The 57,671-nt window shown below is 51.2% G+C and carries 58 protein-coding genes and 1 pseudogene (1 of these 59 running past the window's edge); all 59 read right to left on the bottom strand.

Annotated features, from left to right (window positions below):
• A protein-coding gene (gene infB / locus RB298_RS22175) for a translation initiation factor IF-2 (protein ID WP_192571287.1) crosses the window boundary here: on the bottom strand, window positions 1-1,515 show its 5' portion. It extends 1,170 nt beyond the left edge of the window; only the first 1,515 of its 2,685 coding nucleotides appear in the window; the start codon lies at window positions 1,513-1,515; its stop codon lies beyond the left edge, outside the window.
• Window positions 1,508-1,831 carry a YlxQ family RNA-binding protein gene (locus RB298_RS22170; protein ID WP_175320809.1) on the bottom strand — a complete coding sequence of 108 codons (324 nt, stop codon included), beginning with the start codon at window positions 1,829-1,831 and terminating at the stop codon, window positions 1,508-1,510. The genes infB and RB298_RS22170 overlap by 8 nt, the downstream gene beginning before the upstream one ends.
• Window positions 1,824-2,135 carry an RNase P modulator RnpM gene (gene rnpM / locus RB298_RS22165; protein ID WP_009594698.1) on the bottom strand — a complete coding sequence of 104 codons (312 nt, stop codon included), beginning with the start codon at window positions 2,133-2,135 and terminating at the stop codon, window positions 1,824-1,826. Before rnpM ends, RB298_RS22170 begins: the two co-directional genes overlap by 8 nt.
• 25 nt (window positions 2,136-2,160) lie before the next feature.
• Window positions 2,161-3,258, bottom strand: a complete 1,098-nt coding sequence (gene nusA, locus RB298_RS22160; RefSeq protein WP_009594773.1) for a transcription termination factor NusA — start codon at window positions 3,256-3,258, stop codon at window positions 2,161-2,163.
• A gap of 32 nt (window positions 3,259-3,290) precedes the next feature.
• Entirely contained in the window at window positions 3,291-3,752 is a 462-nt protein-coding gene (gene rimP, locus RB298_RS22155; protein ID WP_009594781.1) for a ribosome maturation factor RimP, read from the bottom strand.
• A 179-nt stretch (window positions 3,753-3,931) separates the two neighbouring features.
• Window positions 3,932-8,248 (bottom strand): PolC-type DNA polymerase III, encoded by a 4,317-nt coding sequence (locus RB298_RS22150; protein WP_096774502.1) that lies wholly within the window; start codon window positions 8,246-8,248, stop codon window positions 3,932-3,934.
• Between the two features lie 250 nt (window positions 8,249-8,498).
• Window positions 8,499-9,956 carry a proline--tRNA ligase gene (gene proS, locus RB298_RS22145; RefSeq protein WP_009594764.1) on the bottom strand — a complete coding sequence of 486 codons (1,458 nt, stop codon included), beginning with the start codon at window positions 9,954-9,956 and terminating at the stop codon, window positions 8,499-8,501.
• 221 nt (window positions 9,957-10,177) lie between these two features.
• Window positions 10,178-11,446, bottom strand: coding sequence for an RIP metalloprotease RseP (gene rseP, locus RB298_RS22140; RefSeq protein ID WP_374705884.1), 1,269 nt, complete (start codon window positions 11,444-11,446; stop codon window positions 10,178-10,180).
• 137 nt (window positions 11,447-11,583) lie between these two features.
• Window positions 11,584-12,723, bottom strand: a complete 1,140-nt coding sequence (locus RB298_RS22135; protein WP_486048606.1) for a 1-deoxy-D-xylulose-5-phosphate reductoisomerase — start codon at window positions 12,721-12,723, stop codon at window positions 11,584-11,586.
• Window positions 12,724-12,740: 17 nt separating this feature from the next.
• Window positions 12,741-13,541 carry a phosphatidate cytidylyltransferase gene (locus tag RB298_RS22130; RefSeq protein WP_015736308.1) on the bottom strand — a complete coding sequence of 267 codons (801 nt, stop codon included), beginning with the start codon at window positions 13,539-13,541 and terminating at the stop codon, window positions 12,741-12,743.
• A 20-nt stretch (window positions 13,542-13,561) separates the two neighbouring features.
• Window positions 13,562-14,329 carry an undecaprenyl pyrophosphate synthase gene (uppS, locus tag RB298_RS22125; protein ID WP_009594721.1) on the bottom strand — a complete coding sequence of 256 codons (768 nt, stop codon included), beginning with the start codon at window positions 14,327-14,329 and terminating at the stop codon, window positions 13,562-13,564.
• 73 nt (window positions 14,330-14,402) lie between these two features.
• Window positions 14,403-14,957: a ribosome recycling factor gene (gene frr, locus RB298_RS22120; RefSeq protein ID WP_009594750.1), complete on the bottom strand. Its 555-nt coding sequence runs from the start codon at window positions 14,955-14,957 to the stop codon at window positions 14,403-14,405.
• Complete coding sequence (gene pyrH / locus RB298_RS22115; RefSeq protein ID WP_006211297.1) at window positions 14,957-15,685, bottom strand: UMP kinase; 729 nt, start codon at window positions 15,683-15,685, stop codon at window positions 14,957-14,959. Before pyrH ends, frr begins: the two co-directional genes overlap by 1 nt.
• A gap of 298 nt (window positions 15,686-15,983) precedes the next feature.
• Window positions 15,984-16,634 carry a translation elongation factor Ts gene (gene tsf, locus RB298_RS22110; RefSeq protein ID WP_009594741.1) on the bottom strand — a complete coding sequence of 217 codons (651 nt, stop codon included), beginning with the start codon at window positions 16,632-16,634 and terminating at the stop codon, window positions 15,984-15,986.
• Window positions 16,635-16,868: 234 nt separating this feature from the next.
• Entirely contained in the window at window positions 16,869-17,567 is a 699-nt protein-coding gene (gene rpsB / locus RB298_RS22105; protein WP_009594753.1) for a 30S ribosomal protein S2, read from the bottom strand.
• 238 nt (window positions 17,568-17,805) lie between these two features.
• Window positions 17,806-18,420, bottom strand: coding sequence for an endolytic transglycosylase MltG (locus tag RB298_RS22100; protein WP_145037611.1), 615 nt, complete (start codon window positions 18,418-18,420; stop codon window positions 17,806-17,808).
• Entirely contained in the window at window positions 18,417-18,962 is a 546-nt protein-coding gene (locus RB298_RS22095; RefSeq protein WP_486048602.1) for a hypothetical protein, read from the bottom strand. The genes RB298_RS22100 and RB298_RS22095 overlap by 4 nt, the downstream gene beginning before the upstream one ends.
• 25 nt (window positions 18,963-18,987) lie before the next feature.
• Window positions 18,988-19,299: a hypothetical protein gene (locus RB298_RS22090; protein ID WP_015736311.1), complete on the bottom strand. Its 312-nt coding sequence runs from the start codon at window positions 19,297-19,299 to the stop codon at window positions 18,988-18,990.
• A 58-nt stretch (window positions 19,300-19,357) separates the two neighbouring features.
• The gene (locus RB298_RS22085) at window positions 19,358-20,767 is read right to left on the bottom strand and encodes a flagellar assembly protein A (RefSeq protein ID WP_096774505.1); all 1,410 of its coding nucleotides are present in this window, start codon (window positions 20,765-20,767) and stop codon (window positions 19,358-19,360) included.
• 30 nt (window positions 20,768-20,797) lie between these two features.
• Window positions 20,798-21,586, bottom strand: coding sequence for a FliA/WhiG family RNA polymerase sigma factor (locus RB298_RS22080; RefSeq protein ID WP_009594718.1), 789 nt, complete (start codon window positions 21,584-21,586; stop codon window positions 20,798-20,800).
• Window positions 21,587-21,601: 15 nt separating this feature from the next.
• Window positions 21,602-22,006, bottom strand: coding sequence for a hypothetical protein (locus RB298_RS22075; protein WP_009594747.1), 405 nt, complete (start codon window positions 22,004-22,006; stop codon window positions 21,602-21,604).
• 2 nt (window positions 22,007-22,008) lie between these two features.
• Window positions 22,009-22,506, bottom strand: a complete 498-nt coding sequence (locus RB298_RS22070; RefSeq protein ID WP_015736313.1) for a chemotaxis protein CheD — start codon at window positions 22,504-22,506, stop codon at window positions 22,009-22,011.
• Window positions 22,499-23,092 carry a chemotaxis protein CheC gene (locus RB298_RS22065; protein ID WP_285857496.1) on the bottom strand — a complete coding sequence of 198 codons (594 nt, stop codon included), beginning with the start codon at window positions 23,090-23,092 and terminating at the stop codon, window positions 22,499-22,501. The genes RB298_RS22070 and RB298_RS22065 overlap by 8 nt, the downstream gene beginning before the upstream one ends.
• 36 nt (window positions 23,093-23,128) lie before the next feature.
• Entirely contained in the window at window positions 23,129-23,590 is a 462-nt protein-coding gene (locus tag RB298_RS22060; protein ID WP_009594767.1) for a chemotaxis protein CheW, read from the bottom strand.
• A gap of 51 nt (window positions 23,591-23,641) precedes the next feature.
• A complete protein-coding gene (locus tag RB298_RS22055) occupies window positions 23,642-25,711 on the bottom strand; it encodes a chemotaxis protein CheA (protein ID WP_192571281.1) in 2,070 nt (689 codons plus the stop codon).
• Window positions 25,712-25,734: 23 nt separating this feature from the next.
• Window positions 25,735-27,069 carry a protein-glutamate methylesterase/protein-glutamine glutaminase gene (locus RB298_RS22050; protein WP_096774508.1) on the bottom strand — a complete coding sequence of 445 codons (1,335 nt, stop codon included), beginning with the start codon at window positions 27,067-27,069 and terminating at the stop codon, window positions 25,735-25,737.
• Between the two features lie 38 nt (window positions 27,070-27,107).
• Complete coding sequence (locus tag RB298_RS22045) at window positions 27,108-27,998, bottom strand: MinD/ParA family protein (RefSeq protein WP_213579192.1); 891 nt, start codon at window positions 27,996-27,998, stop codon at window positions 27,108-27,110.
• Window positions 27,995-29,434: a flagellar biosynthesis GTPase FlhF gene (gene flhF, locus RB298_RS22040; RefSeq protein WP_486048596.1), complete on the bottom strand. Its 1,440-nt coding sequence runs from the start codon at window positions 29,432-29,434 to the stop codon at window positions 27,995-27,997. The genes RB298_RS22045 and flhF overlap by 4 nt, the downstream gene beginning before the upstream one ends.
• Window positions 29,431-31,464, bottom strand: a complete 2,034-nt coding sequence (flhA, locus tag RB298_RS22035; RefSeq protein ID WP_009594696.1) for a flagellar biosynthesis protein FlhA — start codon at window positions 31,462-31,464, stop codon at window positions 29,431-29,433. Before flhA ends, flhF begins: the two co-directional genes overlap by 4 nt.
• A gap of 24 nt (window positions 31,465-31,488) precedes the next feature.
• Window positions 31,489-32,577, bottom strand: coding sequence for a flagellar biosynthesis protein FlhB (flhB, locus tag RB298_RS22030; RefSeq protein WP_192571278.1), 1,089 nt, complete (start codon window positions 32,575-32,577; stop codon window positions 31,489-31,491).
• 20 nt (window positions 32,578-32,597) lie between these two features.
• The gene (fliR, locus tag RB298_RS22025) at window positions 32,598-33,386 is read right to left on the bottom strand and encodes a flagellar biosynthetic protein FliR (protein ID WP_015736320.1); all 789 of its coding nucleotides are present in this window, start codon (window positions 33,384-33,386) and stop codon (window positions 32,598-32,600) included.
• Window positions 33,387-33,397: 11 nt separating this feature from the next.
• Complete coding sequence (fliQ, locus tag RB298_RS22020) at window positions 33,398-33,667, bottom strand: flagellar biosynthesis protein FliQ (RefSeq protein WP_009594725.1); 270 nt, start codon at window positions 33,665-33,667, stop codon at window positions 33,398-33,400.
• A gap of 40 nt (window positions 33,668-33,707) precedes the next feature.
• The gene (fliP, locus tag RB298_RS22015) at window positions 33,708-34,460 is read right to left on the bottom strand and encodes a flagellar type III secretion system pore protein FliP (protein WP_009594726.1); all 753 of its coding nucleotides are present in this window, start codon (window positions 34,458-34,460) and stop codon (window positions 33,708-33,710) included.
• Window positions 34,457-34,981 (bottom strand): flagellar biosynthetic protein FliO, encoded by a 525-nt coding sequence (locus tag RB298_RS22010; protein WP_015736321.1) that lies wholly within the window; start codon window positions 34,979-34,981, stop codon window positions 34,457-34,459. Before RB298_RS22010 ends, fliP begins: the two co-directional genes overlap by 4 nt.
• 11 nt (window positions 34,982-34,992) lie before the next feature.
• A complete protein-coding gene (locus tag RB298_RS22005) occupies window positions 34,993-35,358 on the bottom strand; it encodes a response regulator (protein WP_006211317.1) in 366 nt (121 codons plus the stop codon).
• A gap of 29 nt (window positions 35,359-35,387) precedes the next feature.
• Window positions 35,388-36,650, bottom strand: coding sequence for a flagellar motor switch phosphatase FliY (fliY, locus tag RB298_RS22000; RefSeq protein WP_251497279.1), 1,263 nt, complete (start codon window positions 36,648-36,650; stop codon window positions 35,388-35,390).
• A complete protein-coding gene (fliM, locus tag RB298_RS21995) occupies window positions 36,640-37,638 on the bottom strand; it encodes a flagellar motor switch protein FliM (protein WP_009594751.1) in 999 nt (332 codons plus the stop codon). The genes fliY and fliM overlap by 11 nt, the downstream gene beginning before the upstream one ends.
• Before the next feature lie 35 nt (window positions 37,639-37,673).
• Window positions 37,674-38,138, bottom strand: coding sequence for a flagellar basal body-associated FliL family protein (locus RB298_RS21990; protein ID WP_009594755.1), 465 nt, complete (start codon window positions 38,136-38,138; stop codon window positions 37,674-37,676).
• Entirely contained in the window at window positions 38,135-38,359 is a 225-nt protein-coding gene (locus RB298_RS21985; RefSeq protein WP_009594749.1) for a flagellar FlbD family protein, read from the bottom strand. The genes RB298_RS21990 and RB298_RS21985 overlap by 4 nt, the downstream gene beginning before the upstream one ends.
• A 51-nt stretch (window positions 38,360-38,410) precedes the next feature.
• Complete coding sequence (locus RB298_RS21980) at window positions 38,411-39,235, bottom strand: flagellar hook-basal body complex protein (RefSeq protein WP_090908202.1); 825 nt, start codon at window positions 39,233-39,235, stop codon at window positions 38,411-38,413.
• A gap of 74 nt (window positions 39,236-39,309) precedes the next feature.
• On the bottom strand, window positions 39,310-39,699 hold the full coding sequence (locus tag RB298_RS21975) for a TIGR02530 family flagellar biosynthesis protein (RefSeq protein WP_090908201.1): 390 nt from the start codon (window positions 39,697-39,699) through the stop codon (window positions 39,310-39,312).
• On the bottom strand, window positions 39,696-40,256 hold the full coding sequence (locus RB298_RS21970) for a flagellar hook capping FlgD N-terminal domain-containing protein (RefSeq protein WP_090908200.1): 561 nt from the start codon (window positions 40,254-40,256) through the stop codon (window positions 39,696-39,698). Before RB298_RS21970 ends, RB298_RS21975 begins: the two co-directional genes overlap by 4 nt.
• A 20-nt stretch (window positions 40,257-40,276) precedes the next feature.
• Window positions 40,277-41,620 (bottom strand): flagellar hook-length control protein FliK, encoded by a 1,344-nt coding sequence (locus tag RB298_RS21965; protein WP_486048590.1) that lies wholly within the window; start codon window positions 41,618-41,620, stop codon window positions 40,277-40,279.
• Window positions 41,621-41,666: 46 nt separating this feature from the next.
• Window positions 41,667-42,599: a MotE family protein gene (locus RB298_RS21960; RefSeq protein ID WP_096774514.1), complete on the bottom strand. Its 933-nt coding sequence runs from the start codon at window positions 42,597-42,599 to the stop codon at window positions 41,667-41,669.
• Window positions 42,600-42,637: 38 nt separating this feature from the next.
• The gene (gene fliJ, locus RB298_RS21955; protein ID WP_009594763.1) at window positions 42,638-43,081 is read right to left on the bottom strand and encodes a flagellar export protein FliJ; all 444 of its coding nucleotides are present in this window, start codon (window positions 43,079-43,081) and stop codon (window positions 42,638-42,640) included.
• 9 nt (window positions 43,082-43,090) lie between these two features.
• Complete coding sequence (gene fliI / locus RB298_RS21950; RefSeq protein WP_009594717.1) at window positions 43,091-44,410, bottom strand: flagellar protein export ATPase FliI; 1,320 nt, start codon at window positions 44,408-44,410, stop codon at window positions 43,091-43,093.
• A complete protein-coding gene (locus RB298_RS21945) occupies window positions 44,394-45,248 on the bottom strand; it encodes a FliH/SctL family protein (RefSeq protein WP_096774515.1) in 855 nt (284 codons plus the stop codon). The genes fliI and RB298_RS21945 overlap by 17 nt, the downstream gene beginning before the upstream one ends.
• Complete coding sequence (gene fliG / locus RB298_RS21940; protein ID WP_015736330.1) at window positions 45,241-46,257, bottom strand: flagellar motor switch protein FliG; 1,017 nt, start codon at window positions 46,255-46,257, stop codon at window positions 45,241-45,243. The genes RB298_RS21945 and fliG overlap by 8 nt, the downstream gene beginning before the upstream one ends.
• 11 nt (window positions 46,258-46,268) lie before the next feature.
• A complete protein-coding gene (fliF, locus tag RB298_RS21935; RefSeq protein ID WP_009594716.1) occupies window positions 46,269-47,849 on the bottom strand; it encodes a flagellar basal-body MS-ring/collar protein FliF in 1,581 nt (526 codons plus the stop codon).
• A gap of 34 nt (window positions 47,850-47,883) precedes the next feature.
• Complete coding sequence (gene fliE / locus RB298_RS21930; RefSeq protein WP_009594713.1) at window positions 47,884-48,192, bottom strand: flagellar hook-basal body complex protein FliE; 309 nt, start codon at window positions 48,190-48,192, stop codon at window positions 47,884-47,886.
• 44 nt (window positions 48,193-48,236) lie between these two features.
• Window positions 48,237-48,686: a flagellar basal body rod protein FlgC gene (flgC, locus tag RB298_RS21925; protein ID WP_009594707.1), complete on the bottom strand. Its 450-nt coding sequence runs from the start codon at window positions 48,684-48,686 to the stop codon at window positions 48,237-48,239.
• Between the two features lie 6 nt (window positions 48,687-48,692).
• Window positions 48,693-49,100: a flagellar basal body rod protein FlgB gene (gene flgB, locus RB298_RS21920; RefSeq protein WP_015736331.1), complete on the bottom strand. Its 408-nt coding sequence runs from the start codon at window positions 49,098-49,100 to the stop codon at window positions 48,693-48,695.
• A gap of 457 nt (window positions 49,101-49,557) precedes the next feature.
• Window positions 49,558-50,964, bottom strand: a complete 1,407-nt coding sequence (gene hslU, locus RB298_RS21915; protein ID WP_096774516.1) for an ATP-dependent protease ATPase subunit HslU — start codon at window positions 50,962-50,964, stop codon at window positions 49,558-49,560.
• A 49-nt stretch (window positions 50,965-51,013) separates the two neighbouring features.
• On the bottom strand, window positions 51,014-51,556 hold the full coding sequence (hslV, locus tag RB298_RS21910) for an ATP-dependent protease subunit HslV (RefSeq protein WP_006211334.1): 543 nt from the start codon (window positions 51,554-51,556) through the stop codon (window positions 51,014-51,016).
• Window positions 51,557-51,585: 29 nt separating this feature from the next.
• The gene (gene trmFO / locus RB298_RS21905; protein WP_375120308.1) at window positions 51,586-52,920 is read right to left on the bottom strand and encodes an FADH(2)-oxidizing methylenetetrahydrofolate--tRNA-(uracil(54)-C(5))-methyltransferase TrmFO; all 1,335 of its coding nucleotides are present in this window, start codon (window positions 52,918-52,920) and stop codon (window positions 51,586-51,588) included.
• Window positions 52,921-52,935: 15 nt separating this feature from the next.
• Window positions 52,936-55,035, bottom strand: a complete 2,100-nt coding sequence (topA, locus tag RB298_RS21900) for a type I DNA topoisomerase (protein ID WP_096774518.1) — start codon at window positions 55,033-55,035, stop codon at window positions 52,936-52,938.
• Between the two features lie 36 nt (window positions 55,036-55,071).
• The gene (gene dprA / locus RB298_RS21895) at window positions 55,072-56,247 is read right to left on the bottom strand and encodes a DNA-processing protein DprA (protein WP_486048585.1); all 1,176 of its coding nucleotides are present in this window, start codon (window positions 56,245-56,247) and stop codon (window positions 55,072-55,074) included.
• 128 nt (window positions 56,248-56,375) lie between these two features.
• Complete coding sequence (sucD, locus tag RB298_RS21890; protein WP_009594770.1) at window positions 56,376-57,305, bottom strand: succinate--CoA ligase subunit alpha; 930 nt, start codon at window positions 57,303-57,305, stop codon at window positions 56,376-56,378.
• A 96-nt stretch (window positions 57,306-57,401) separates the two neighbouring features.
• Window positions 57,402-57,671 (bottom strand): annotated as a pseudogene (gene sucC / locus RB298_RS21885) (succinate--CoA ligase subunit beta); the annotation flags it as partial.

Here is a 57,671-nt window from a genome sequence, read left to right as displayed (position 1 = left end):
GTTCACGGCAACGATGATCGGCAAACCTGCCGCTTTAGCATGGTTAATCGCTTCGACCGTCTGTGGCATCACGCCGTCGTCGGCCGCGACCACGATGATCGTCATATCCGTTACTTGCGCACCGCGGGCACGCATGGCCGTAAACGCTTCGTGACCCGGTGTATCCAGGAATGTAATCTTCTTGTTATTGATCTCGACTTGGTAAGCACCGATATGCTGCGTAATTCCGCCAGCTTCGCCACTAGATACGTTCGTGGAACGGATCGCATCCAGCAGCGTCGTTTTACCGTGGTCAACGTGACCCATAATCGTAACGACCGGTGGACGCTCTTTCAGTTCTTCCGGAGCATCGTTTTCTTCTACGGTCTCAAAACGATCTTCCTCTACCGGAATTTTCACTTCGACTTCTACACCGAATTCGCCAGCCAGCAATAGAATCGTATCGATATCCAGCTCCTGGTTGATGGTGGCCATCACGCCGAGGAAAATCAGCTTCTTGATGACTTCGGAAGCGTCCTTATGAAGCAGCTTCGCCGTTTCACCGACGGTCATGTTGCCACGGACGATAATTTTCTTCGGCGTGTTGTCGATTTTCTCACGAGGCGGCTGCTGATTATGTTGATTCCGGCCGCGGTTGTTCTTGCCACCGCGATTGTTTCCACGGAATCCTCCCTGACGGTTGTCATCAAAACGCTTGGAATCTGAACGATTGTTATTGTTGTTTCTGGAACCTCGGTTCTGGCCGTTGCTGTTATTGGATCCTGAGAATCCGCCTCCGGTTCCACCCGGCTTGCTCTGAGGACGCGCTCCGCCTTGGTTGTTGCCGCCCTGCGGACGCGATCCTCCTTGATTATTGCCTTGCGGACGCGATCCGCCCTGATTATTGCCTTGCGGACGCCCGCCGCCTTGACCTCCGCCTTGTGGACGGGATCCGGTCTGCGTGCTGCTGCCGCTCGGTCTGGAGCCTTGGCTGCGATTATTCTGCTGGCTTCCTTGTGCGGAGCCAGATTGGTTTCTTCGGGTATCCTGCCCTCCTTGGGGACGCTGGGAACCTGAAGCATGTTGTGTGTTTGAATTCGTTCTACTATTCATACCTACCTGCTTTTCCTGTTGTTTTTTGGGCTGGCTTTGACCTTGTTGTCCTGATACTCGTTGTCCTGAATGACGCATACCGTCCTGCCCATTACGGTTGCCGTCTGCACTCACGTTAGTGGAAGTGCCTTCTGTTTTAGCATTGGATACGGATGCGGCTGCATTCGCTCCGGAACCCGAAGGTTTGCGGTTCTCGGTTCGGGGAGCGTCGCCACTGTCCCGCTTGGCTGCCGCATTCGATTTGATATCTTTGAAGAACTGCTCTACCTTCGACACCGTATCGTTTTCCATTACGCTCATGTGGTTATTGACCGGAACGTTCAAACGCTTAAGGATCGTGATAATTTCTTTACTGCTCATGTTCAACGATTTAGCATATTCGTACACTCGAAGTTTATTGTCTTTGTTTTCCTGTTTACTCAATATACTCCACCTCCGACATTGTCTCCATTTTCTTGGAGATCATTTCTGCGAATCCTTGATCCGTAACTGCCAGCACAACCCGCTCGGGTTTACCTACACTTGTGCCCAGACTTTCCCGGTCAAATCCGATTACCAGAGGGATATTGTAAGAACCGCATTTGTCGCGGAACTTCTTTGTTGTATTATCTGAGGCGTCACCCGCCAGAATAACCAATTTTGCTTCAGAAGACCGGATGGCTTTGAGCACGATCTCATCTCCGGTAACCACCTTGCCTGCCCTCATGGCCAGGCCGAGCTGAGAAAGCGCCCTATTCATCATCGGCAGCACTCTCTTTTGCAGCCAGGAATTCATCCTCAACCTTGATGAAATCCTGTGCCAACTGTTCGTAGATCTCAGGCTTCACATGTTGTTTCAACGCTCGATCCAGTGCTTTATTTTTGTGTGCCAGCTTGAAGCAGGAAACCTTGCCGCATAGATACGCTCCCCGTCCCGACTTTTTGCCGGTGAGATCGATCAGGACAGCGTCATCGGGAGTCCTGACAATCCGGATGAGCTCTTTCTTCGGCATCATTTCCTGACACGCCACACATTTACGCAGCGGTATCTTTCTCTGTTTCAAGACGACAACCCCCCGTCATTTGGAATTAATCGACAGAGACGGAATCCTGGTGCATTTCACCTGATTGGGACTTCGGTCTGCCAAATTCCTGCTCCGCCTGACTTTCGCTCTTAATATCAATCTTCCAGCCGGTCAGCTTCGCCGCGAGACGAGCATTCTGGCCTTTGATCCCTATCGCCAGCGAGAGTTGGTAATCCGGAACGATTACGCGCGCCATCTTCTCATCTTCAAATACTTGGACTTCAAGCACTTTGGATGGGCTCAGCGCATTGGCCACGTATTCTTCGACCTGGTCGGAATAACGCACGATGTCGATTTTTTCGCCGCGAAGCTCATTGACAATCGTTTGTACGCGCAATCCCTTAGGCCCTACGCAAGAGCCGACCGGATCGACTTCATCGTTGCGGGAATACACCGCAATTTTGGAGCGGAATCCCGCTTCGCGCGCAACCGAGCGAATTTCCACGACGCCGTCGAAAATTTCCGGCACTTCCAGCTCGAACAGGCGCTTCAAAAGGCCCGGATGCGTACGGGACAGCATAATCTGCGGCCCTTTGGTTGTGTTCTCAACCTTCGTAATGTACGCTTTGATCCGGTCGCCATGCTTGAACTTCTCGTTGGGCATAAGCTCGGTAAGCGGCAGCGCCGCTTCGATCTTGCCAAGGTCGATATAGATGTTGCGCAAATCCTGACGCTGCAGCGTACCCGTAACGATATCGTCTTCCTTGTCAATAAAAGCGCTGTAGATCAGGCCGCGTTCGGCTTCTCTAATGCGCTGGGTAACAACCTGCTTTGCCGTTTGAGCGGCGATCCGTCCGAAATCACGCGGCGTAACCTCGATTTCCGCTATATCTTCGATCTGAAAATGCGGATTGATCTCACGTGCGGCATGCAGCGAAATTTCAGTGCGCGGATCCAGAACCTCGTCCACGATCAGCTTCCGTGCGAACACCTTGATAACACCCGTGTTGCGATTCATGTCTACCCGTACATTTTGCGCGGTGTTGAAATTGCGCTTGTAACTTGAGATCAGTGCCGCTTCAATGGCTTCAAACAGCACATCCTTGCTGATGCCCTTCTCTCTTTCCAACTCATTCATCGCTTCAATAAAATCCATACTCATTGAAAATCGGTTCCCCCTTTCAAAACTTCCGTTTAAAAAATGATGGCCAATCTGGCACTGGCTACTTTTGCATATGGAATCACGTGCTGCTTCTTCGCGGTCTGAATGACCAGCTCCTCGTTATCAAAGGATTCCAGCTTGCCTTCAAACTCCTTCAACCCGTTAATCGGCTCGTATACCGTAACAAACACGTTCTTGCCGACCGACTTCGCAACATCCTCTTTTTTCTTCAGGGGACGTTCCGCGCCAGGAGAAGAGACTTCAAGAAAATAAGCCGTCGGAATCGGATCGTTCTCGTCCAGCTTCTGGCTCAGGTGTTCACTGATTAAACCGCAATCGTCAATGTCAATGCCGCCGTCCTTATCAACAAACACGCGCAAGAACCAGTTGCTTCCTTCCTTAACGTATTCCACATCTACCAGTTCAAAGCCGTGTTCGTCCAAATACGGCTGCACCATTTCTTCCACAGTCGTTTTAATCTTTGATGTGCTCAAAGAACATAACCTCCAAGTTGATTTCCTATATACCAAAGAGTAAAGAGTGGGTTGCCCCACTCTTTACACAACGGTTTTATCTCCATGATTACCAAAAAAATTATAACATAGTCTGGTAATAGTGACAAGTATGACTCCTTGACTGTCAAGGCGTCACGGCCATGAAAGAATGACAAGAATCAGAACAATGACAACTGGTTGCTCTCCGGCAGACCGCGGAAGCATCCCATTTGGGTCAACAGCTCCACGGCGGTTTTGCTTGCCTTCGATTTTTGCTGGAAATCCTCGATGGAGAGGAATTCTCCGAATTCACGCGCGGCGGCAATATTGCGGGCAGCGTTATCGCCGATTCCCGCAAGCGCCGAGAACGGCGGAATGAGCGAGTCTCCATCCACCTTGAATTTCAAGGCGTCGGATTGATACAAATCGATGTTCTTGAATGAGAAGCCCCTTGCCGTCATTTCCAGCGCCATCTCCAGAATCGGCAGCATGCCTTTTTCCTTCGGGCTCGCCCCGAAGCCGAGCTGCTCGATCTCTTCAATCCGGCGATAGATCGCCTCATAGCCCTGACAGCATAATTCGATATCAAAATCCTCGGCGCGGACCGAGAAGTAGGTTGCGTAATATTCAATCGGATAATACAGCTTGAAGTAAGCCGTTCGCACCGCTGAAATAACATATGCGGCGGCGTGGGCTTTCGGGAACATGTACTGGATTTTGAGACAGGAATCAATGTACCACTGCGGCACTTTGCATTTCTTCATCTCGTCGATCCATTCCTGGGACAACCCCCGGCCTTTACGCACGCTTTCCGTAATCTTAAACGCGAGGCTCGCGTCCATGCCGGCCTTGTAAATCAGGAACAGCATGATGTCATCGCGGCAACCGATAACGGTTTTGATGTTGCAGGTTCCATTCTTGATGAGCTCTTGTGCGTTGCCGAGCCATACGCCGGTTCCATGTGAAAGTCCCGAGATTTGCAAAAGGTCAGCAAAACTCGACGGCTGCGACTCCACCAGCATCTGGCGCACGAACTTGGTCCCCATCTCCGGCACGCCGAAGGTGGCCACCGGCGAGCGTATTTGCTCCGGCTTCACGCCCAGCGCCTCCGTTGAATTGAACATGCTCATCACTTTCGGATCGTTCATCGGGATGGTCGTTGGGTCCACTCCGGTCAAATCCTGGAGCATTCTCATCATCGTCGGATCATCGTGTCCGAGAATATCCAGCTTGAGCAAATTCGCTTCAAAGGCATGGTAATCGAAATGCGTCGTTTTCCACTCCGCGTTGACGTCATCGGCAGGGTACTGCACAGGCGTTATCTCTTCAACCTCGATGTAGTCCGGCACAACGACAATACCGCCGGGATGCTGGCCCGTGCTTCGCTTGACGCCGGTACAGCCTGACGCCAGCCGGTTTAATTCCGCGCCGCGCCAGCGCTTGTTGTTGTGCTCCTCGTATTTCTTGGCAAAGCCGAACGCCGTCTTCTCCGCCACGGTGCCGATGGTACCGGCACGGAATACGTTCTTCTCGCCGAACATCTCCTTGGTGAAATTATGGGCATGCGGTTGATATTCGCCGGAGAAGTTCAAATCGATATCGGGAACCTTATCCCCTTTGAAGCCCAGGAAGGTTTCGAACGGGATATCCTGTCCTTCGCCCTTCATCATGTTTCCGCATTCCGGACAAGCCTTGTCCGGCAAGTCGAATCCGCTCGGCACGCTGCCGTCCAGGAACCATTCGCTGTGCTTGCAGTCACTGTTCAAGCAAATGTAATGCGCTGGCAGCGGGTTAACCTCGGATATGCCGAGGAACGTCGCAACGACGGAGGAGCCAACGGAACCCCGGGAACCAACCAAATAGCCGTCCCGATTCGATTTTTTCACCAGCTTCTCGGAAATCAGATAGTTCGCGGAGAAGCCGTATCTAATAATCGGCTCCAGCTCTTTCTCCAACCGGGCCACAACGACCTCGGGCAGGTTCTCCCCATAGATCGACTTGGCCGTGTCGTAGCAGGTGTTGCGAATTTCTTCGTCGGCTCCCTCCAGGATCGGCGTAAACAGCTTATCCGGGAACAGTTCCAAATCTTCAAAACGGTCGGCCAATTCGCTTGTGTTCGTCACCACGACTTCATAGCATTTGTCCTGACCCAAAAACTCGAACTCTTGCAGCATCTCTTCCGTCGTCCGAAAATGCGCGTCTGGCTTGCGCATATCCTTGAGCGGGCTGAAGCCGGTAATGCCATGGATGGTAATGTCCCGGAACAGCTTGTCCCGCGGTTCCAGATAGTGCACATTCCCTGTAGCAATGACCGGTTTGTTCAGCTTTTCGCCGATGCGCACGACTTTGGAAATCGCGGTTTTGATCTCTTCGGGGCTGCCTACCAGGCCTTTGTCCACCAAATGCATATACATCGTCAACGGCTGGATTTCCAAAACGTCGTAAAAGCCTGCAATCTCTTCGGCTTCCTCCTCCGTCTTGTTCAGCACCGTTTCGAAGAACTCCCCTTTTTCGCAGCCGGACAGCACCAGGAGTCCGTCCCGCATCTCTTGGAGCTTGGATTTCGGGATGCAGGGCACCCGCTTGAAATATTCGGTATGCGACATGGAGACCAGTTTGTACAGATTCTTCTTGCCCGTCATGTTCAAAGCGTAAATCCCGCAATGGAACGGACGGGTATTGGACAGGTCCATGCCCACGTAATCATTAAGACGGTCCAGCATCTTCACGCCTTTGGTTTTGTCTACGTCGCTGAGGAGCCCGTTCAGGATTCCCGCCAGCGCAATTGTATCGTCGATCGCGCGGTGATGGCTTTCCAGCAGCACCTTGTACTTATCCGCCAATGTGTTAAGGCGGTGATTCTTAAGTCCCGGATGCACCAGTCGGGCCAGCTCCAGCGTATCCAAATACGGATTCTCCAGCGTGTCCATGCCTGCATTCTTGAGTGCTGCCTGAATGAACCCCATGTCAAACCGCGCGTTGTGAGCCACGAGCACGCCATCGCCGACGAATTCAACAAATTCCTTCAGTACCGGCTCCAGTTCAGGAGCATCCTTGACCATATCGTCATTGATGTTCGTCAATTGCTGGATATGATACGGAATTCGCTCGTGCGGATTAACAAACGTGGCGTACCTGCCAATCTCCTTGCCTTCGTGCATCTTCACGGCTGCAAGCTCGATGATCTTGTTCGCGGTGATGGACAAACCCGTGGTTTCAATATCGAATACCACGTAAGTCGCGCTGCTCAGCTCAATCGGCTGTGCCTGTTCCACGATGTTAACGGCATCATTCACGACATTGGCCTCGATGCCGTACATCATTTTGATTCCATGTTTCTTGGCGTTCTTGGCTGCGTCAGGATAACACTGCACGCCGCCGTGATCACTTACGGCAATCGCTTTATGTCCCCAGGCGGCCGCGGTTTTGATGTACCGGTCGATCGGCGTGACCGCATCCATCGTGCTCATAGTGGTATGGAGATGGAATTCCACCCGCTTCTCGGCAGCGTTATCCTTGCGGGAAGGGGGCGCCTTGACTTCATTGAGGTCGGACGGGATCATGACCAGCTCCGGCACCTGCATAAACCGGTCATATTCCACGCGTCCGCGTGCCTTCACCCATTTGCCGTTCTCAAGAAGGCTCAGGACCTTCAAGTCATCCTTCGTTTTGCCAAACATCTTCATCTGCAAGGAATCGCTGAAATCGGTTAAGTTGAAGGTAAACAGCGTGCTGCCGTTTCGGAGCTCCTTGCGGTCCAACCCGAAAATGGTACCCTGGATCGTAATTTTCTTCTCTTCGTCCTGGATCTCCTGGATCGAAACCGGCTGATCCTTGATATCATATCCGACCTGCAGCCGAATCTCGCCTTCTTCCTCGTCCTCGGCATCCAGCTCCGCTTCCATGCTGCTCATGATCTGTTCGATAACCTCGCGCTCTTCCTCGCGCTTCCTCTGCTCGAACTCCTCGTAAGCGGCCTGGCCGTTATCGCCGACCTGCATCTTCACGCGCAGTGTCAGATCGAAGTACTGCCCGAAGAATCGGGTTATGGCGGTATCGATCTGTTTCTTGCGGGCAAGTTCAAGCGACATGCCATCCGACATGGAGAGAAGGACCTGCCCGTCTTCCACCTCGTGTTTCGCCCTAGTCATCCAGCCATTGACCGATGGAATCTCCCGGTGTGCCCACTCCAGAAACAAGCCCCAATACTCCTGCACGATATCGGCCTCCGGAACGCCGCTTCCATACCGGAACACAAATTTGATCTTAGCGATATGTCCCATCTTCTCCTGAATCCTCAGGCAAAATGTGCGATAAACTTCGGCCGGGACCAAGGTCTCCTTCTGAACGGTTATCCTCCAGTCCTTGCTGTTCCTGCTGGTCTCTACTTGTTCAATCACACCGTCTAAAAAATAGGGTTCCACCAGATTGGCCGGAACTTCTCCCTGCTTGATCAGCAGTTCAAATCGCTTCCTTTTATCTTCAGTCGTGCCCATGGTTCCCTCCCCCTGCATAACATAAAGCTGTAAAAAAAACTTCTATCGACCTACATCCACAGAAGACAGACCGCGTTTAGCGGATAAAAAACAGAATAAAGCTTCCGCCGGCAGCACTCCATCGTCCTGCCCCGAGAAAGAGAGCGTCCGTCATACTGCCATCCGGAAGCTTACTCCAGATGATGAATCCCCGACGCGGACGAAAAATTGCCCTTCGTGATGCAAGTCGGAAACTCATAATATCGAATTCCTAGTACGCTCTCGCGAACAGCACCGTATGCTTCGCATCCTCGCCGCATACGAGACACTTCGTTTTGTTCTCGGCCGGTTCAAACGGAATGTTTCTGCTCGTCGCGCCGGTTTCTTGCTTCACGGTGTCTTCGCAAGCCTCCGAACCGCACCATCCTGCCAAAGTAAACCCGCGCTTGTCCTCCATGCTGTCCTTCATTTCATCCAGCGTCTCCACGGAATAGAAATGATCCTCGCGGAACTGCTTTGCACGATCGAACATTTCCTGATGCACCTGCTCCAGCATGCTCTGCACTTCCTGGATCAGGTTGGCCTGCTCCACAACCTTCTTCTCGCCCGTAATGCGGGAAACGAGCACGCAGACGCCATTCTCCATATCACGAGGCCCGATCTCCAGACGAACCGGAACGCCGCGCATTTCGTACTCATTGAATTTCCAGCCTGGACGCACATCCGGATTGTCGTCCACCCGTACGCGGATCCCGGCGGATTTCAGTTCACGGAACAGCTCGTCCGTACGGCCCACGACGGCGTCTCTCGTCTTCGGAGGCCCGATTGGAATCATGATTACTTGAGTCGGCGCAACTTTTGGAGGAAGCACCAAGCCCCGGTCGTCCCCATGGACCATGATCAAGGAGCCGATAAGACGCGTGCTGACTCCCCAGGAAGTCGTATGTGCGTATTCCAGCGTATTTTCACGGTTCAAATATTGAATATCGAAAGCTTGCGAGAAATTGGTACCCATGTAGTGTGATGTGCCTGCTTGTACAGCCCGACCGTCTTTCATCATCGCTTCGATGGAGAACGTGTCCACGGCACCCGCGAATTTCTCCGAAGGCGTCTTCTGCCCCTTGATCACCGGAATCGCGAGATAGTCCTCTACGAATTGCTGATAGATATCGAGCATTTGCATGGTTTCCCCTCTTGCTTCCGCTTCCGTTTCATGAGCGGTATGCCCCTCTTGCCATAAAAACTCGCTGGTGCGGAGGAACGGCAGCGTGCGTTTCTCCCAGCGCACCACGTTGGCCCACTGATTGATCAGCACAGGAAGATCACGATAGGATTGAATCCATTTGGAATACATGTGCCCGAACATCGTTTCGGAAGTCGGACGAATAGCCAGACGCTCTTCAAGCTTCTCGCCCGCCGCTTCGGTCACCCAAGGCAGCTCTGGATTGAAACCTTCCACATGCTCCTTCTCTTTCTGGAAAAAGCTCTCCGGAATGAACAACGGGAAATAAGCGTTCCGATGTCCCGTTGCCTTAAAGCGCCGATCCAGCTCCGCCTGGATATGCTCCCAAATTTCATAACCGTCCGGTTTAAAGACGATGCAGCCCCGGACTGGGGAATAATCCATCAAGTCCGCTTTTTTGATGACATCAATGTACCAGCGCGAGAAATCTTCTCCTTGCGGCGTGATCTCCGTCACGAATTGTTTATCCTTCGATTCCTTAGACATATAAATCGTGTTCCTCCCATTAATAAAACGCGTGGTCTAAGCCGTTCATTCAGGCGGCTTGACTGGACGTTATTGGCGATATGTGTGAACGGGCCGCGGCTATAAAACCCGCCCTGTGTTATAGAACTCCATGCTGGATATCGTTATGCGTGAAACTCTGCTAACAATAGAAAAAGGTACGGCTTTCGTCGCGGCTGGCGCACCGAGCCGTACCTTAAGGTCTATCCGTTGATCAAACGCAAAATATCGTTATAGGTGACGGCAATCATTAATAGGAACAGCATCGCAAACCCGATAAAGTGAACCATGCCTTCCCTGTTCGGGTCAACCGGCTTGCCCCGTAATGCCTCGATCCCCAAGAATACGAGCCGGCTTCCATCCAGCGCCGGAATCGGCAGCAGGTTGAATATGCCCAGGTACAAGCTTAGAATGGCCGCCCAATAGGTCAGCTGTTCGATACCCTGTTTGGCGATTTGACCCGTGACCTCAAAGGTGCGCACAGGACCGCCTAAATCATCCATGGAAAACTTCTGAATCAACTGTCTGAAGCCCTGGAAAATAATATTGGTGGTGTCAACCATCGCCGTCCCGGAGCCGGTAATCGTCTCTCCAAGCCCTGCGGATCGGGTAGGAAGCTCAGGAACGATCCCGACCTTGCCGCCTTCCTGGCCCTCCATGGTCCGAGGCGTCAACGTCAAATCGAAAGATTCCTCTCCTCGACGTACGGTCCATTCCATCGGCTTGTCCTTGGAGGCCGCAATCAATTCGATCATCTTCTGATAATCGGCCCCAATCGCCGTTCCGTTGATGCTCTCGATGATGTCGCCCTCTTTCAGATTGGCTTCGTCTGCTGGCATGCCTTTCGTAATCTCGCCTATCTGTACGTAGGTTGGATTCTCGACCGGTATACCGGCCATCTGAATGTGAAGGGCAAACAGCACGAAGGCCAAAATAAAGTTCATGACAGGGCCGGCAAATATCGCAAGCGCTCTTTGGCCGACGGTCTTGCTGCCGAACTGGCGGTCTCTCGGTGCGATCTGCGTCTCGACACCTTTAGCTACCGTTAATGCTTGCGGATGGATCTCGTACTGCTGAAATTCACCATCCACATCAAGCCTCACCGACAAACGGTCCACCATGTCGATAAACTGGACTTCGCCGCGAATGACATTTTTACGGTTGTCGAGTTGATCCAGATAAATCTTTTTCACTTGATTCTCTGCATTCACTCGAACCGCAATCGTCTGACCGGGCTGAATCTCGACAAGTTCCGGATCTTCTCCGGCCATGCGGGCATATCCGCCGAACGGGAGAAGACGAAGCGTGAACTGCGTTTCATGGCGTTTATATGAGAACAGCTTAGGACCAAATCCAATCGCGAACTCGCGTACCAAGATTCCGGCACGCCGGGCAAAATAATAGTGACCCCATTCGTGCACGGTAACGATCACAAAAAACATGAGCACCGTTAAAAAAACGACCCGAACCATTTCCAATTCTTTACATCCCCCTTTTCCTCTGAGAACGCAGTATGTCCCTATAGATTATCATTATTCTCCTGTCGTCCACAAGAGAATCACAAGCTGTCCGCTTTTTTTCAAGGGAGATTTCAAAAACACTTCAAAACTTATAGTCGGGAAGCTATTTCACGTGCAATCCGATCATTCTCTTCAATCGTCTCCAGCGCCGGTTCCGGCACGTTATGGTGACTATGCAGCACTTCCTCGATAATCTCTTCGATTCGCAGAAAAGAGATTTCGCCGCGGAGAAAGCGGGCGACCGCGATTTCATTGGCCGCATTGAATACCGTTGGCGCTGTACCACCCATTTTACCACATTCATAAGCGAGCCTTAAACAAGGAAAACGCTCAAGGTCCATTTCCCGGAAGTGCAGCTTTCCTGCTTCTGCCAAGGAGAGCCTTGGTGCAGGCGAAGACCACCGCTCGGGATAAGTCAGCGCATATTGAATCGGGACCCGCATGTCCGGGTTGCCGAGCTGCGCGATAATGCTGGAATCGCGGAACTCCACAAAAGAATGGATGATGCTTTCCGGGTGGAGAAGCACGGAAACATTGTCGTACGGTATGCCGTACAACCAATGCGCTTCAATGACCTCAAGCCCTTTATTGACCATGGTCGCGGAATCGATCGTGATTTTGGCGCCCATGGACCAGTTTGGATGCTTGAGTGCATCCTCCACCGTAACGTTGACCAGCTGATCGCGGGTGTAATCCCGGAACGACCCGCCGGAAGCGGTCAGCGTAATCCGTTCGATATCTTCATGCCGTTCTCCGTTCAAGCATTGGAATATGGCGGAATGTTCACTGTCGATCGGCAAGAGCTTTACCCCTTTTGCAGCGGCTTGAGCGGTAACCAGGTGACCTGCGGTAACCAATGTTTCCTTGTTGGCAAGCCCGATCGTCTTCCCCTCGTTAATGGCCGCAAGCGTAGAAGAAAGGCCCAAACTTCCAACGACCGCAGTAACGACCAGCTCCGCGTCTGTCGCTGCCGCAATCTCGATCAGGCCTTCATGGCCATGAAACACTTCGGTTCCGGCAGGAAGATCATGCCTTAAACTGTCAGCAAGCTCTTTCGTCGCAACGGACACTTTTCGCGGAGAAAACTCCTGAACCTGCTGAAGCAGCAATTCCTTATTGCTCCCCGCAGCCAAGCCTTCAATCTGAAATTGTTCCCGGTGCTTCCTCACCACATCCAAGGTTTGGGTGCCAATGGAGCCCGTGGAGCCGAGTACGCTGATCTTCTTCATGCTCATCTTTCCTTTCATCAGTAAGGCAGGAGACTCAATATATGTACAAACGGAAATACGACGATCCAACTGTCGCATCGATCCAGTATTCCTCCATGTCCCGGCAGCAGCTTGCCCGAATCCTTGATGTCATACACCCGTTTATAGGCGGATTGCACCAAGTCGCCGAGCTGGCCGATAACGGCGCAGGAAAGCCCAATCAGAACCGCATGTCCAGCCGTCAGGATTCCATCTGAGTAGAATGAAAAGAGCAGCGACGTGAACACGGCGATGATCACACCGCCGAGCGCACCCTCCACCGTTTTGTTCGGGCTTATGGAAGGCCATAATTTATGGCGCCCCATGGCGCGGCCGACAAAATACGCGCCCGCATCACTTGCCCAGATCGAGGCCAGCAGCAAAAAAGTCCAAAATACGCCATGCCCGTCCGGAGCATGCCGAGATTCGGCTATGAAGGAAAATCCGATGCCGATATAGACCGATGCCAAAAACAATAAAGAGATCCGCTTGATATCTATCGTATTTTTCGTGGTCACCGTCGCCAGCAAAAATAAGAGCAGCAGGAGCCAAAGCACATGTTCCCATGGGATCGGAAGTTTCAGATCAAGCGGACCCCATGGAAATACAAGCAGCAGCACTCCCGCATACCCGATCCATGCCGTTCCCCCGAACGGTGCCGTATGGGTCATGCGCACAAACTCATAGTAACCGACTAGCGCCATCGCCAGAATTAGAAGATGGTACCACAGACCGCCTATGAAACATAATCCTAAAAAGACCGCTCCCGCTATAATTCCGGTAATCAATCGCTGTTTCAAAACGTTCCATCCTCCATCGGCTACGACAGTCCACCGTAGCGCCTAGTTCTTTGTTGATAATCGGCTACGGCCTCCACCAAATGGTCTTTGGTGAACTCCGGCCAATAGGCATCCGTAAACCATAACTCGCTGTACGCGAGCTGCCACAACATAAAATTGCTCAGCCGCAGCTCGCCGCTTGTGCGGATCAGTAAATCCGGATCCGGCAATTCGCCTGTGAGGAGCCGCTGGCCAATCAGTTCCTCTGTAATGTCCTCAGGACGGAGAATTCCGTCTCGCACTTCCCGTCCGAGCGCCTTGACACTTTCGGTGATCTCTTTCCGGCTGCCGTAATTGAGCGCAAAGTTAAGCACAAGCCCGTCATTGCCGGCAGTTTTCGCAACAGCTTCTTCCATCGCAGACACGGTATGGGACGGAAGGTCTTCCGGATGCCCCATCATGCGGACCTGGACATTTTTCTCGATCAGCTCTTCCAGCTCAATAGCCAGAAACTCCTGCGGAAGCTTCATAAGAAAATCGACCTCATCCTTCGGACGCGTCCAGTTTTCCGTAGAGAAAGCATACATCGTCAATATTTTGATTCCCAACTCATCGGCGGCTATGGCGGCTCTTTTGACAGCCTTCATGCCATTCTGATGGCCAACGATCCGCGGCATGCCGCGCCGTTTCGCCCAACGCCCATTGCCATCCATGATGATGGCGACATGATGCGGGATGTTGTCCGGAGAGAGCTGATGCGTCTGCTGACTGTCCTCCTGATTCAACCACGATCGAACCCGTTTGATCATTCCATTTCCTCCAGGCATCTTTCTGCAAAAAAAGAGACAAACCCCACCATTGACAGGAGGGGCCACAAGTCTCTTATACTTCCATAATCTCTTTTTCTTTAGCAACGAGGACTTTGTCGACTTCTGCGATAAATTTATCCGTCGCTTTTTGGATATCTTCCTGATGTCTCCGGGACTCGTCCTCGGAAATATCCGTTTTCTCCAATTTTTTGATGTCGTCGTTGGCATCACGGCGAATGTTGCGGATGGCCACTTTCGCTTCCTCGCCGAATTTCTTCGTCATTTTCACCAGTTCGGTTCTGCGTTCTTCCGTCAATGCAGGTACGACGAGACGAATTTGATTACCATCGTTCGCCGGTGTCAATCCGATATCCGATTTCATGATCGCTTTCTCGATATCCGCCAAGGACGACTTGTCCCAAGGCTGAATCATGAGCGTTCTGGAATCCGGCGTGCTGATGTTAGCCAGCTGATTCAGCGGAGTTTGCGCTCCGTAGTATTCTACCGTGATCCGGTCGAGGAGCGCCGGCGCTGCCCGCCCTGCGCGCAGAGTTGCCAAGTCACGTTTCAAAGACAGGATCGCTTTTTCCATGCGTTCTTCTGCATTCTTTTTCACCGATTGCGGCATTAGTCTACACTCCCTTTAACGATCGTTCCGATTTTCTCGCCCAGAACGACGCGCTTGATATTACCTTGCTCCGTAATAGCGAAGACGATGAGCGGGATGTTGTTGTCCATACATAACGATGAAGCTGTAGAGTCCATTACCCCAAGGTTTTTGTTCAATACGTCTAGATACGTCAGCTGCTCGTACTTCTCGGCAGTTTCATCCTTAAATGGATCAGCGGAGTACACTCCGTCCACCTTGTTCTTCGCCATAAGAATCACTTCTGCTTCGATTTCCGCGGCGCGAAGCGCTGCAGTCGTATCGGTGGAGAAGTATGGGTTCCCTGTTCCTGCCGCAAAAATAACGACACGTCCCTTTTCCAGATGCCGAATGGCTCTGCGGCGAATATACGGCTCGGCGATTTGCTGCATGGAGATCGAGGTTTGCACCCGGGTCGGCACATCGATCTGCTCCAAAGCATCCTGAAGGGCCAAAGAGTTCATCACCGTTGCGAGCATTCCCATATAGTCCGCTGTCGCACGGTCAATTCCGTTCGCGCTGCCGGCAATGCCGCGCCAAATGTTGCCGCCGCCGCATACGATCGCGACCTCCACACCAAGCTCGACAACCTCGCGAACCTGCTCAGCGATCGATGAGATCGTCTCAGCATCAATACCATATCCATTCTGCCCTGAAAGGGATTCCCCACTGACTTTCAATATCACTCGTTTATATACAGGCTGTTCCAAATGATAACCCTCCACTTTAAGACGGCGCCTTAAGTATACGACGCCCGTTTGAAAAACGACAGACAGACACACCGGCACTGCTTGACGGTTTATAAAAATCGGGTAAAAACATCCGTCTCAAGTAGAAACTTCTGGTCGTCTAATCAAGACCTAAGTCCATTCTTTCTTGTGAGATAAGGGTAGCCTTTACTCCGAATTTATAACAATCTTATCTCTCTTATGCCTTTTATATCTCTTAAAAAAGAAGGAACACAGGTGTGTTCCACTCTTTTCTATAACTTATATTAGCCTATCCGGCTTATTTATTCACCTGGGCCATAACTTCTTCTACGAAGTTGTCTTGTTTTTTCTCCAAGCCTTCGCCCAATTCGAAACGGGCAAAACGACGAATGGAGATGTTCTCGCCGATTGTGCTGATTTTTTCGTTAAGCAGCGTGCTGATCGTTTTGTCCGGATCCTTGATGAAAGGCTGCTCGAGCAGGCAATACTCTTCATAGTATTTGTTGATGCGGCCTTCAACCATTTTCTCAACGATTTTTTCAGGCTTGCCTTCGTTCAGGGCTTGGTTTTTCAAAATTTCTTTTTCTTTCTCAAGCTCGTCACTAGGTACTTCTTCACGACGAACGTATTTAGGGTTTGCAGCAGCAATATGCATTGCGATATCGCGAGCAAACTCTTTAAATTGATCCGTTTTGCCTACGAAGTCTGTTTCACAGTTGATTTCCACGAGAACGCCGATGCGTCCGCCACCGTGAATGTAAGACTCGACAACGCCTTCCGTTGCAACGCGTCCAGCTTTGTTAGCCGCTGCGGACAAGCCTTTCTCGCGAAGCACCGCGATCGCTTTTTCGATATCACCGTTTGTTTCGTCGAGCGCTTTTTTGCAATCGAGCATGCCCGCGCCTGTTCTTTCGCGAAGTTCTTTTACCGCACTAGCTGTTACTGCCATTAGAATTCCCTCCATATTGGTATGATCAAGTTTGGCGTTCGGATCTGAAGCAGCCGTCCTTCGACGTGCCCTCCAAGAAATCCGTACGCTTAAGTATTTGTTTCCCTTGCCCTGCCAGAAGCCTGATGTTTCTACCGCAATCCGGCCTGACATCTTAAAAAAAGGGCAGTGAGAGGTTATACACCTACCAACCACCCTTTTCATTTAATTCATGGTTTATACGTTTAATCCCGATTAAGCTGTTGTTTCTTCGCCTTGGTGAGCTTCAACAACGGCATCGGCCATTTTACCAGTCAACAATTTGACAGCGCGGATCGCGTCATCGTTACCTGGAATTACATAGTCGATTTCATCCGGATCGCAGTTCGTATCAACGATACCAACGATTGGGATACCCAATTTGCGAGCTTCCGCAACAGCGATGCGCTCTTTGCGAGGATCGATAACGAACAATGCGCTTGGAAGGCCCTTCATGTTCTTGATACCGCCCAGGAATTTCTCAAGACGATCTTTCTCTTTGCGGAGAAGGATGACTTCTTTCTTAGGCAATACTTGGAACGTGCCGTCTTCTTCCCAAGTTTCAAGCTGCTTCAAGCGGTTGATACGCTTTTGGATCGTTTCGAAGTTAGTCAAAGTTCCGCCGAGCCAACGTTGGTTGATGTAGAACATGCCGCAACGCTCCGCTTCTTCCTTCACGGAATCTTGAGCTTGTTTTTTCGTGCCGACGAACAGGATCGTACCGTTCTCACCAGCTACGCTTTTTACGAAGTTGAATGCTTCTTCAACTTTCTTGACCGTTTTTTGCAGGTCGATAATGTAGATACCGTTTCTTTCAGTGAAGATAAATTTATCCATTTTCGGGTTCCAGCGACGAGTCTGGTGACCGAAGTGAACGCCAGCTTCCAAAAGCTGTTTCATGGAAATTACTGCCATCTTCACGCACCTCCTAAGTTTGGTTTTTGTGTGTCCCTCCGCCAAGATCATTTTCCATTAAGACTCCCATTCCAGGAAGCACCCTCAACGGAATCACTCTGGCGTGTGTTTTAACACCGTCAATTACTATAACATAACCATGGGCAGGTTGCAATGTCTTTTGTGTGCATGACCAGCTCAAGCCAATCAGGGGCTTGAAGAGTTACGCTAAAGAAAAAAACCACTCTCAACCGGAGTGCTAGTTGGAGGGTTTTGTCGTGATCTTCGTGATAATCGAATTGTAGCTCTCGCCGATCGTAAACGAGTAAGTACCGCTCAGGATTCTGGTGTTGATTTTATTCTCGGTAGCTTTTTTGATGAATGCCTGTTTGTTGTCAATGACCCCGGCATTCAGAAGGCTGTTTGCTACATCGCTGAGATTGTTTCCGGATGGAATCTTTACTTGAATAGAAGCTTCGGCTTTAGCCGGTGTTTTCGGTTTGGCCGGATTCGTTACCTGGGAGGAAGCTTCCTGTTTCTTCTGCGCGTCCGTTTCTGGTTTCTCCGGGCTCTCCGGTTTCTCCGGCGCCTCAGGCTTCGTCGCTTCAGGCTTATCGACCGGTTCGGCACCTTCGGACTCGCCTTCTCCCTCGCCCAGCTTCTTCTCTTCCCACTGCTCCGCCGTCATCAGCTCGTCCGTACCTTCGACGACCTGCATATCCAAAGCCTCCGCTGCAGCCACCAGCTGCTCCTTCGTTAATTCCTTTGTCTCCGAAGCGGTTGCGCCTTGGCCGATCCACATCAGTTGCAGCAGCACAGCGGCGATCACAAGACCGCTCCCGAGGCCCATCATAAACATTCGGTTCTTGATCACACGGATTCCTCCTGTTTGGCCAACTGGATAATGAGTTGAACTTCGCCTCGCTGAAGTCCCGTGGACTTGGCTATCATATCGATAGATTTGCCTTGTTCATATAAATCAAACAGTTCCGCGTATCTGGATTTGATGGAATGGACCGGAGGGGCATGATCCGCCTCCGATGTCGCTGCAGCCGCTCCTGCAGACAAAGAAGCCGCCCCAGTTGCCTGCGCCAGCTTCTCTTCAGCCGTTCGAAGACGCGTTTGCGATTCGGTCATTTTCTGCTCCATGGCCAGCATGCGCTGCCGCAAATCGCTGACCTGCTCCTGATGCGCTTGCTGTTTGGCATCAAGTTCTTTCTTCATTTGACTAACCAGCTCGACCAGCTGCTCGTTCTCGTTCTGGATTTCCGCCATGTATCCTTCAAGCGTGTTCTCGACTTCCTTTACAACCCGCTCGCTGGACACGGTCTCTTCCCGGCGTTTCGGCAGCATGAAAGCATACAGCACGGCCGCAATGCCTAGCAGCACGATATATATCCACGGTTTCAAATCCATTAACTCCTTTGTGCCTATAAATTATCTAGAGCGAAACATCGAAATTTTTGCCTTTATAGGGGTGCTCCGCCGGCTGTTCCAAAGTCTCGCCCGCTTCTGCAGACCCCCGCCCTTGCTGCTGGCCTGAGGACTGGCGGCTCCCGTCATCCCGCACGGCTGTTTCGGCCGTCTCGCTCACTTCCGTGCTTCGCTGGGCTTCGGCCCGGCTGTTCTTGGTTTGTTCACCTGCTAGCAGCATCTGTTCGTTCTGCGGCCGCTGCTGGAATTCGTTATGAACCTTGCCCGCTTCATTGGTTCTCGGGACCGCAATTTGCATCTCAACCGATTTTAAACTCAATGGAATCACCTCATGGTATAGGGATCATGTCCACAAGCATTGTGAATGTCTTTCATTCCTACAACAACGGAACCATGGTGATATCTCCTTCATGATAGTAAAAAGAGACCCGCTGCGTGGGATCCTTAACAAATCGGGTGTACCGCCCGATGACGATTTTGGCGCCGCCGTAGATCGTCTTTACCACATTCACTTTGGCTTTGCCGGTATCCTCCAGCATCTTCTCGATTTCCAGCATGCGTTCCTTGATGTCGGCTTGCTCTGCCATGTTGGATTTTTTGGTCGCATTCAGCTTGATTCGCAGCGCCAGCTTGTCCGGCGACAATTGTCCGGAGGAAGCCAACTGGTTCAAGAGATAAAGCGCTTTATCGGTTTTGTCCATGCTCTCTAATGAAAGCTTCAATTGGGCTCTTAGATCCGCCAGTTCATTCCGCAGCTCGGGAAGAACGCCCACTTCAATGACGGTAGCCGTCGACATGCTGTTTCCGATCGTGCGCGCAACGACCTTTTCCCCGGCTTGCAGAATGCCGCCCACTACGAGCCCTTTCATCCCGTTGCATTCGATATTCTGGACAGCACGTATATTGGAATGCATGATGCTCTGCGACACGAATACGCTGGCGCCCGCAACGACGTTGCCATCCTGAATGAACGAGCTTTTGACGTCCTGGCCCGCCTTTACGTAACCCTTGTTATAGCCGATGATCCCGCCTGATATATCAATGGATCCTTCAGCCTCCAGCTCGGCACCTTCCACAAAGCCCGTGACTCGAATGTCCCCTGCCGCCTTGATTTTGAACCCGGTCAGCACATTCCCGCGAATGACCACCGTACCGACAAAATCGATATTGCCAATGCTGTAATCCACGTCCCCGTTAATCTCATATACCGGGAACACATTGATTTTGCCTTTTTCGGTTTTGGTGAGCAGTCCGTCAAGCGCGGCGTACATGGCGCTTTTCTCGGCGTTGACCACCACGTTCTTCCCCACCTTGAAATGTGCTTCCTTTCCCGGCTTGCTCGGTATCTCTTCGCCGGTGACCGCAGTTCCAGGCACACCCTTCGTAGGCGGGATTCGGGTAGCCAACAGCTGGCCCTTCTTTACATTATTTAAACGAATCACTTCTTTGAAATCCACTTTGCCGTCCTCGTCCTCCAGCGGCTTCAGATTCGTCTCATTCCCGAAATCGACGGTAAATTGAATTTTACCGTTCTGTCCGTGCGTCGGTTCCGTTCCCATGGCAATCGGCGTTCTGCTATATTGATATTCCTCCCCATGGTCCGCGATTCGCCGCAAGGTATCATATTGAATGCCATACCGAATCTGATGGCTTCTGAGAAACTGTTCAAGAGCCTCGACGGAGCAAGAAAAATCCTTCTCCCACTTGGTGAACTGTATATAGGCGACGACCTTGTCATCCGATAGCGAAACGCTAAAGTATTGATCCAATGCATAATCTACAGACAATCCAGGAACCCCCTTCATAAATGGCAAGCGTCAATCGTTTTGCATCAGCAAATCCCGATCTTTATCGAGCGCGCCCCGAAGTCTCAAAATCGCTTTGGAATGAAGCTGAGATATTCGTGAAGGTGATAGCGACATCACTTCAGCTATTTCGCTGAGTGATAAATCCTCATAATATAATAAGGAAACTACGGTCCGCTCTTTCGGGGTTAATTTACCGATACCCTTCATCAGGGCTTCTCGCAGATAAAATTCATGGACCTTGTGATCCGGATTCTTCGCTTTCTCATCAACCAGGAGCGACATTCGGGTCTCAGACTCCTCCTCGCGGATCGGATCTTCCAAAGATGTCAATGTCATGACCGCCACTTCCTGCAGCATGTGCCGGAACTCCTTCTCGGTCACGTCAAGGTAATCGCTCATCTCGGAATCACTGACGCTGCGTAAATACTTCTGTTCCAACTGCTGATATGCAGTTTCAATCTTCTTCGCCTTCTCACGGACAGAACGCGGTACCCAATCCCCTTGGCGCAGCGAATCCAGAATAGCACCCCGCACCCGCCAAGAGGCATAGGTTTCGAATTGCAGCCCTCGTTTGTAATCGAACTTCTCGATGGCGTCAATCAGACCCATTACCCCATTGCTGGCCAAATCTCCCTTAGAAACGTTCTTCGGAAGACCGATGGCCAATCGGCTTGAAACATAGTCAACGATGTGCAAATGATATTCGATAAGTTTCTTCTTCGCTTCATGGTCTCCATCTTCCTTCCATGCGCTCCATAAATCCGCATGGTTAAGGACGGAAGTTTTACGTTCGTCCAATTGCCTTCACCCTCCTTATTTTTCCGTAAGGTGACGAACGGCCTTGGCCAGTTCTTCAGGATCTTTCGTTGAAACCAGCTTAGGAGGATTCAGCGGTACAAAGTCTCCATTCTCTTTGCTGCTGGATTCGGCATGGATCAAATCCATCAATTCCCGATCCTCATCAGGCGTGGATAAGTCAAGAACGGTTCCTCGGTCCTGCTCCCGCTGCGAGCCTGCGTCCCCTTTTTCGGCTGCTCGCGGCCCCGTAATGGCAGCAAACATCCAATTCAGCAGGAACGCCAGAAGAAACCAGATCGCGCATGCAATCAGCGCCCGATACATGCTAGTCATCCACAAATTGTTACGTATGGAGAAAATAAATGTGAACACAAACCCGGCAATTCCGGTAATCAGATAAAAACGGAGTTTTCCCATCATCGCTACAATTCCTTTATGCCCTTTTGTACGCTTCGTATTGTAAACTTACCCGTTGCGCAGTCCAACTCAACGGTTCTCCCGTAATTTCCTCCGGTGTCCTCGGCTATCAGCGTGATTCCCATCTGCTCGAGTCCCGCTTTGCATGACTCCACATTCCGGGGACCGATGCGCATCGTATCGCCCGAACCCGCAAAAGCAAACATCTGAGCCCCTCCGGCCATTTTGGCTACCATCCGCGCCGGAGACGCCCCCAAATTCCTCATCTTGTTCAGCAGGATCGGAAGAGCCGTATCGGCGTATTTGGCCAGATTCAGCTGCCCCTCCCTGGCAATCGCCGAGGATGGCAGCATGACATGCGCCATGCCGCCAATCTTCGTGACCGGATCATATAACGTCAGTCCTACGCATGAGCCGAGTCCCGTTGTACGCAATATACCGTTTGGACCTGCGACGTTCAGATCCGCCATGGCTACTTTCACTATTGCTTGTTCTTCAATCATGCTCTAAAGGCACTCCCAAAGCTTCGAATATTTGAGCAAATGATTGTGGATCAGGTATGAGGAAGAATTGGCCTTCCACCTCGTTTTGCCCTTCCAGGAACGTCGTGTTGATTAAGAGGGCATCGTCTCCCATTTCTCCGAATTGCAGCAATCCATAACTCAGGATGGCACCTGCCATATCCATTGCCAATGCCGGCACCGTGGGTGTCATGGACAGATTGGTGAAGTCAGCGAGCGACGATAAGTACGAGCCTGACAAAATATTTCCGATCTCGCATAAGGCGGACTGCTCCATCTCGGAGAATGGCTCCTCCTCCGATACTTCAATGCCCGCCAGATTCAGCAGAAGGTTCTTCCCCGCTTCCGGACTCATAATAAAGAAGAGATTCCCCGGAGCGCTTCCTTCAACCCGTAAAAATACGGCAAGTACGAGCTGTTCGCTCCCCCCGACGCTTTCGGCAATCTGTTCGAACGGCAGGAGTTGAACCTTAGGAACCGCCATATCAATAGGCTTGTTAAGCAAACGGGAGAGGGCGGTTGCCGCATTGCCCGCTCCGATGTTTCCCACTTCCTTCAAAACATCCATTTTGATTTCTTTGCCATGCTTAAACAGCTCCACTGTCTACTCCTCAAGGCCTTCCAGCTGAATGATCTCACTCTTGTTCAACACTTCGGACAAATTCAGCATGACGAGAAGGCGCTCCTCTCCTACCTTCGCGACACCGCGCAGGTATTTCGCTTTAATTCCGCCGACAACCTCAGGTGGAGAGTCAATGCTGTCCGTATTCAGATCGATGACATCACTTGCCGAATCCACGATAAAGCCAACCTGCATATCATTGACCGCTACGATAATAACCCGTGTCTGATCGGTAGCTTCAACCTCTTCCAGACCGAATCGGCCGCGCAGATTGATCACTGGGATGACGACGCCTCGTAGGTTGATAACCCCTTTTACGAAAGCAAAGGTTTTGGGAACGCGCGTAATGGGCATCATTCTTTCGATGGTTTGAACCTTGTCCACCTCGATGCCGTATTCTTCCTCGCCAAGTCTAAAGACGATAACCTTAATTTCTTCTCCCATGAATAAGTCCTCCTTCAGAATGTGTGGCCTGCCGTGCTTGATAGCAACCCATTATTTGATAAATGCATTTGCGTCGATGATAAGAGCCACTTGGCCATCTCCAAGAATGGTCGCGCCGGATACCCCTTGTATGGCAGGCAAATATTTGCCCAGGTTTTTAATGACGATTTCACTCTGTCCGATAAAATCATCGATGGTGAGCGCAGCCAAACGATCCCCTTTGCGGATTACAACAATCTCCGTTTCCTCTTCCCGCTCCTCATCAAAATCCGGAACTTCAAACAAACGGCTAAGCGAGATCACCGGTATCATCGACTCCCGGAACTGAATCATGCGGCTTCCGTGCACATGCTTGATTTGCCCGCGCTTGATGATGCCCGTTTCAACGATGGAAGACAACGGAATCGCATATTTCTCCGATCCCATCCGGATCAGCATGGCTGCAATGATGGACAGCGTTAATGGAAGCTGAACCGAAAAATTGGTGCCTTTTCCCGGGGTGGAGTAGATCGTGACGTTACCGCCCAAGGCAACAATCTTCGATTTAACGACGTCGAGCCCTACGCCGCGGCCGGATACATCCGAAATTTTCTCGGCCGTGCTGAATCCGGGAGCGAACAGCAGCTGATTCACCTCGTCATCGGTCATGGACGCTGCCTCGGTCTCCGTGACGACGCCTTTGGCCAGCGCATTCTTCAAAATTTTATCGCGGTAGATGCCGCGCCCGTCGTCTTCAATCTCGATGAACACATTGTTGCCGCTATGGAACGCGCGCAGGTGCACGGTACCGGTCTCCGGTTTACCGGCTGCAATGCGGTCGGCAACAGGTTCGACGCCATGGTCAGCCGAGTTCCGCAGCAAGTGGACCAGAGGGTCGCCGATCTCGTCGATCACCGTGCGGTCCAGCTCCGTGTCGGCCCCGGTAATAATCAAGTCGATCTTCTTATCCAATGTTTTGGCAAGGTCCCGCACCATCCTAGGAAAACGGTTGAATACCGTATCCACTGGCACCATGCGCAGCTTCAGGACGATATTCTGCAAATCGCTGCTTACGCGGCTCATATGCTCAACCGTGTCCGTCAGCTCCTGGTTCCTGGACTCGCTGGCCAGCTGCTCCAGGCGCACCCGGTCAATCAGAAGCTCGCTGAACAGATTCATCAATACATCCAGCCGTTCAATATCTACCCGGATCGTTCTGGAAGGATTGCCTCCACCCGCATTACGCGCAGGTGCCTTGGATTCTTTGGCAGGCGCCGGAGCGCTTTTTGCTTCCGTTGAAACCCCGGCCGCCGGAGCTACAGAAGGAGCTTCGGGCTTTACCGCTTCGGCTGTAGCCGCGCTCTCCTGAACCATTTGCTGCAAGGATTCATGATCGAGCGCCACCACTGTCGCAGCTTCAATCTCTGAAACGCCCAGAATCTGGCTTTCAATATCTTGCGTTTCTCTTTGCGTTATGTAATACAACGAAAATACGCGATCGAATTCACCTTGTTCAATCTCTTGAACGTCCGGATAGGTCTTGACGATTTCACCGGATCTCTCCAGCGCTTCGAATACCATGTAGGCCCGAACCGCCTTGAGTTGGCAATCCTCTCGCAATGTCACTTGGATATATAGAACCTTATGACCTTCTGAAATCGATTGATCCAGCACGGAAAATTGAAACTCATCCAATTCGATTCCCTGAACGGCCACAGCGGCGTTATTCCCTTCGACAGATCCCCCGTTAGCCGAGGCGCCTTCTCCGCGCACAATGGACTGCAAGGAAGCTACAATAGCGGACACGTCCGCCTTCCCGTCGCCGCCTTCGGTAATATCCTGCACCATCGATTCAAGAGCGTCCAAGCTTTTGAAGAGCGTATCAAAGATAAAATCCTGCATCTTAAGCTTTTCGTTCCGGACAAGATCCAGCACGTTTTCCATCTGGTGGGTAAGAGAAGCCAGATCCTCAAATCCCATCGTTGCCGCCATGCCTTTCAACGTATGAGCCGATCGGAAAATAATCTGTACGATCCCGATATCGTCCGGGTTGCTTTCTAATTGAAGCATGTTTTCATTTAATGATTGCAGATGATCATTTGACTCATCAATAAACATTGTCAAATATTGATTCATGTCCATTGAGAGACACCTCCTCTTCAAGTTCACTTTCCGTTATTTACAGCTTGAACCATCCTCGGTGCAATTTCATGAAGCGGCAAAACGTGGCTTACGCATCCCAGCTCGACGGCAGATCTCGGCATCCCGTATACGACGCAGGTTTGCTCGCTCTCGGCAAAGGTGGATGTCACGCCGGCATCGTAAAGCTCCTTCATCATTCTTGCTCCATCGCTCCCCATGCCGGTCATCAGAATGGCGTGCCGCGTGACCGAGGTCAACGGCAGCAGGGATTCGAACAGCACATCCACCGAAGGGCGATGGCCGTTGCGAGTCTCATCCTGGCTTATCCTGATTTGGTATGCACCGCCTTCCGAGCGATGAACCCTCATATGGCTGCCGCCCGGAGCAATGTATGCCTTGCCCGGCTCTAATACCATGCCGTGTTCTGCTTCCATGACCTCCAGCTGACTGAATGAATTCAGGCGCTGGGCAAGCGATTTGGTGAAATTCGGCGGCATATGCTGGACGATGACGATCGGGGCATGGAAGTCGCCGGGAATTTTCTCGAGAAAAGCTTTTAACGCTCTTGGGCCACCCGTTGAACAGCCGACCGCCACCAAATCTTTCAGGTCAGTTGACGACTGGGCATTTGCCTCTCTCGGCGGGCGGCTCTCGTTCTTGGGAAGCACGGCTGGGGCCGACTCCGCTTCAGGTTTGCGTTCAACCCGTTTTCGCTTGAAACCGGAAAGCTCCGGTACATCCGGGAGAGCCGCCTTCTCCCCGGCCGAGCGGGATACCGGCATGCGAAGCGGTTCAGCCGGCTTGCCGCGCTGATCCGTTCCTTTGGCCGCCGGTCTCGTTTCTTTCACCTGCGGCTTCTTTTTCGGCGTCGTCTCAGAAGGCTTTGGCGAAAGAGGAAGCGTGATGTCCGCACTCCGCCGTTTTTGCTCTTCTTCTTCCCACAAGGCCCTCCGCTGTTTAGCCTGCATCGCCGCATTCAGCTGCTTCATCAATTCGGAACGCACCTGCTCAATATCAAGCGCATTCGATATGGAAGGCTTTCGTATAAAATCAAACGCTCCTGCCTCGAGGGCAAGAATGGTCTCCCTCATGCCTTGTTCATTAAGGCCGGATAACATGATAACCGGACGGGGTCCCGCATCCATAATGAGTTTCAAAGCATCCAGCCCGTTCATTTCCGGCATTTCTACATCAAGCGTAATGACGTCAGGATTCAGTTCCTTTACTTTCTCAACAGCGTCAAGCCCGTTCTCGGCTGTCCCGACAACCTGGAAAGACTTGTCGCGCTCGATGAAATCGGAAAATATTTTCCTCATAAATGCGGAATCGTCCACGACGAGCACACGAAAAGGCTTCATAGATGTCCACTCCTATTTCCATTAATCCAACCGAAGAATCATTTCGTACGTTTAAGCCATCGATGCATAAATCCTTTGATTCCCTTCGGGGTTTCCGGCTCCGCGGCAGCAGGAACGGCCAAGTAACGAAGCGCGATCCGTCTGATATCGCTGGAAGCGTTGCACCGTGGATAAGCTGCCGTAAACGGAACCTGCCGCTTGACGGACTGGACTACATGCGTATCATCGGCAATCGAGCCGAGCAGCTTGATGTCGATGTCCAGAAAACGCTGGGCCGTCAAAATAATTTTGCCCGCCGCCTCACGAGCCTCTTCCTCGTCCCCTGCACGGTTGACGATCAGGCTGAACGGAACCTTGCTTTCCGTGCCGTGGACCACCTTGATTAACGCATAAGCATCCGTGATGGACGTCGGCTCCGGCGTCGTAACGACAAGGCATTGATCAGCGGACGTAATAAACTTCATGTTTTCCTTGGATAAGCCGGCCCCTGTATCGAAGATAATGTAGTCCATCCCGGAAGCAATGCGCTCAATCTGGGATATGAAATAATCCATCTCTTCCTCGGACAGGGACATCATGTCCGCCAAACCCGAACCTCCGGCAATGTAAGGCAGCTTGTCCGGCCCATACTGAATCACTTCTTCTATGCTCTTCTCCCGGCGAATGAGATGATACAGGCTGTACCGAGAGCTTACACCCATCAGAACGTCAATGTTTGCCATGCCGATATCGGCATCAAAGACCAGAACCCTTTTTCCCATCGATTGCAAAGTCAATGCAAAATTCAACGTGAAATTGGATTTCCCAACCCCGCCCTTGCCGCTGCTGACCGTTATGATCTTGGCGGTTCTTGCGGAGGTCGCCTTGGCGCTCTCCCCGGGCTGCTGGGCCGAAACCAACTGGCGAAGCGAGTGAGCTTGATCCGTCATGTACGACTCTCTCCCAGCAGCAGATGGCATAACCGTTCAGGGTCGGCCATCAACAGATCATCGGGCACATTTTGACCATTGGTCATATAAGACAGGCGAAGGTTGTGGGCATCGATCAGATTAAACAAGGCGCCGTAGCTTCCGGTTTCATCCATCTTCGTGAAAATAACCTTATCCAGCTCGTATTTGCTGAAATGATCCGCGATTTCGATCATATCGCTGCTCTTGGATGTGAGGCTAAGGACAAGATAAGTTTCGCTTTGATCGGAATGGGAGAACAGGCTTTGAAGCTCGGAAACGAGCAGCTCATTCCGATAGTTCCGGCCGGCCGTATCCATTAATACCAAATCGCAGTCCTGGAGCTTCTGAAGGGCTCGCTGCATGTCGCCGGGCGACTGCACGACCTCCATCGGCACATTGAGAATGGAAGCATAAGTGCGAAGCTGTTCAACGGCGGATATCCGATACGTATCGGACGTAATGAAGCCTACCTTGCGTTGATTGCGGAACAGCTGCTCTGCAGCGATCTTCGCAATCGTGGTTGTTTTGCCGACCCCCGTTGGGCCAGCGACATATACGATCCGCGTCCCGGGCTGAACACCTTCGCCGATACGCCCCTCAAGGAACGCCGCGGCCTGCTTGTAAATCACGTTCAGAAGCTCGGTCTCGCTCATCTGCATTTGGCTGGCTTTCCAGGCATCTTCCGCGGCCGCGAGCCACTCTTCCGCCAGCTTGGCCGATAAATCCTGCTTCAGGAGCTGATCCCGGATAACATGCAGCGGCTCGGGAAGATGCTGCGCCTCCAGATTCTGCCTGGATAATCGCGCGATCCATTCCTTCATTTCCTTAAGCTGTTCAAGGACTCTCTGTTCGGATTCGCTGATTCCCAGTCGTGAACTTAACGACTCCTCCTGTCCCCCGCGGGATGGTTTCTTTGCTTCAACAGAAGCAGCGGCTTCCGTTGAATCGCTGCGTTCCGCTGCCGGATCAGCCTCTGCAGGCTGCTGCGTCTGGCTGACCCTGTCCTTTTGCCTGTCCACAACCTCCTCGGAAGCTGCCACCTGGCTAAGTAACTCGGCAAAGCGGCTATAGTCGGCCTCTTGCCGCGCATCCGCTGCGGCATCCGCGTTATTCACTGGAAGCGGGGAGGTTTTAGGGCCTTGCTTCGAAATTTCAGCCGTTCGCTGGTAGGCTTTGGGTACCGCCCCTGATGGAACAGAAGGCGTAACTTTGGGCTTGACCGGCGCAGAGCCCTTGGGCTTTTCCGCCTGCTCTACCGCCGCGATCACCTCTATTTTCTTGCGGGTGAACATCCCGAGGAACCCGCCTACCTTGGTTTCCTTCGTGCTCAGTATGACGGCATCCGCACCCAAATCCGTACGAATATGCTGCATCGCCTCAGGCATCGTGTCGACGATATACCTTTTCACTCTCATAAGTTCACCACTCCGACACTTTGAATTTCGACGTTAGGCTCCAGCTCGCTATAGGACAACACCGGGATATCCTGCATGCTTCGTTCTATGACCTGCCGCAAATACATTCTTATGGCCGGCGAGGTCAGAAGCACGGGCTGCTGTCCCATCTGAATAATCCGATTGACCTGCTCACTGAGCTTTTGAAACACGCTCTGCGTGGATGCCGGATCCATCGCGAGATAGCTTCCTTGGTCGCTCTGCTGAACGCTCTCAGCGATCTTCTTCTCCAGCTGCGGTCCGACCGTGATGACCCGCATCGCCTCTCCTTCTTGAGCGTATTGCTGTGTAATCTGCCGTGAGAGGGCTTGCCTTACATATTCGGTAAGGACATCAGGGTCCTTCGAATAATGTCCGTAGTCGGCAAGGGTCTCGAGAATCGTAACCATATCGCGGATGGAGATCTTCTCGCGAAGGAGCTTGGCCAATACCTTTTGCACTTCCCCGATGGTCAGCACGGAAGGAATGAGCTCGTCCACAAGGACCGGATAGCTTTCTCGAATATTGTCGACCAATGCCTTGGTTTCCTGGCGTCCGATCAGCTCATGGGCATGTCTCTTAATGAGTTCCGTCAGATGGGTAGCAACGACGGACGGTGGATCCACAACGGTATAACCGGCCAGATCCGCCCGTTCCTTCATGGCTTCGTCAATCCACAGTGCAGGAAGCCCGAACGCCGGTTCCGTCGTTTCGATCCCTGTTACGGAATCGTCCTCGTATCCCGGGCTCATGGCGAGATAGTGATTTAATAATAATTCACCGCCGCCGACAGCATTCCCTTTTATTTTTATGACATATTCGTTCGGTTTTAGTTGAATATTGTCGCGAATTCGGATGACCGGCACGACGAGTCCCAGTTCAAGCGCGCATTGTCTCCGGATCATAATGATACGGTCCAATAAGTCCCCGCCCTGCTGAGCGTCTGCCAGCGGAATCAACCCATATCCGAATTCGAATTCGATAGGATCGACCTGCAAGAGGTTGATCACGCTTTCCGGGCTTCGCACCTCTTCGATCTGCTGTTCCTCTTCCAGCTGCTCCACTTCCACCTGCTTGCGATCCAAATTGTTCTGCATCGTCCGTGCCGCGATAAATAGTATGAGTGCAATCGGCGCGGTCGTGATCAGATGAATCGGTGTGAAGATTCCCAGCAGCAGGACGGTTCCTGCAACGATGTACAACAGATGAGGATATGAGAAGAGCTGCCCCGTCAGATCCTCAGCCAGATTTCCTTCGGATGAAGCACGCGTAACAATCAGGCCCGCGGCCGTGGAAATCAGGAGAGCCGGAATCTGGCTGACCAATCCGTCCCCGATCGTCAGGATCGAGTAGGTGCTCATCGCGTCTCCGAACGACATGCCGTGAATCGAGATCCCGATAATAAATCCGCCGATCAGGTTGATGAGCATGATGACGATCGTGGCGATGGCATCACCCTTGACGAATTTACTCGCACCATCCATGGCGCCGTAAAAGTCGGCTTCGCGCTCGATCTTGCTGCGGCGCTCCCTGGCTTGCTGCTCATTGATCAGACCCGCGTTCAGATCCGCATCGATGCTCATCTGCTTACCCGGCATCGCGTCGAGGGTAAATCTTGCCGCAACCTCGGCTACCCGTTCCGACCCTTTGGTAATGACGATGAACTGTACGACGACGAGGATCAAGAAGACGATGAAGCCAACCGCAATTTCGCCGTTGGCAATCCATTTGCCGAACGTGGCAACAACTTCGCCTGCGTTAGCTTCCGACAGGATCAGCTTCGTTGTCGATATGTTAAGCGCTACTCGAAAGAGTGTCGTGATGAGCAATAAGGAAGGAAAAATGGAGAAATCGAGCGCTTCCTTCGTATTCATGGCCACCAGCAAAATGATGAGCGCCAGCGAGATGTTGATAATCAGAAGTACATCGAGCAGCCATATCGGGATCGGAAGAATCATCATGAGTACGATGCCAATGACACCCGCAAGGACAGATAGATCTTTTATTTTCACTGCACAGACGCCTCCGGTCCCTAGTTATTTCGCTTTACCTTTTAGTTTATATACATAGGCCAGCACTTCCGCTACGGCCTGGAACAGGTCTCCCGGAATCGAATCCCCGATTTCCGACCGTTGGTACAAAGCGCGTGCCAGCGGCTTGTTTTCCATCGTTATAATTCCGTGTTCCTTCGCGATTTCCTTAATCCGCAAGGCCATGAAATCTTGACCTTTTGCAATGATTTGCGGAGCTTCCATCGTGGACCCGTCATATTTGATCGCCACTGCAAAGTGGGTCGGGTTCGTGATGATGACGTCGGCATTCGGAACTTCCTGCATCATTCGCTGAAGTGCCATCCGACGCTGGCGCTCCCTGATCTTTCCTTTGATCAGCGGATCGCCTTCCATTTTTTTGTACTCGTCTTTGATGTCCTGCTTGGACATCCGAATGTTTTTCTCGTAATCGTATTTCTGATACATGTAATCCAGAACGGCCAGAATGATCAGCCCGATGGCAATCTTAAAACCGAGCGACATGGTGATATCGGCCACGAAATGAAAGATGGTATCGGGTCCCATCGTCGATAAGGAGGATAAATCCTCCCTGGCGGCCCACAAGGTGCTGTACACGAGGTAACCGATAATGGTCAACTTGATGACCGATTTCAAAAACTCGACCAATGAACGCATCGAGAATATATTTTTGAACCCCTTGATGGGGTCGATTTTGCTGAACTTCATTTTCAGCGTCTCGCCGGTTAACATAAACCCGACCTGCAAATAATTAGCGACCAGCGCTATAACGAAAATCGAAATGAACAAAGGCGCGAGCAGAAGCAAGATTTGAACGCCATATTCCCCGAACAGCTGCATCACATTATCTTTCGTTACATTCATGGAGAGCCGATTAATGTATATATCGGTGAATAGTCGAACGGTGCGGTCCCTCATATAACCGCCAAAGATTAACAGGCAGAAGAAAGCCGCCAGCAAAACCGATGCACCCGATACCTCCATGCTCTTGGCAACTTGGCCCTTCTTACGCGTATCCTGGCGCTTCTTCGGTGTGGCTTTCTCCGTCTTTTCGCCAGCGAACAGCTGTAAGTCGACCGGATACCGGTATGACATCCGCTTCACCTCCATCCTCCTTAAGTCGGCTCGTCGCCAAGAACGCCGAGCAGCTCACGGAGCGCTTCAAACATTTTGGCAAACAGATGATCAAACAGGGACACCAGCATCGGCATAAGCAGCATCAGCAGCACGAGCCCAACGATGATTTTGATAATAATCCCGATGACAAACACGTTGAACTGCGGAGCCGTCCTTGCCAGAAAGCCAAGCCCGACATCGGTCAGGAACAGGGCTGCCACCAGCGGAGCCGCCATTTGAATTGCCAATACAAACGAGTGCGAGAATGTCCGAACGAGAAAATCCGTTACGTTACCCTCATGTATCTTCCCAAACACGTCACCCGTGATCGGGATCCAATCATAACTGTACATAATCGCATCAAACAAATAATGGTGACCATTCATGCTCAGGAACACCAGCAGAGCGAGATAATACTTGAAGTTCCCGATTAATGGGGTGGACGTCCCCGTAAACGGGTCGATGACATTCGCCATGCTGAAACCGATCTGAATATCAATTAATGCCCCGGCGGTTTGGACGACAGCCATGATGAGATAAGCAGTGAAACCTAGAAGCAGTCCCACCAGCACTTCCTGGACGATTAAGATGGCGTAAGACAGATCTTGCGGAACCACTTCCCCGAGCCCGAACGATAGATAGACGATCAGGGCGATAATGGCCGACAGGGCTATTTTGTAAGAAGAAGGTATGCCGCGCGAAGCAAACACTGGCGATATTACAAAAAAAGATGTTATTCGACAAAAAATAAGCATGAAAACTGGTAAACTTTGCTGCAACCATTCCATGGACACTCAGCCTATCCGATATATTTGTAGAGATTGTCCAAAATACCGTGCGTAAAATCTACTAACGTCGTTAATATCCAAGGACCAAACAGCAGTAACGCTACAAGTACGATGATGATTTTTGGTACGAAAGCCAGCGTCTGTTCCTGGATTTGTGTTGTCGCTTGAAAAATACTGATGATTAGTCCCACAACCAGTGCGAGAACCAGCATCGGCGCGCTCACCTGGAGCACAATATAGACCGCTTGTCCTGCCAGACCGATAATAAATTCAGCGCTCACGGCTTAGTCCCCCTGTATTCGAATTGCTTGCCGCTTATTGCTACGGGTTAAAGCTCATCAGCATGGATTTCACTACCAGATACCAGCCGTCCACCAAAACAAAGAGCAGAATTTTGAATGGCAGCGAGATCATGACCGGCGGCAGCATCATCATCCCCATTGCCATCAGCACGCTGGCAACCACGATATCGATGACCAGAAACGGGATGAAGATCATAAAGCCCATTTGGAAACCCGTCTTCAGCTCGCTAATGGCAAATGCCGGAACTAAAACCGTTAATGGAATGTCCTCGTAGGATTCGGGTTTCTCCGCGCCGGTGTAATTCATGAACAGCAGCAGGTCCTTTTCCCTTGTGTGCGCGAACATGAACTTCTTCATCGGGTCTTGAGCCTTATCCAGTGCTTCCGCTTGAGTGATCTCCCCTTTGAGGTAGGGCTGCAGCGCGACCTCGTTCATCGAGGATAACGTGGGAGCCATAACAAACAAGGTAAGGAACAGCGCCAGGCCGATCAACACTTGGTTAGGCGGTGTTTGCTGTGTTCCGAGCGAAGTACGGACAAAGCCGAGCACGATAACAATCCTTGTAAAACTTGTCATCAGCACCAGAATCGCCGGTGCAATACTAAGAATGGTGATCAGGAGTATCAAGGACAAGGAGCTTGTCCCCGGTGCATCTCCCTCATTACCGATTTGAATATCAATGTTCGGAATCGGATCCGCGAATGCCGTATGGGAAAACAATAATCCAAACATGATGAAAATCGTGATAGCGTACGAGATCTTTTTATTCATGAATCCTTATGATCCTCCCGCAGCAATTCTTCGACCTTTTCTTTCCGGTTCGGTACGCTGCGCAGCTTGGATTCGAACACTTCATGGAAAGAAGATGTATCGTCCAACTCCATTTCTTCCGGTGGTTTGTCTTTACGGAGTTTTGCCGCCAATTTCGTTATAAAAGGCGGCAGTGCCCCATTATGTATTCCAGAATCCTGTTCAAATGCAGCTTGGATAAGCGCAACTTCAGCCGGATCAGAAATTTTGTCCACCAACCGGACGTCTTCGCCAACTCCGATCACATAGATGCTGCCCCCAATTTCGACGAGCTGAAGGGATTTGTTAGGGCCCATACCAACCGCACCCAAAGTACGAATGGAGCGGCCCTGCATCCAGCTCTGATTCTTTCTGCCTAGAAAGCGAATCAGGAACACGATCAACGCAATGATGATGGCAAGTACGATAAAGACATAAAACAACTGTAAATAATACCCGGTAGTACTACTTGAGCCCAATCTGTCAGAAGCTGCCATCATCATAAGAAGAATCCTTATACGCCAAGCGTCTTGTTGATGGCTTCAATAACTCTGTCCGATTGGAACGGTTTAACGATGAAGTCTTTTGCTCCGGCCTGGATTGCGTCAATAACCATCGCTTGCTGACCCATGGCAGAGCACATAATTACTTTGGCATTGGCATCTACTTTTTTAATCTCTTTAAGCGCTGCGATACCATCCATTTCCGGCATCGTAATATCCATCGTAATCAGATCTGGACGAAGTTCCTTAAATTTCTCGATTGCTTGTGCACCGTCCTGTGCTTCCCCCACAACCTCGAATCCGTTCTTGACCAATATGTCACGGATCATCATTCTCATAAATGCAGCATCGTCCACGATCAGAATTCGGTTAGCCATTGATAAAAATCCTCCCTAAAATGTTTGTGCTATTGTAATTTTTGAATCCGGTCCCATTGGCTTACGATATCCGTCACACGCACACCAAAGTTCTCATCGATGACAACGACCTCGCCTTTGGCAATCAGTTTATGATTGACGAGGATGTCAACAGGCTCACCGGCCAGCTTGTCCAGCTCGATAATCGAACCTTGCGACATTTCCAGGATATCCTTAATTTGCTTTTGGGTCCTCCCTAATTCTACGGTGACTTTAAGGGGAATGTCCATCAGTAAGTTCAGATTGTTTTCATCCACCTGGGTGTACGGTGCAGATTGCAGATTAGCGAACTGCACGGGCTGTACATTCACATTGCGATTCGGCATGCCGCCATACTGTTGCGGCTGTGCTTGGTAAGGCATCTGCGGCTGACCGTATGGCATGGATTGCTGCGGGATGGGCCCGCCATGTCCTGGCATAGGCTGACCGTAGCCTTGTCCATAATCGTAGCCTTGACCCATGTCTTGGGTTTGTGCCGGATTAACAGGTGCTTGTACCGACTCCTGGGCACTGGCCGGCGCTTCCACCGCTGGAGCAGCTTCCTGCTTCGCAGGCTGCGGTTCTTCTGTCCCGTTGATGAGCATGTGAACCATATCCTTGGAGAAATGAACGGGCAGCAGCTGCATAATGGTTGAATCAATAAGTTCACCGATAATTAATCGGAAAGAAATCTTAATCAGCGTTTCATCCGGCGGCAGGTTGTTGACCCCTTCCCCGTTCGCCATGTTGAGAATGTCAATGCCCGGCGGCGATATATTGACAAACCGGTTGAAAATCGTCGACATGCTTGTTGCGGAAGACCCCATCATCTGGTTCATCGCTTCCTGAACGGCACTGATATGAATCTCATTGAGCTCCTCTTCCACCGGGTTGCCTTCCCCGCCTAACATGAGATCGGCAATGACCTGCGCATCGCGTGTCTTAATGACCAGCGAATTAATTCCTTCAAATCCGTCCACGTACTTAACGTGTACCGCAACATGCGGCTTCGGAAATTCTTCCTCGAACTCGCTTCGCTTAATGATCGAAACTCTGGGGGTCGTGATATCCACTTTTTTGCCCAGCAAGGTGGACAGGGCGGTTGCAGCGCTGCCGAAGGTTATGTTACCGATCTCACCCAGCGCGTCCTGCTCCAGAGGTGTTAATACGTCATCGACAGTCGCCGCCGAAGGAATTGATGCTGGTGATGCCATTTCCGACTGTTTTAACAAAGCGTCGATTTCTTCCTGGGATAAATAATCTTTACTCGTCAAATTCTTCAGCTCCTTCGATGACAATTTCATCGATTTGTACAGCAACCCGGTCTTTTATCGTTCCGGGACTGCCAATAAACTTTAATTTGTCGCCGACCTTGATGGATAGTCCGTCATGCATCGGCTTGTTTAACGAAATAACGTCGCCGACGCTCAGTCCTAAGAACTCGGACACGGTAAGCTGCGAAACGCCCAGCTCGGCAACGATCGGAAGCTTGGCTTTGCTTACGCGCTGTTTAAGAGCATCCACTTCCTCCGGAACGCTCGCTTTTTTCTCCGAGATGAACCATTGATGCGCGGACAGCTTGGACATGATCGGCTCCAGCACCACATGCGGTATGCACAGGTTAATCATGCCCGTGGTATCGCCGATTTTTGTGCTAAGGGATATTAGCGCAATGGTTTCGTTCGGAGACACGATCTGCATGAATTGCGGATTCGTTTCCAATGCTTCGAGGCGCGGGGATATATCCAGCACCGTTTTCCATGCCTCCTGGAGGCTATCGAACGCCCGGCTGAATATGCGCTCCATGATAATCGTCTCGATTTCGGTCATCGAACTGATGGAAGACGGAGCAATGCCCGTGCCTCCAAGCAATCGGTCCAGCATCGCGTAGGCAATGTTGGGATGGACCTCAAGCACCATCCGACCTACGAGCGGTTCGGCTTCAAATATATTAAGAACTGTCATTTTTGGTATGGAGCGAATAAATTCATCATACGGAAGCTGTTCAACCTGCACCACGTTGATTTGCACAAAAGTACGTAACTGCGCCGAGAAGTAGGTCGTCAAATAGCGTGCAAAGTTCTCGTGGATCCGAGTCAAGCTTCGAATATGATCCTTCGAAAAACGGAGGGCCCTCTTAAAATCGTAAGAACGGATTTTCTTTTGCGTTTCCTCTTTTTTCAGTTCTTCAGCATCCATTTCCCCTGAAGAGAGAGCGGCCAATAAGGCATCGATCTCATTCTGCGATAAAACATCAACCATCTACTCACCCCCTTACAGGTCGTCCGACGAACAGTCTAGATACCTACGATCATTACTTCTGTCATTTCGATTTGAATCAAGTGACCGGACGTTAACGACTTATTGATCAGGTTTTGCAGCTTGGCAATAAACTGTTCGCGCCCTTTGGAATCATTCAGTAATTCGGGTTTCGTGTCGGCCAGCGTTTTGATAATAATTGGTTTGATCTTGATTTCCTTGATTTTATCGAATTCTTCCTTTGCTTTTTTATCGTTAAGCTGAAAAGCAAAGGCCATCTGGGCAACAAATTCAGGATCTGCCAGATTCGTCTTGATACCGGTTATTTCCGATGTCATCTTTACGATCTCGTCGGCCGATAACTTGGATAAAGCCGCGGCATTGGCCGAAGCCTGACTTTTTCCGTTATCGCCAAGCAGCTTGTCCGACAACAGGAAGATGGCCAGGACAATCAGCGTAATCGATAACAGGATCGTAATTAACCAGGGGAGCATCTTTTTCATGAAGGTTCCTCCAATTGCTGCACTTTAATGGTGGCTTGATGAATGCCTACCTCGTGGTGATACGCCTTAACGGAAGCGATGATTTCATTTGCACTTTCAAGCACAATCATTCGCTTTCCATTAATCAAAGTAATGTAGGTGTCAGGAGTCTCCTCAACCATTTCTATCAACAGCGCGTTAAGCCACAACTGCGAACCATTTAACCTCGTTACCGATATCATGGATAGCCTCCTTGTTTAATTAGGGAGGGGAAGGCCCCTCCCTATCCATCCTTATCGTTTCAGATTGACAACTTCTTGAAGCACTTCATCCGAAGTCGTGATGATCCGGGAGTTAGCTTGGAAGCCGCGCTGAGCGACGATCATTTCAGAAAATTCGCCTGTCAAGTCAACGTTGGACATTTCAAGCTGACCGGCAATAATCGCACCGGTTCCTTCTTCCGCGTTGTTCCCTTCAAACATGACGGCAGCCAGATCGCCGTCCGGAACTGCATTCAGGGTCACGCGATACATATTGCCTCCGATTTTTTCAAGGCCTTCCGGATTCGGAATTTTCGCAACGCCGATAATGGCTCCTTCTTCCGTCGTTCCGTCACTCATCTTCTGAATAATGGCGCCATTCTGCGCGATTGTGAATGCCGTAACCTCTTCGTCCAACTGGATCGGATCACCCGCCGAATCGAGAACGAGCATACCGTCCGAAGTGACCAGGTTACGCGCTACGTCGATATGAAAGTCGCCGGCACGAGTCAAGAAAGGCACTTCTTGATCCTCGCTGAGCTTCACCATGAAGAATCCGTCTCCGTCAATTCTCAGGTCCGTTGGGTTCGGAGAAATCATCGCGCTGCCTGGGGTATGCATCGTATCAATCGAACCGATCGATACACCAAGACCGACCTGCTTCGCATTTACGCCGCCGGATGGATCGTCAGTTCCTGGCGTAACACCGGACATCGTTTGACTTAGAACGTCTTTAAACATCACCCGTCCCGCTTTAAACCCAACCGTGTTTACGTTGGCAATGTTATTACCGATAACATCAAGCTTGGTTTGGAAACCTCTCATTCCGGAAATACCGGAATACATGGATCTTAACATCGATTTTCCTCCTTTTGTTATGGACCGCTTCTGTCGATCAGCGGCCGCCTGGCTTCCTCACGGGCCAGCCAGATTTATGAGATAATAACTGCACTATCAATTTGCGTGAATACGTTGTCCTTCATGGCCTTGCCATCCATCGCAGTGACCACGGTCCGATTCGCAATATTTACAATGAGAGCCATATCCTTCATCAGAATGAGCGATTCCTTACTCCCCTTCGCAGCAGCTTTGTCCACCGCGCTCTGGATCTGCGCAAGCTGATCACCCTTTAATTCAATCCCGCGCTGCTGAAGTCTCTTCGCCGCATGATTGCTAATTTTAAGCAGATTCTCATTTAAAAGTTCCTGGAACGTCCCGGCTGGTGGATTAGCCTGAGCTTGTCCTATCTTTCGCTCATTATGAAGAGCTGCGGGATGTATTTTTCCAGGGTATAGATGGCCTATCATCATGCGGTCACTCATGGCGCTGTCCCCCCAGGCTCTTCACCTTGTTCCACGTCTCCGGTTTCGGGCTCTCCCGAATCCGGATCGCCTGCTTCAGGTTCGGAAGGAACGGGATCCGTTGCTCCTGGATCATTCTGGGCTATAGCGTTCTCGATTTTCACGATCTGGTCAAGCGATACTTCACTTTCACCGACTTTGGCGTAATGGACGCCTTCGCGGACGATGATGGAATCCACAAGACCGCTCTTCATGACGGAATCCGAGCCATCCTCCGGTTTGAACAACCAGCTGATCTGTTTACCGATCAAACTTGAAGCAGCACCCAAAGACTGGCTCATTGCCGTCAATTGAGTATTGATATTCATTAGCTGCTCCAGGGAAGTAAACTGGGCCATTTGGGCAATAAATTCCCGGTCCTGCATCGGCTGAAGCGGATCCTGATGCCGCAATTGCGTAATCAGAATGCTTAAGAACTGGTCCTTCCCAAGCTCTTGGCCGTTTTCTTTTTTACTGCTGACGTTCCCTTTGGCATAATTGGGCCACATATTTTTCGTAGATACCGGATTTGTTGCCATCCAAGCTCACCTCCTCACTGTTAGGCTTTCGCGGTAAATGTTCCTGCTTTCAAGTTCTCATCGTCGGCTTGATGCTCGGCAATCCAATCGTTCAATTCTTCCGTCAAATTCGCGGCAAGAACGGCATCGTCGGAAGGCCTATCCTTCTCCTTCGAACGGTGCTGCGGCTGCTGCTGTCCTGATCCAGGCTGACGCCCATCCTGATAAAGATTGGCATTGGATGGCTGGCTGCTCTGCGTAACTTCAATTTTCTCGACTTGAAGTCCTTGGGCCATCAATGCGCTTCGAAGCTGTGCCATTTGCTGGTCAATCAGTTCTTTAGCATCCGTCGATCGCGTCATGAACTGTGCGATCAACTGGCCGTTCTGCATCGTTAGCTTGATGTCGACTTGGCCCAGATGCTCCGGATTCAAGGAGATTCTCGCTTCGGTAAATCCGGTTTGCTTCACGATTTCGAGCTTATTAATAATGAAGGAAGTCATTTCGTTAGAGAAATTCTCAACAGGAACCGGCGGAGCCGCAGGTTTTACCGCAACTTGGGTTCCGGAACGCAGGGCCAGCTGACCGGCAGTAACCGTTCCTTGCTCTAATAGCGAATCCCCTTCGTTTAAGGCGAATTCAGCTGCTGTGCCGTCAACCGGGGTGCTTGTGGCCAGAGCAGACCATTTAGCGTTCGCTTGCCCCGTTGTCTCAGATGAAGCCGACTGTCCTGCTGCAGTATTCGCTGCAATGTTAGGCTGTACCGCATCCGGCTGCTTTTGGCTTAGGATGTTGGCAAAACTGCCACTTGCTTTACTTTCTCCAGTCCCCGTTCCTTGACCAAGCAAACTTTGGAAGGACTGGACAAGCTGTTTGACGGCTGCCTCCGTCTGGAGGTCTACCTGACCCAATTTGGATAGCATCGAAGCCAGCTGGCTGATCGTGTCCTGTACCGCAAACCGAATCGTTTCCGGATGGGAAGCCAATGGCGACATCTCATTGCCGTCCGCGTTACCTTGGGCTTGAGGAGCTGTTCCGCTCAACAGAAGGTTCGCTTGCGTCAGCCAGTTTTGCAGCTCTTGCAATAAGGATGGATCCTCTTCTAACGCCTGGTCCATGGTATCCAGCTCCTGCAGCAATCCTTGAAGCAGCTTCATTAAGCCTTCAAGCGATTCGTCGGTTTCCGCTGAATACTGCGCAAGCAGGGATTCCAGCTTGGCCGCGACTTCTGTTGAAGTTGTTGCAGCGCCGCTGCCGTTCATCTGGTAAGTCAGCGTCGCATCAAAGGAAACACCCGCTGTCGCTTGACCGGCTGCGCTGGTCTTTCCGCTTCCCGCGGTACTGCTGACGGAAGAAGACATACTGCTTTGTACCGTTATTGTCATCGTCTATTTCACCTCCTTTCCTGAGGATGGAGATTCATTTCAGAGCTTATTTAGAGCCCATCAGGCGATTCAATATTTTAGCTGCCAGCTCCGCGTCTTTCGAGGACATCGCATTTAAAATTCGCGAACGCGTAGCATCGTCCACCGTATTTAGAATGGTCATCGTTTTCGCGGGGCTGATCTTGTACGTTTGCATCAGCAGGTCCGCGGCGTTGGCAGGCGTCATTCCGGCAAAAGTCTGATTCAGCTGGCTTTTATCCAGGTTCTCGGAGGTTTTCTTCTGCGCAGCCTCCGCGTCGTTCTTCTTCAGCCTGGATTGCAAAGCGGCAATGGCCAGATCTTCGGAGGTCTCCGCGTCTTTCAGCATCATGGTTGCATCCGCCGCCGTTTTCGGATCCATCTTCTGAAGGATCGCAACCCGGTTGCTGCTCTTCATTTGGCTCAGCATTAGCACCATTTCTTCCAGCGTCAGGTTCTGCATGATCGGTGCGGCTTTGCTGGGACTCATGTCCGCATAAAGCTTGGACAGCTCACGAATCTGCTTGGTGTACGCGTCTTCCTCTTCCGCCTCGCCGTCCGTGGATGTGCTTTGCATCGATTCTATTTGGGTTTCCAGCTCTTTCACCTTGTTTTCCTGCGTTGCTTTTTGCTCCGTTACTTCGTTTAACGTTTCTTCTTTCTCGGCAAGCTGCTTCTTAAGTTCCACGATCGTCGCTTCTGCGCTTTCTTCCTGCTGCTTCGCCTCTTTGAGCTTCTGCTCTTCCGGGGTCAACACCGGGTCAGGGACCCAGTTCTTAACGATCGGAATTTTATTGGCTACTTCGAGCAGCCCATCCCGGACATCGGCTCTGAAAAATACGGCGAGCGCTCCGAGCAGAACGATCGTGAATATAGCAGGTACCAAAATCAACAATATCCGTTCAAATCCACCGCCTGATTCTTCCTTATCAAGCGGCATGTCTTTTCGTGCCACACTCATTCCTCCCTCGCGGTCATACCCACCGGTGTTTGCAAACCTTAACGGGCTCTGATCGCAAAACGTACCGTCGCCATTTCGTCCAGCTCGTTTTGTTCCCGAAGGAGACTTTCATGCCGGAACTTTTCTTGGGATTTGTCTCTTGCCTTCAGCCACACTTTTTCGTCAAGCATTTTGTCGGACAATACCTTTTGTTTCTTCGTTACATTGACATGGGCGATCCGTATGTCATCCCGTTTCCGTTCAATGCATTCTTCCAGGTGCTCTGCATAGACCTGAATGTTTCGGATTTCTGCGACAGGCACGCACCGCGACGCCGCTTCCTGCTGAGCGCGGTACATTTGATCCCGCATCTCATACAGCTCATTCAGGCTTTTCTCTTCCGCCTGCAACTTCCCGATGGCGCTTGACAGCATCCATTCCGCTTGCGTTTTCTCGTTGCTTTTCAGGTCTACGATTTTCTGGAATGCATAATGAAATTTCATTCTTCAAAGTCATCTCCTTGAAAACTCGGAAATCAAACGTTCCTGAACCTCATCCAATGTGGTCTTCTCATTCACTTTTTGTTTCGTAAAATCCCAGATTCGGCCGATGTATTCGATCGATTCATCGATGTCGGCATTCGAGCCCTGTTGGTAAGCTCCGATATTGATCAAATCCTCCGAGTCCTTGTAGATCGCCATCAAACGCTTTACGTTCTCGGAGGCATCGATTTGTTCCTCAGGCGAGATGTCTTTCATGACCCGGCTAATGCTGGCCAGCACGTCGATCGCGGGAAAATGACCTTTGTTCGCGATATTCCGGTTGAGGACGATGTGACCATCCAATATCCCCCTGACCGCGTCCGCGATCGGTTCGTTCATGTCGTCGCCGTCTACCAGCACCGTGTAAAAAGCGGTGATCGAACCCGTCGGACCCGTGCCTGCGCGTTCCAGAAGCTTCGGCAGACTGGCAAATACCGACGGAGTGTAACCGCGCATCGCCGGCGGTTCCCCTACGGCAAGCCCGACTTCGCGCTGTGCCATCGCATAACGGGTAACCGAATCCATCATCAGCATCACGTTTAGGCCGCGATCCCTGAAATATTCGGCGATCGTGGTGGCGATCAAGGCTCCCTTAATGCGGATGAGCGCCGGTTGATCCGAGGTGGCCACGATCACAACGGACCGTTTCAACCCTTCGGGACCCAGGTCCCGCTCGATGAAATCAAGCACCTCTCGTCCCCGTTCACCGATCAAGGCAATGACATTGACATCGGCTGAGGTGTTACGCGCGATCATCCCCATCAGGGTACTCTTCCCGACGCCGGAGCCGGCGAATATGCCGACACGTTGGCCTTTGCCGATGGAGAGCAATCCGTCAATCGCCCGGACGCCGATGCTGATCGGCTCCTGAACCCTGGGCCGATTAAGCGGGTTCTGCGGAACGTTATGGGTCGAATAGTGCGGCATGCGAGCAGGGATGATGGATCCGTCAAGCGGTTGTCCCAATCCGTCCAGCACTTTGCCAAGCAGTTCCGAACCGACCTGCACGCTCAGCGGTTTACCTGTACCCACTACATCGCAGCCCGGGCCAATGGAGTGAAGCTCGCCGAGAGGCATCAGCAGCACTTTATTATCTCTGAAACCCACGACCTCGGCCTTGAGCGGCTTGGATTGCTTCGTGGGATAGATGTAGCAAACGTCGCCGATACTGGCATCCGGCCCTTCGGACTCCACCATCAACCCGATGACTTGCGTAACCTTGCCGTTGATGCGGACGGGATCCAGATGTTTCAGATGGTCCATGTACCGGGCGCTATTCAGCTTCTTCATCTTGATTTCTCCGTTCCTCGACATCAAGGGCGATCCGTACGAGTTCTTTTTTGATCTCGGCCAGCTGTGTATCGATGCGTGCATCCACGCTTCCGTAGGAAGAACGGATGACGCAGCCGCGATCCTTAACCGTGGAGTCCGGCAAAATTTGAAGCTCCGCCTGGGAGTCGATCGATAATCCGAGCTCTTCCCGCGCGGCGTTTACGAATTCGAACTGATCGGGAGCTACGCAAAGGGAAATGATTCCTTTTTCCCGCTTGCGCGCCAGGTTCTTTCGAATCAGCTCCAGCGTGAATTCCGGTTCGATCGTAAGCTGACGATCCAGCACCTTCTCCGCAATGCTGCAGCTGAGCTCCACCAAAAACGGCTCCGCTTCCTGGATCAGATCTTCCTTGGCTTGGTGCGCGAGCTGAAGCAGCTCGCTCGCTTGCAGCGTCGCCTGCTCCATCAGTTCCTTCATCTCAAGCTCCGCCTTGGCAGAGCCCTCCGCATATCCTTGATTAAAACCTTCCATTTTCAGCGTTTCGGACAAATCCTCATCTTGAAGCCTTCTTTCGGTCCACCAAGCCTCAATCTGCTCCTGCGCTTCGGTCAACAGACGCTGCGCCTCTTCCGAGGCCTCCCGGATTTGCCTTTCGGCAAACTCTTGAGCGTCCTTCAGCATTTCATGTTTCAAACGTTCGGCTTCAGCCAGCGTTTGTACAGCGGCCGGCTCGGCCGTCGGCGGTGCAGGCTCCTCTACCGTTTCCTCGGTTGGCGAAGCGTAACGACGAGCAAGATCCAACTCTTTCAACACATCCATCGGTTTATAGTGGGACGATTTGATCAAGTTAGACAATGATGTCATCTCCTCCGCCGCGGGCAATAATAACCTCGCCCGCTTCTTCGAGTCTCCGGATCGTGCTTACGATCCGAGTCTGGGCTTCCTCCACGTCACGCAGCCGCACCGGTCCCATATATTCCATTTCTTCGCGGAAGGTTTCGGCCATCCGCTTGGACATATTGCGGAAAATAACGTCCCGCACCTCTTCGCTTGCCACCTTGAGCGCAAGCTGCAGGTCCGCGTTCTCGACGTCGCGGATGATGCGCTGTATCGAACGGTTGTCCACGTTGACGATGTCTTCGAACACAAACATCCGCTTCTTGATTTCTTCCGCAAGCTCGGGATCCTGGATTTCCAGGGAGTCGAGGATCGTCCGTTCCGTTCCGCGGTCTACGCCGTTCAGAATTTGAACGATGGACTCGATGCCGCCCGCACTGGTGTAATCCTGCGTCACCGTAGCCGACAGCTTCTGTTCCAGCACGCGCTCCACCTGAGCGATGACTTCCGGCGAGGTACTGTCCATGACTGCAACCCTGCGCGCAACTTCCGCCTGCTTCTCTTGCGGGAGCGAAGACAGGATCGCGGATGCCTGCTCGTATTGAAGATAAGACAATACGAGAGCGATGGTCTGGGCATTCTCATTCTGGATAAAGTTCAGGATTTGGCTCGGATCCGCTTTACGGGCGAAGTCAAACGGTCTTACTTGAAGCGTTGCCGTCAGCCTGTTGATCACTTCCATCGCTTTTTGCTGTCCAAGCGCCTTCTCCAAAATCTCCTTCGCGTAATTGATGCCGCCCTGCGAGATGTATTCCTGGGCCAGGCAAATTTGATGGAACTCCTGAATAATGCTATCTTTCTCGACGCTGTCGACTTTGCGAACATTCGCAATCTCGAGCGTTAATTGTTCGATTTCTTCATCTCGAAGATGCTTAAATATTTGAGCAGACACTTCCGGGCCAAGTGTAATGAGCAGTATAGCCGCTTTTTGACGTCCGCTTAACATTTGGTTATTTCCCTTAGCCAATGCTTCCACCTCTATTCCTCAGCTAGCCATGTGCGAAGTAAATTCACGAATTCATCTGGCTTCTTCTTCGCCAAGGTTTCGAGCTGCTTACGAACCTGGCTTTCATTGGTTATGCTTTCGAGATTAATCGACGGGAATTCCGTAACGGGCGGAAGCTGAATGTCCTCTTCAAGCTCCTCCTGCTGCTGTCTGCGTCTGCGGATGAAGAAATAGGTTCCTCCCGCAATCAATGCCAACGCAGCGATACCGATTCCCCATAATACAGGCTGTGAAAATACGGATTTCGGATTTTCATCCGCATTTACATTAAATACCTGCGAAATAACCGAAACTTTTTTGGACAAATCAGCGTCTGTATAAGTAGAGTCTGAATCCGAAAGCGATGCTCTTACAATATTGACCAGGATGTTCTGAATAGCCGTTCTTGTGGCATCATCCAAAGTTTGTTGCCCGGCAGGTGGTTCAACCGAGACATTAATGGTTAAATCTTTAACAGTATATGGACTTGCAATGATATCCTTCGTAATCCGGTTAACCTCATAGTTAACGGTTTTGGAGAGCTCTTCCGAATTCGTTTCTCCGCTTCCAGAATCGCTTGGATATCCCGGGACGGCCTCTTCGCCTACGCCGGCCACGCCGCCGGTTGGACTGCCGGTTCCCGAATAGTTCTTCTGGATCTCCTGAACGCTGAGCTCAATCCCCTTCATTTCTTCTTCATCCACAGGGGTTACGATGTTTTCCTTGCTTTGCACCTGATCAAAGTTCAGTTTGGAAGCTACAAGAACATTGACTTTATTCGAACCCATGTATTGCGAGAGGAATTGCTGGACATTTTGCCTTACGTCGTTTTCGAATTTTTTCTGAAGCGCGAAATTTTCTTCCACCTTGCCGATCAATCCGCCTTGACCGCCTTTAGCTGTTGCGAGCAGCTCGACTTCGTCATTGGTGATCGTAATGTTCTCGATCGGCAAATTGGGAATGGCCGTTTTCACGAGGTTGTAGTAACCGTCTATGACTTCCTGATTAGGACGATAGCCCGGTTTAAACTGTACAACCACGGAAGCGCTGGCCTGATCTTCGTTTCCGTTTTTCGCGAACACACTTTCTTTAGGCAGGTTCAATAATACCGTTGCGTCCTGAACGCCCTGCATCTTCTCCAGCAGCCGTTCGACTTCGCCGTTCAGTGCATTTACATATTTCACTTCGAATTCGTTATCCGTCATCCCGATGGCTGACGCATTCTTTTCGAAGGTTTCGAATCCGATCGTTCCGTTCTGCACCAGTCCTTGTGATCCTACATCGATCTGGACTTTAGCTGCGCTTGTGCTCGGAACCAGAATGCTTCTGCCGTCCTCGCTCAGCTTGTAGGAAATCCCCTGGGTCTCCAGGTGGCTGATGATGCCTGCGGCGTCGCTGGAATTCAGATCCCGGAACGCTACTTCATACTTCGTCTTAGAGAACTGCATCGTTAGTACGACTAGAGCAATTAGAACAAATGCTACGGTAGCGATTAACATTATTTTTTGTTTGTTGCTGAATTGGTTCCAATACTGGGTCATTCTCTCCCGATATTGGGTAATTCTCTCGTTCACATTGTCACCCCATCCGAAACTTTGCTAGAAACATTTAGATTTGCGTGCGCATGATCTCTTGATAGGCTTCTACCACTTTGTTTCGGACCTGTGTCGTGAGCTGGATGCTCAACAGAGCCTGTTGGGCGGATATCATCGCCTGATCTACGTTTACTTGTCCAATCATTAATTTATCGCTCATCACGTGCGCGTTCTGTTCCTGCGCGGCCACGGAGTTCAATGCTTCATTCAGGTAAGAGCCAAAATCTCGAATCGATTCGGAAGGAGTCGCACCATTTTTCACTTGCTCCTGCATTTGCAGCGGCTGTACACCCTGAACACTGAACATTGCATTCTGAATCATCTCTCTCTCCTCCTACTATGCTGGTCTATGTATATATCCTCGTCTTATCTTCCGATCTCCAAAGCCTTCATGATCATCGCTTTCGAAGCGTTTATCGCCGTAACGTTAGCCTCGTAAGAACGGGTAGCTGCAAGCATATCCACCATTTCCTTCGTAATATCGACGTTAGGCATAAAGACATAGCCTTCCGCATTCGCATCCGGATGTGTGGGGTTATATACCTGCTTCAACGGGGATTGATCTTCCCGCACCTGCGCAACCTTGACCCCTTGCCCTGCATTCTGACCGTTCATCTGGGCTCTGAGAAGCCCTTCGAAGGATTCCTGCTGCGGCTGAAACACAACCGTCTTTCGGCGATACGGAACGGCTTGTCCATTCTCGATTCGCGCGCGCGTGGTTTCCGCATTGGCTATGTTGGAGGAGATAACATCCATTCGAAGCCGTTGTGCCGTTAGAGCTGATGCATTAATTCCGAAGCTATTGCTAATATTCATGAATCCCTATCTCCCTTCAATAGCTGTACGCATCATTCGAATCTGCTCATTTACAGCTTGTATGTACGAATTATAACGAAGCTGATTCTCTGCAAGCAGCGACATTTCTCTGTCTGCATCGACATTATTCTGGTTGTTATTCATGGAACTGCTGCCGTCCTTTATGACCGAAGCATCCGGGATTGACCCGGTTGGACCGATGACAAAATGCCTGGGATCCGTTCTTCTGCCCTGAAGCGACAACTGGGCTCCATCCATTTCTTTCTTCAGAAGACTCTCAAAGGATACTTCGGATCTCTTAAAATGAGGTGTATCCACGTTCGCGATGTTGTTTGCAATCACGTTGTTCCTGAGATTCGCTGCATCCAAACCGCTTTGAAGCCGTTGAAAAGAACTATTATTCAACAGATTCACTAGCTCATTCCTCCTGACTGGATTTGCCGAAAGGTATTCCACTCTTCCTAGCTAAACCCTCTTTTTTCGACAAATAATATAATCCGTACGAACTAACCTAGGTCTTAAGTAGAAAAAGACAACATGATGTCACATAAACTAAGTTTCTTAAAGATTGGGACTTTTTACAATAAGAAAAAAGCCCTATCTTTTACCAAAAAGAAGGGCTTTGTGTTCATTTTTATCCGATTTTTTTCTATATTATTGCAAATCGTACCACTAAATCTGTAAATTTTAAGTGAATTTACCCGCTAGGTAGGTCCTGTTCCCATCCTGAATATTCACAAAAAATTGCGAAATCCGTCCCGTTCCCTTCCAACATGCGAAAGCGCTTCGACATCCAGCAAGAAAGGCCGGGATGAATATCGACAATTATCTCCTTTTTGCATACCCGGCAGATAGACCTATACGAATGCAACTACAGAATATACTGGCTCAGGTCCCGATCCTGGGCGATGCCGGCAAGTTTCTCCCGGACATACTGCGGGGTGATCACCATCCGGTCCAGCGTCAATTCAGGCGCTTCAAACGACAGATCCTCCAGCAGCTTCTCCAATATCGTATGGAGCCTCCGTGCGCCGATATTCTCCGTGTTCTGGTTCACCGAAGCCGCGATTTGGGCAATCTCCCGTATCGCTTCCGGCGAAAACTCGATTTCCAGGTCTTCGGTACGAAGCAGATTGACGTATTGTTTGGTCAATGCGTTTTTCGGCTCGGTCAAAATGGAAACAAAATCATCGAGCGACAAACTGTTCAGCTCTACCCGAATCGGAAAACGCCCCTGAAGCTCGGGAATCAAATCCGACGGCTTCGCGATATGGAATGCGCCAGCAGCAATAAACAGGACAAAGTCCGTTTTTACCGGCCCGTATTTCGTCATGATCGTGGAGCCTTCCACGATAGGCAGAATGTCGCGCTGCACGCCTTCCCTGGACACATCAGGACCCGATTGACGTCCCTGGCTGGCAACCTTGTCGATTTCGTCGATGAAAATAATCCCGGATTGCTCGGCCCGGCGTATGGACTCCTGGATGACATCATCCATATCAATGAGCTTGCCTGCTTCTTCCTGCGTAAGCACTTTTCTGGCTTCCTTGACGGATAGCTTGCGGCGCTTCGTACGCTTCGGCATCAGGTTGCCGAACATTTCCTGCATATTCATGCCCATCTGATCGTTGCCCTGTCCGGCAAACATGTCGAACATATTCGGTGCGGCATCCTCCACATCGATCTCAATCGTTTCGTCTTCAAGCTTGCCGGACAGCAGGTTAAAGCGCACCTGTCTCCGCTTCTCTTTAAGACTAACGTCCTTATCGTCCGCCTCTTCCTCATCGGCCTGGGTTTCGTTGTTTCCACCGCCAAATAGCATCTCAAAGGGATTACGCTGGCTCTTCTGGCCTTTGGTTGAAGGCGCCAACAGCTGAACGATCCGCTCGTTCGCCATTTCCTCGGCTTTGTCCTTAACCTTCTCCGTACGTTCCAGCTTCACCATCCGGATCGCGGTTTCCACCAGATCCCGCACCATGGACTCCACATCACGGCCGACATAACCAACCTCGGTAAACTTCGTTGCCTCGACCTTGACGAACGGTGCATGGACCAGCTTGGCAAGCCTTCTCGCAATTTCCGTTTTGCCGACGCCGGTAGGACCGATCATCAGAATGTTCTTCGGTACGATTTCATCCCGCTCGTCATCGGTCAGCAGACTCCGGCGATAACGGTTCCGAAGTGCGACAGCGACCGATTTTTTAGCGTCCTTCTGGCCTACGATGTATTTATCCAGCTCGGATACAATCTGTCTAGGCGTCATCGATTCTTTACTCATCGCGAATACCTCCACCCCTGATATGGCTATATGTTGCTGCATGGCCCTCTTACAGCTCTTCAACAATAATGTTGCTGTTGGTGTAGACACACACCTCAGAAGCGATCTGAAGGGCTTCTCTGGCGATGTCTTTCGCTTCCATATGCCCTGCATGGCGTTTAAGCGCACGTCCGGCAGACAAGGCAAAATTGCCGCCTGACCCGATGGCCAGCACATCATCATCAGGCTCGATGATTTCGCCGCCGCCGGAAATCAGCAGCATCCCCGTTTTGTCCATAACAATCATCAAGGCTTCAAGTTTGCGAAGCACCCGGTCTTGACGCCAGTCCTTCGCAAGCTCGACAGCGGCCCGCTGCAGGTTTCCATGGTGCTCCTCCAGCTTGCCTTCGAATTTCTCAAACAACGTGATCGCATCCGCCACAGAACCGGCAAAACCGGCGACAACTTGTCCCCGGTAAAGACGGCGCACTTTCTTGGCGGTCTGCTTCATGACTACACTTTCACCGAATGTGACTTGGCCATCGCCGGCTATAGCTGCCGTGCCATTGTGCCGCACTGCGCAAATCGTCGTGGCGTGAAAAGTCATTTCCATGATGGCAAGACCTCCCTAAGAAAATAAGATTAGATTGTATTTAGTTCATGCTCGCTGATAAATACGCGGACCCCGTCAAGAGCACGGTTCGCAAGCGCTTCGTTCTTTTCCTTTTTGTTGCGAATCCGCTTCTCTAGGCCCGGAAGAAGACCGAAGTTCGCGTTCATCGGCTGGAAATTATCGGGATCCGCATGGGTTATGTAATAAGCCATGCTCCCGATGGTCGATTCCTGAGGGAATACGATCCCCTCACGCCCCTGAGCCGCCCTTGCCGCATTAATGCCAGCAATCAATCCGGACGCCGCCGATTCGACATACCCTTCGACGCCGGTCATTTGTCCCGCCAGGTACAAATTCGGCCGTGTTTTCACCTGATAGGTTTGTTCCAGCAATTTCGGCGAATTGACAAACGTATTGCGGTGCATGACGCCGTATCGCACGATTTCGGCGTTCTCGAGGCCCGGTATCATGGAAATGATGCGCTTCTGTTCGCCCCACTTCAAGTGAGTCTGGAAGCCGACAAGGTTGTAGAGGGTACCCGCCGCATTATCCTGACGGAGCTGCACCACAGCATGCGGCAGCTTGCCCGTATGCGGGTTCACCAATCCAACAGGCTTCATCGGGCCGAACAAGGCGGTTTGTTTGCCACGCTTCATCATGACCTCGATCGGCATGCAGCCCTCGAAATAAATCTCCTTCTCAAACTCTTTCAACTGTGCGACTTCCGCATTGATTAGAGCGTCATAGAAAGCGTCAAACTCTTCTTCCGTCATGGGACAATTCAGATAAGCCGCTTCGCCTTTATCATAACGGGATGCCAGATAGACCTTGCTCATATCAATAGAGTCTTTTTCCACGATCGGAGCAGCCGCATCGTAAAAATAGAAATAGTCTTCGCCCATCAGCTCGCGGATTTGCGACGACAATGCCGGCGAAGTCAGCGGTCCCGTAGCAATCACAACGATGCCTTCTTCAGGTATATGCTGAATTTCTTCATTTACGACCTCGATTAACGGATGCTGATGCAAGGTTTCCGTAATTTCTCCGGAGAAGCCGTCGCGGTCGACGGCCAATGCGCCGCCAGCCGGGACGGAATTGCGGTCAGCCGATCCGATGACGAGGGAATTCAGCATCCGCATCTCTTCCTTCAATACGCCGACCGCATTGGTTAATCCGTTCGCCCGAAGCGAATTACTGCATACAAGCTCGGCGAACTTGTCCGTATGATGAGCCGGCGTCTTTACGACCGGCCGCATCTCGTATAGTGTAACGGGTACGCCTCGGCTGGCGATCTGCCAGGCAGCTTCACTGCCAGCAAGTCCTGCCCCGATAACCGTAACCCTCTGTGAATCTGTCAACGTCATTACCCCCTGTATGCCTTACAAATCTGCTGCTTCGTCCTGTTCCTCGACCATTTCGGAATAATCGCAAGAGGTACACTGAAGCTTGATGCCTTGCTTGCTTTTCTTCTCTACCATTAAACTGCTGCAATTCGGACACGGCTTCGTTGACGGTTTATCCCATGATACAAAGTCGCATTCGGGATACCGGTCACAGCCAAAGAAGACGCGCCCCTTCTTGCTCCGGCGTTCCACGACATGGCCTTCCTTGCATTTCGGGCAAGATACGCCGATGTCCTTCACGATCGGCTTGGTATTCCGGCATTCCGGAAACCCCGAGCAGGCAAGAAACTTGCCGAAACGGCCCAGCTTATAAACCATGGGCTTGCCGCATTTTTCGCAGATCTCATCGGAAACCTCATCTTCGATTTCGATTTCCTTCATTTCTTCCTCTGCTACTTCAAGCCGCTTCTCAAAGGACTCATAGAACTCTGCCAATACCTTGACCCAGTCCTCGGAGCCTTCCTCCACATGGTCGAGATCCTCTTCCATGTTCGCCGTAAACTCCACATTGAGGATTTCGGGGAAGAACTGCTCCATCTGCTCGATGACAAGCTCGCCGAGCTCGGTCGGCATGAATTTTTTCTCTTCGATGGCAACGTAGCCTCTCTTCTGGATCGTCTCCAGCGTCGGCGCATACGTACTTGGACGCCCTATGCCGAGCTCCTCCAGCGTTCGGACAAGACGCGCTTCCGTATAACGCGGAGGCGGCTGCGTGAAGTGCTGCTTCGGCTCAATGTCCTGCTTCTCCAGAATGTCTCCTGAATGAAGCTCCGGCAGGTATTTGTCTTCCTCTGTCGTTCCGTCGTCATTGCCTTCAACGTAGACCTTCATGAATCCAGGGAAACGGACCTTCGAACCGGTCGCCCGGAAGACCGTATTCCCGGCAGTGATGTCCACGGAAAGCGTATCCAGTACTGCAGAAGACATCTGGCTTGCCACAAAGCGTTCCCAGACCAGTTTGTACAACCGAAGCTGGTCGCGGCTCATATACGGCTTCATGGATTCCGGATCGCGCAGCACGGACGTTGGACGAATCGCTTCGTGCGCATCCTGGGCGTTTGCTGCTTTTTTCGAATATTGTCTCGGGCTCTCCGGCACGAACGGATCACCGTACTTCTCGGTGATGTATTCTTTCGCTTCTTCTTGAGCCGTGCCTGAGATCCGCGTGGAATCCGTACGCATGTAAGTAATTAAACCGACGGTGCCTTCCTTGCCTAACTCAACACCCTCGTACAGCTGCTGGGCTACCGACATGGTCTTGGCGGCACGGAAACCGAGTTTACGCGCAGCCTCCTGCTGCAAGGAGCTCGTCGTAAACGGCGGCGACGGGTGGCGCTGACGCTCACGCTCTTTCACTTCGCCGACCTTAAAGGAAGCATCCCGAATCGACTCGAGGATTTCATTCACTTCCTGCTCATTGGTCAGTTCCTTCTTCGCGCCGTTTAGCTGCGTGAATTTGGCTTCGAATGCGGAGCCTTTAATCGCCAGCTTAGCCGTTATAGTCCAATATTCTTCCGGAACGAAAGCGCTTATCTCATTCTCGCGGTCGAGAATGATTTTGACGGCTACCGATTGAACCCGGCCGGCCGAAAGACCCTTCTTCACTTTCTTCCATAGAATAGGACTGATCTTGTAACCAACCAATCGGTCCAAAATACGTCTGGCCTGCTGCGCATTAACCAGATCCATGTTAATTTTGCGCGGCGTTTTGAAGGCATCCTTCACGGCCGTTTTCGTTATTTCATTAAATACAACCCGCAGGCTTTGAGTATCATCCAGCTCCAACGCATGCGCAAGATGCCATGCAATGGCTTCCCCTTCGCGATCGGGGTCAGCTGCGAGGTACACTTTTTTCACCTTTTTGCTAGCATCCTTAAGTTCCTTTAAGACAGAACCTTTTCCGCGGATCGTAATGTATTTCGGATTGAAGTCGTTTTCCACCTCAACCCCGATCTGGCTCTTCGGCAAATCGCGAACATGACCCATCGAAGCCTTCACGATATACTTGCTGCCGAGATATTTGCCAATCGTTTTCGCCTTGGCAGGCGACTCTACGATGACGAGTGAATCCGCCACAGGTTCATCCTCCTCTCCAACATTCAAACTTTCCCATTATATGATTTTATATATAGCACCGGGTAATTGGGTAATCTGCTTTTTTATGATTAAAGATAACAGAACTGAATGCAAATGTCCAAAATCCCACCGGGTACGCTCGATCATCTCATCCAGCGACCCGGGACCCTGTTCGAGCATATGGTATATTTGTCGTTCGTCATTTGTCAACCCGGCTAGTTCATCCGGACGCTCCTGACGAGGGGCCCGCCGCTCCTTATTGTATGTATCCGAGACCCCTTTTGGCAACCAGGAATCATATTCTTCTATTATATCCCCGGCTTCCGTGACCATCTTGGCCCCTTGCTTGATCAAATCCAAGGTCCCTCTGCTCTTGGGTGAAGTGAGCGGTCCCGGAACGGAAAACACGTCCCTTCCCGCCTCCAGGGCCAAATCCGCCGTAATCAGCGATCCGCTGCGGGCATCCGCCTCCACCACCACGGTTCCCAGCGTCAGCCCGGCGATGATCCGGTTTCGCTGCGGGAAGAATCCCGGCAGCGCCTTGGTACCCGGCGGGTATTCGGAAATAATAAGCCCTTTAGCTGCGATCTCTTCATAAAGTGAGCGGTTCTCCGGCGGATAAATGACATCGATGCCGGCTCCGAGAACGGCCACCGTCGGCCCGCCGCTTCGCAAAGCGGTTTCGTGCACGACGCTGTCAATGCCTCTGGCCATGCCGCTGACAACCATAAGCCCCGCTCGTGTCAGCGCCTCCGACAGCATCGATGCAACCTTGCGCCCGTAGCCGGTAGGCATTCTTGTGCCGACCATCGCGATCCCCGGCGTGGACAGCAAATGAGGATCCCCGATGCAATACAGAACCCAGGGCGCTTGCGGCGACGATTTCAACATGTCCGGATAGACAGCATCAAGGGCTGTTATAATACGTATTTTTGTGCGGTTTGTCAAATTCCATACCTTGTCTTCCTCTTGTCGAAGCTCGACCTCCTCGTCATTCGACAGTTCGACACGCTTTCTTTCGACGGCGATAGGGAATTCTTTAGCCAGCTTGTTTGCTTTTTCGACAGGCAGACCGCACGCTCTCCAATCCTGCGCATCATAGTACAGCAAGCCTTCATGCAGCTCGCCGTTCAATACCATTCGGTTTATGGTCTTCCATCCAATGCCTTCGCTTTCATGCAATGCAATCAGAAGTAATCTGTCCAGCCTCATCACGCGACCTCCTTAAAATATAAAATCATAAACAAAAAAGCAACCCTTCATTTCCTAATCAGGAAATAAAAGGTTGCTTACCTTAAGTTATAACGTAAATCCGGCCTATTAATGGATAGGTTTAAGCCTTAGTGCGTTGTGCAGGACTCCAAAAGACCCTTCTCTTCCAGCACGCTAACCAAGGTCGAGCCCATTTCGGCAGGCGTAGGAGCCACTTTGATACCGCATGCTTCAAGCACAGCGATTTTTTCCTTGGCTGTTCCTTTACCGCCGGAAATGATCGCGCCCGCGTGGCCCATGCGTTTCCCTGGAGGCGCTGTTGCGCCGCCAATGAAGCCTACCACCGGCTTGGTCATGTTCGCTTTGATCCACTCAGCCGCTTCTTCCTCAGCGGTTCCGCCGATCTCGCCGATCATGATCACCGCTTTGGTATTCGGATCTTCGTTGAACAGTCTCAGCACATCGATAAACTCCGTCCCTTTGACCGGGTCGCCGCCGATTCCTACGGCGGAGGATTGTCCGATGCCGCGGGCCGTCAGCTGATGAACGGCTTCATAGGTCAAAGTACCGCTCCGCGATACAACCCCGACATGTCCCGGCGTGTGGATGTAGCCCGGCATGATGCCGATTTTACATTCACCCGGCGTGATGACACCCGGACAGTTAGGTCCGATCAAGCGAGTCTTCTTGCCTTCCATATAACGGGATACCTTTACCATGTCGAGCACCGGAATGCCTTCCGTAATGCAGATCACCAGATCCATCTCGGCATCAACGGCTTCCAGAATGGAGTCGGCCGCAAAAGCAGGCGGTACATAAATGACGCTTGCGGTTGCGCCTGTTTTGGCTTTGGCTTCCTCAACGGTGTTGTAAACCGGCAGTTTGACGGTTTCGCCGTTCTCCAGCGTGATTTCAACTTCGGTTCCGCCTTTGCCGGGCGAAGTTCCGCCGACCATCTGCGTACCGTAATCCAAGGCGCCTTTTGCGTGGAACAGGGCTGTTTTACCTGTAATCCCTTGCGTGATAACTTTTGTATTTTTATCGATCAAAATACTCACGATTGATTCACATCCCCTATTGTTATTTGAAAATGAAAGCAACCGCACGGCAGGGCTAAGAAGCCCATCGTGCCATGCCCCTTCAGGAATGAAATATTACTGAACGAGGGAGACGATCTTCTGTGCTCCGTCGGCCATGGAATCAGCAGGCACGATATTCAGACCGGACTCAGCCAAAATCTGCTTGCCTAGGTCTACGTTCGTTCCTTCCAAGCGTACAACAAGCGGACGAGTCAGTCCCAGCTGTTTCGCTGCTTCGACAACACCGGTAGCAATAACGTCGCAACGCATAATGCCGACGAAAATGTTGACAAAGATTCCTTTTAATTGGTGATCGGAACAAATAATCTTGAAGGATGACGTTAC

The sequence above is a fragment of the Priestia sp. BR_2 genome, assembly GCF_041954005.1.
GTDB lineage: Bacteria > Bacillota > Bacilli > Paenibacillales > Paenibacillaceae > Paenibacillus_AQ > Paenibacillus_AQ lautus_A.
The sequence above is the reverse complement of the archived record's forward strand: the minus strand, read 5'-3'. Positions and strand labels throughout refer to the sequence as shown.

Excerpts from the sequence above, each read along its gene's own strand:
- RB298_RS22170 (WP_175320809.1), bottom strand. The coding sequence starts at position 1,831 with ATGAATAGGGCGCTTTCTCAGCTCGGCCTGGCCATGAGGGCAGGCAAG.
- nusA (WP_009594773.1), bottom strand. The coding sequence starts at position 3,258 with ATGAGTATGGATTTTATTGAAGCGATGAATGAGTTGGAAAGAGAGAAG.
- RB298_RS22150 (WP_096774502.1), bottom strand. The coding sequence starts at position 8,248 with ATGGGCACGACTGAAGATAAAAGGAAGCGATTTGAACTGCTGATCAAG.
- proS (WP_009594764.1), bottom strand. The coding sequence starts at position 9,956 with ATGTCTAAGGAATCGAAGGATAAACAATTCGTGACGGAGATCACGCCG.
- rseP (WP_374705884.1), bottom strand. The coding sequence starts at position 11,446 with ATGGTTCGGGTCGTTTTTTTAACGGTGCTCATGTTTTTTGTGATCGTT.
- RB298_RS22135 (WP_486048606.1), bottom strand. The coding sequence starts at position 12,723 with ATGAAGAAGATCAGCGTACTCGGCTCCACGGGCTCCATTGGCACCCAA.
- uppS (WP_009594721.1), bottom strand. The coding sequence starts at position 14,329 with ATGATCAAACGGGTTCGATCGTGGTTGAATCAGGAGGACAGTCAGCAG.
- frr (WP_009594750.1), bottom strand. The coding sequence starts at position 14,957 with ATGCCGCAATCGGTGAAAAAGAATGCAGAAGAACGCATGGAAAAAGCG.
- tsf (WP_009594741.1), bottom strand. The coding sequence starts at position 16,634 with ATGGCAGTAACAGCTAGTGCGGTAAAAGAACTTCGCGAAAGAACAGGC.
- rpsB (WP_009594753.1), bottom strand. The coding sequence starts at position 17,567 with ATGGCAGTAATTTCCATGAAACAGCTTTTGGAAGCTGGCGTTCACTTC.
- RB298_RS22095 (WP_486048602.1), bottom strand. The coding sequence starts at position 18,962 with ATGGATTTGAAACCGTGGATATATATCGTGCTGCTAGGCATTGCGGCC.
- RB298_RS22075 (WP_009594747.1), bottom strand. The coding sequence starts at position 22,006 with ATGATGGGAAAACTCCGTTTTTATCTGATTACCGGAATTGCCGGGTTT.
- RB298_RS22070 (WP_015736313.1), bottom strand. The coding sequence starts at position 22,506 with ATGATTGAAGAACAAGCAATAGTGAAAGTAGCCATGGCGGATCTGAAC.
- RB298_RS22065 (WP_285857496.1), bottom strand. The coding sequence starts at position 23,092 with ATGGATGTTTTGAAGGAAGTGGGAAACATCGGAGCGGGCAATGCGGCA.
- RB298_RS22060 (WP_009594767.1), bottom strand. The coding sequence starts at position 23,590 with ATGGGAGAAGAAATTAAGGTTATCGTCTTTAGACTTGGCGAGGAAGAA.
- RB298_RS22055 (WP_192571281.1), bottom strand. The coding sequence starts at position 25,711 with ATGGACATGAATCAATATTTGACAATGTTTATTGATGAGTCAAATGAT.
- RB298_RS22050 (WP_096774508.1), bottom strand. The coding sequence starts at position 27,069 with ATGAAGCCTTTTCGTGTGCTCGTCGTGGACGATTCCGCATTTATGAGG.
- RB298_RS22045 (WP_213579192.1), bottom strand. The coding sequence starts at position 27,998 with ATGACGGATCAAGCTCACTCGCTTCGCCAGTTGGTTTCGGCCCAGCAG.
- flhF (WP_486048596.1), bottom strand. The coding sequence starts at position 29,434 with ATGAGAGTGAAAAGGTATATCGTCGACACGATGCCTGAGGCGATGCAG.
- flhB (WP_192571278.1), bottom strand. The coding sequence starts at position 32,577 with ATGTCATACCGGTATCCGGTCGACTTACAGCTGTTCGCTGGCGAAAAG.
- fliR (WP_015736320.1), bottom strand. The coding sequence starts at position 33,386 with ATGGAATGGTTGCAGCAAAGTTTACCAGTTTTCATGCTTATTTTTTGT.
- fliP (WP_009594726.1), bottom strand. The coding sequence starts at position 34,460 with ATGAATAAAAAGATCTCGTACGCTATCACGATTTTCATCATGTTTGGA.
- RB298_RS22010 (WP_015736321.1), bottom strand. The coding sequence starts at position 34,981 with ATGATGATGGCAGCTTCTGACAGATTGGGCTCAAGTAGTACTACCGGG.
- RB298_RS22005 (WP_006211317.1), bottom strand. The coding sequence starts at position 35,358 with ATGGCTAACCGAATTCTGATCGTGGACGATGCTGCATTTATGAGAATG.
- fliM (WP_009594751.1), bottom strand. The coding sequence starts at position 37,638 with ATGGTTGATGTTTTATCGCAGAATGAGATCGATGCCTTATTGGCCGCT.
- RB298_RS21990 (WP_009594755.1), bottom strand. The coding sequence starts at position 38,138 with ATGAAAAAGATGCTCCCCTGGTTAATTACGATCCTGTTATCGATTACG.
- RB298_RS21985 (WP_009594749.1), bottom strand. The coding sequence starts at position 38,359 with ATGATATCGGTAACGAGGTTAAATGGTTCGCAGTTGTGGCTTAACGCG.
- RB298_RS21980 (WP_090908202.1), bottom strand. The coding sequence starts at position 39,235 with ATGTTAAGATCCATGTATTCCGGTATTTCCGGAATGAGAGGTTTCCAA.
- RB298_RS21975 (WP_090908201.1), bottom strand. The coding sequence starts at position 39,699 with ATGAGTGACCGCATGATGATAGGCCATCTATACCCTGGAAAAATACAT.
- RB298_RS21970 (WP_090908200.1), bottom strand. The coding sequence starts at position 40,256 with ATGGCAACAAATCCGGTATCTACGAAAAATATGTGGCCCAATTATGCC.
- RB298_RS21965 (WP_486048590.1), bottom strand. The coding sequence starts at position 41,620 with ATGACAATAACGGTACAAAGCAGTATGTCTTCTTCCGTCAGCAGTACC.
- RB298_RS21960 (WP_096774514.1), bottom strand. The coding sequence starts at position 42,599 with ATGAGTGTGGCACGAAAAGACATGCCGCTTGATAAGGAAGAATCAGGC.
- fliJ (WP_009594763.1), bottom strand. The coding sequence starts at position 43,081 with ATGAAATTTCATTATGCATTCCAGAAAATCGTAGACCTGAAAAGCAAC.
- fliI (WP_009594717.1), bottom strand. The coding sequence starts at position 44,410 with ATGAAGAAGCTGAATAGCGCCCGGTACATGGACCATCTGAAACATCTG.
- fliE (WP_009594713.1), bottom strand. The coding sequence starts at position 48,192 with ATGATTCAGAATGCAATGTTCAGTGTTCAGGGTGTACAGCCGCTGCAA.
- flgC (WP_009594707.1), bottom strand. The coding sequence starts at position 48,686 with ATGAATATTAGCAATAGCTTCGGAATTAATGCATCAGCTCTAACGGCA.
- hslU (WP_096774516.1), bottom strand. The coding sequence starts at position 50,964 with ATGAGTAAAGAATCGATGACGCCTAGACAGATTGTATCCGAGCTGGAT.
- hslV (WP_006211334.1), bottom strand. The coding sequence starts at position 51,556 with ATGGAAATGACTTTTCACGCCACGACGATTTGCGCAGTGCGGCACAAT.
- trmFO (WP_375120308.1), bottom strand. The coding sequence starts at position 52,920 with ATGACGTTGACAGATTCACAGAGGGTTACGGTTATCGGGGCAGGACTT.
- dprA (WP_486048585.1), bottom strand. The coding sequence starts at position 56,247 with ATGAGGCTGGACAGATTACTTCTGATTGCATTGCATGAAAGCGAAGGC.